At 45.1% G+C, this 44459-nt stretch carries 57 protein-coding genes, 1 tRNA gene and 1 pseudogene; 29 read left to right on the forward strand and 30 right to left on the reverse strand.

Annotated features, from left to right (window positions below; all coding sequences use genetic code 11):
* From H6F44_RS11790 to H6F44_RS11795, 3 genes are all read right to left on the reverse strand, one after another.
* Positions 1–408 (reverse strand): hypothetical protein (locus tag H6F44_RS11790; protein ID WP_206754459.1); only part of this gene is annotated, 408 nt, incomplete at its 3' end.
* Positions 392–514 carry a hypothetical protein gene (locus H6F44_RS23555; RefSeq protein WP_277874119.1) on the reverse strand — a complete coding sequence of 41 codons (123 nt, stop codon included), beginning with the start codon at positions 512–514 and terminating at the stop codon, positions 392–394. The genes H6F44_RS11790 and H6F44_RS23555, both read right to left, overlap by 17 nt.
* A complete protein-coding gene (locus H6F44_RS11795) occupies positions 511–786 on the reverse strand; it encodes a hypothetical protein (RefSeq protein WP_190351161.1) in 276 nt (91 codons plus the stop codon). Before H6F44_RS11795 ends, H6F44_RS23555 begins: the two co-directional genes overlap by 4 nt.
* A 141-nt stretch (positions 787–927) precedes the next feature.
* On the opposite strand from H6F44_RS11795, the gene H6F44_RS11800 reads away from it, so the two are divergent.
* Positions 928–1125 (forward strand): hypothetical protein, encoded by a 198-nt coding sequence (locus tag H6F44_RS11800; protein ID WP_190351162.1) that lies wholly within the window; start codon positions 928–930, stop codon positions 1123–1125.
* Positions 1122–1364 (forward strand): hypothetical protein, encoded by a 243-nt coding sequence (locus tag H6F44_RS11805; protein WP_190351163.1) that lies wholly within the window; start codon positions 1122–1124, stop codon positions 1362–1364. Before H6F44_RS11800 ends, H6F44_RS11805 begins: the two co-directional genes overlap by 4 nt.
* A 174-nt stretch (positions 1365–1538) precedes the next feature.
* Here H6F44_RS11805 and H6F44_RS11810 read toward each other — a convergent pair whose 3' ends face one another.
* The 7 genes from H6F44_RS11810 to H6F44_RS11840 all read right to left on the reverse strand — a co-directional run bounded on the left by H6F44_RS11810 (position 1539) and on the right by H6F44_RS11840 (position 7369).
* Positions 1539–2441, reverse strand: a complete 903-nt coding sequence (locus tag H6F44_RS11810; RefSeq protein ID WP_190351164.1) for a hypothetical protein — start codon at positions 2439–2441, stop codon at positions 1539–1541.
* A 2-nt stretch (positions 2442–2443) separates the two neighbouring features.
* Entirely contained in the window at positions 2444–2725 is a 282-nt protein-coding gene (locus H6F44_RS11815) for a hypothetical protein (RefSeq protein ID WP_190351165.1), read from the reverse strand.
* Positions 2726–3976 (reverse strand): hypothetical protein, encoded by a 1251-nt coding sequence (locus H6F44_RS11820; protein WP_190351166.1) that lies wholly within the window; start codon positions 3974–3976, stop codon positions 2726–2728. It abuts the gene before it with no gap.
* A gap of 225 nt (positions 3977–4201) precedes the next feature.
* Positions 4202–6109 carry a hypothetical protein gene (locus H6F44_RS11825; protein ID WP_190351167.1) on the reverse strand — a complete coding sequence of 636 codons (1908 nt, stop codon included), beginning with the start codon at positions 6107–6109 and terminating at the stop codon, positions 4202–4204.
* Positions 6106–6297, reverse strand: a complete 192-nt coding sequence (locus H6F44_RS11830) for a hypothetical protein (protein ID WP_190351168.1) — start codon at positions 6295–6297, stop codon at positions 6106–6108. The genes H6F44_RS11825 and H6F44_RS11830 overlap by 4 nt, the downstream gene beginning before the upstream one ends.
* A complete protein-coding gene (locus H6F44_RS11835) occupies positions 6297–7106 on the reverse strand; it encodes a hypothetical protein (protein ID WP_190351169.1) in 810 nt (269 codons plus the stop codon). The genes H6F44_RS11830 and H6F44_RS11835 overlap by 1 nt, the downstream gene beginning before the upstream one ends.
* The gene (locus tag H6F44_RS11840) at positions 7103–7369 is read right to left on the reverse strand and encodes a hypothetical protein (protein ID WP_190351170.1); all 267 of its coding nucleotides are present in this window, start codon (positions 7367–7369) and stop codon (positions 7103–7105) included. Before H6F44_RS11840 ends, H6F44_RS11835 begins: the two co-directional genes overlap by 4 nt.
* Before the next feature lie 130 nt (positions 7370–7499).
* Here H6F44_RS11840 and H6F44_RS11845 point away from each other — a divergent pair, with 130 nt between their 5' ends.
* The 7 genes from H6F44_RS11845 to H6F44_RS11875 all read left to right on the forward strand — a co-directional run bounded on the left by H6F44_RS11845 (position 7500) and on the right by H6F44_RS11875 (position 10637).
* Positions 7500–7853: a hypothetical protein gene (locus H6F44_RS11845; protein ID WP_190351171.1), complete on the forward strand. Its 354-nt coding sequence runs from the start codon at positions 7500–7502 to the stop codon at positions 7851–7853.
* A 72-nt stretch (positions 7854–7925) separates the two neighbouring features.
* Complete coding sequence (locus H6F44_RS11850; protein WP_190351172.1) at positions 7926–8534, forward strand: hypothetical protein; 609 nt, start codon at positions 7926–7928, stop codon at positions 8532–8534.
* Positions 8534–8752: a hypothetical protein gene (locus tag H6F44_RS11855; RefSeq protein WP_190351173.1), complete on the forward strand. Its 219-nt coding sequence runs from the start codon at positions 8534–8536 to the stop codon at positions 8750–8752. The genes H6F44_RS11850 and H6F44_RS11855 overlap by 1 nt, the downstream gene beginning before the upstream one ends.
* Complete coding sequence (locus H6F44_RS11860; protein WP_190351174.1) at positions 8745–9113, forward strand: hypothetical protein; 369 nt, start codon at positions 8745–8747, stop codon at positions 9111–9113. The genes H6F44_RS11855 and H6F44_RS11860 overlap by 8 nt, the downstream gene beginning before the upstream one ends.
* Positions 9110–9970 (forward strand): hypothetical protein, encoded by an 861-nt coding sequence (locus H6F44_RS11865; protein ID WP_190351175.1) that lies wholly within the window; start codon positions 9110–9112, stop codon positions 9968–9970. The genes H6F44_RS11860 and H6F44_RS11865 overlap by 4 nt, the downstream gene beginning before the upstream one ends.
* The gene (locus H6F44_RS11870; protein ID WP_190351176.1) at positions 9970–10386 is read left to right on the forward strand and encodes a hypothetical protein; all 417 of its coding nucleotides are present in this window, start codon (positions 9970–9972) and stop codon (positions 10384–10386) included. Before H6F44_RS11865 ends, H6F44_RS11870 begins: the two co-directional genes overlap by 1 nt.
* Positions 10383–10637 (forward strand): hypothetical protein, encoded by a 255-nt coding sequence (locus H6F44_RS11875; RefSeq protein ID WP_190351177.1) that lies wholly within the window; start codon positions 10383–10385, stop codon positions 10635–10637. Before H6F44_RS11870 ends, H6F44_RS11875 begins: the two co-directional genes overlap by 4 nt.
* Here H6F44_RS11875 and H6F44_RS23180 read toward each other — a convergent pair.
* The 7 genes from H6F44_RS23180 to H6F44_RS11910 all read right to left on the reverse strand — a co-directional run bounded on the left by H6F44_RS23180 (position 10618) and on the right by H6F44_RS11910 (position 15991).
* The gene (locus H6F44_RS23180) at positions 10618–11727 is read right to left on the reverse strand and encodes a site-specific integrase (RefSeq protein WP_242016544.1); all 1110 of its coding nucleotides are present in this window, start codon (positions 11725–11727) and stop codon (positions 10618–10620) included. The two genes, H6F44_RS11875 and H6F44_RS23180, sit on opposite strands and share 20 nt — an antisense overlap.
* 132 nt (positions 11728–11859) lie before the next feature.
* Positions 11860–11931: transfer RNA gene (locus H6F44_RS11885), tRNA-Thr, on the reverse strand.
* Between the two features lie 139 nt (positions 11932–12070).
* On the reverse strand, positions 12071–12421 hold the full coding sequence (locus H6F44_RS11890; protein ID WP_190351178.1) for a DUF1257 domain-containing protein: 351 nt from the start codon (positions 12419–12421) through the stop codon (positions 12071–12073).
* A 173-nt stretch (positions 12422–12594) separates the two neighbouring features.
* Positions 12595–14118: a stress-responsive protein Ycf46 gene (ycf46, locus tag H6F44_RS11895; RefSeq protein WP_190351179.1), complete on the reverse strand. Its 1524-nt coding sequence runs from the start codon at positions 14116–14118 to the stop codon at positions 12595–12597.
* Positions 14119–14188: 70 nt separating this feature from the next.
* Complete coding sequence (locus H6F44_RS11900) at positions 14189–14521, reverse strand: hypothetical protein (RefSeq protein WP_190351180.1); 333 nt, start codon at positions 14519–14521, stop codon at positions 14189–14191.
* A 163-nt stretch (positions 14522–14684) separates the two neighbouring features.
* The gene (locus H6F44_RS11905; protein WP_190351181.1) at positions 14685–15428 is read right to left on the reverse strand and encodes an NUDIX hydrolase; all 744 of its coding nucleotides are present in this window, start codon (positions 15426–15428) and stop codon (positions 14685–14687) included.
* Positions 15389–15991: a nicotinate-nucleotide adenylyltransferase gene (locus H6F44_RS11910; protein ID WP_190351182.1), complete on the reverse strand. Its 603-nt coding sequence runs from the start codon at positions 15989–15991 to the stop codon at positions 15389–15391. Before H6F44_RS11910 ends, H6F44_RS11905 begins: the two co-directional genes overlap by 40 nt.
* Before the next feature lie 151 nt (positions 15992–16142).
* Between H6F44_RS11910 and mutS the strand changes: the two genes are divergently transcribed.
* From mutS to H6F44_RS11940, 6 genes are all read left to right on the forward strand, one after another.
* Positions 16143–18794, forward strand: coding sequence for a DNA mismatch repair protein MutS (gene mutS, locus H6F44_RS11915; protein ID WP_190351183.1), 2652 nt, complete (start codon positions 16143–16145; stop codon positions 18792–18794).
* Between the two features lie 212 nt (positions 18795–19006).
* Positions 19007–19501 carry a 2Fe-2S iron-sulfur cluster-binding protein gene (locus H6F44_RS11920; RefSeq protein ID WP_190351184.1) on the forward strand — a complete coding sequence of 165 codons (495 nt, stop codon included), beginning with the start codon at positions 19007–19009 and terminating at the stop codon, positions 19499–19501.
* A 75-nt stretch (positions 19502–19576) separates the two neighbouring features.
* Positions 19577–20257 (forward strand): V4R domain-containing protein, encoded by a 681-nt coding sequence (locus H6F44_RS11925; RefSeq protein ID WP_190351185.1) that lies wholly within the window; start codon positions 19577–19579, stop codon positions 20255–20257.
* Positions 20254–20541: a hypothetical protein gene (locus H6F44_RS11930; RefSeq protein WP_190351186.1), complete on the forward strand. Its 288-nt coding sequence runs from the start codon at positions 20254–20256 to the stop codon at positions 20539–20541. Before H6F44_RS11925 ends, H6F44_RS11930 begins: the two co-directional genes overlap by 4 nt.
* A gap of 145 nt (positions 20542–20686) precedes the next feature.
* Positions 20687–21145 (forward strand): globin family protein, encoded by a 459-nt coding sequence (locus tag H6F44_RS11935; protein WP_190351187.1) that lies wholly within the window; start codon positions 20687–20689, stop codon positions 21143–21145.
* A gap of 52 nt (positions 21146–21197) precedes the next feature.
* Positions 21198–21854 (forward strand): V4R domain-containing protein, encoded by a 657-nt coding sequence (locus H6F44_RS11940; protein WP_190351188.1) that lies wholly within the window; start codon positions 21198–21200, stop codon positions 21852–21854.
* A gap of 153 nt (positions 21855–22007) precedes the next feature.
* Here the strand turns inward: H6F44_RS11940 and H6F44_RS11945 are convergent, their stop codons facing one another.
* The 4 genes from H6F44_RS11945 to H6F44_RS11955 form a co-directional block, all read right to left on the reverse strand.
* Entirely contained in the window at positions 22008–22565 is a 558-nt protein-coding gene (locus H6F44_RS11945) for a PAM68 family protein (RefSeq protein ID WP_190351189.1), read from the reverse strand.
* 193 nt (positions 22566–22758) lie between these two features.
* Complete coding sequence (rpsO, locus tag H6F44_RS11950; protein WP_190351190.1) at positions 22759–23028, reverse strand: 30S ribosomal protein S15; 270 nt, start codon at positions 23026–23028, stop codon at positions 22759–22761.
* Between the two features lie 168 nt (positions 23029–23196).
* On the reverse strand, positions 23197–23322 hold the full coding sequence (locus H6F44_RS23560) for a hypothetical protein (protein ID WP_277874120.1): 126 nt from the start codon (positions 23320–23322) through the stop codon (positions 23197–23199).
* Positions 23323–23431: 109 nt separating this feature from the next.
* The gene (locus H6F44_RS11955) at positions 23432–24142 is read right to left on the reverse strand and encodes a LuxR C-terminal-related transcriptional regulator (RefSeq protein WP_190351191.1); all 711 of its coding nucleotides are present in this window, start codon (positions 24140–24142) and stop codon (positions 23432–23434) included.
* Between the two features lie 293 nt (positions 24143–24435).
* On the opposite strand from H6F44_RS11955, the gene H6F44_RS11960 reads away from it, so the two are divergent.
* The 3 genes from H6F44_RS11960 to H6F44_RS11970 are packed head-to-tail and all read left to right on the forward strand — an operon-like array spanning position 24436 to position 25674.
* The gene (locus H6F44_RS11960) at positions 24436–24816 is read left to right on the forward strand and encodes a hypothetical protein (protein ID WP_190351192.1); all 381 of its coding nucleotides are present in this window, start codon (positions 24436–24438) and stop codon (positions 24814–24816) included.
* A complete protein-coding gene (locus H6F44_RS11965) occupies positions 24797–25156 on the forward strand; it encodes a YtxH domain-containing protein (RefSeq protein ID WP_190351193.1) in 360 nt (119 codons plus the stop codon). The genes H6F44_RS11960 and H6F44_RS11965 overlap by 20 nt, the downstream gene beginning before the upstream one ends.
* A gap of 23 nt (positions 25157–25179) precedes the next feature.
* Positions 25180–25674 (forward strand): DUF948 domain-containing protein, encoded by a 495-nt coding sequence (locus H6F44_RS11970; RefSeq protein WP_242016545.1) that lies wholly within the window; start codon positions 25180–25182, stop codon positions 25672–25674.
* A gap of 328 nt (positions 25675–26002) precedes the next feature.
* On the opposite strand, the gene H6F44_RS11975 is transcribed toward H6F44_RS11970, so the two are convergent.
* A complete protein-coding gene (locus tag H6F44_RS11975) occupies positions 26003–26425 on the reverse strand; it encodes a Fur family transcriptional regulator (RefSeq protein WP_190351194.1) in 423 nt (140 codons plus the stop codon).
* 193 nt (positions 26426–26618) lie between these two features.
* Between H6F44_RS11975 and H6F44_RS11980 the strand changes: the two genes are divergently transcribed.
* From H6F44_RS11980 to pstB, 7 genes are all read left to right on the forward strand, one after another.
* A complete protein-coding gene (locus H6F44_RS11980) occupies positions 26619–27191 on the forward strand; it encodes a peroxiredoxin (RefSeq protein ID WP_190351195.1) in 573 nt (190 codons plus the stop codon).
* A gap of 132 nt (positions 27192–27323) precedes the next feature.
* Positions 27324–28328: an NAD(P)/FAD-dependent oxidoreductase gene (locus H6F44_RS11985; protein ID WP_190351196.1), complete on the forward strand. Its 1005-nt coding sequence runs from the start codon at positions 27324–27326 to the stop codon at positions 28326–28328.
* 139 nt (positions 28329–28467) lie between these two features.
* A complete protein-coding gene (locus H6F44_RS11990) occupies positions 28468–29115 on the forward strand; it encodes a Uma2 family endonuclease (RefSeq protein ID WP_190351197.1) in 648 nt (215 codons plus the stop codon).
* A 448-nt stretch (positions 29116–29563) separates the two neighbouring features.
* Positions 29564–30676 (forward strand): PstS family phosphate ABC transporter substrate-binding protein, encoded by a 1113-nt coding sequence (locus H6F44_RS11995; RefSeq protein WP_190351198.1) that lies wholly within the window; start codon positions 29564–29566, stop codon positions 30674–30676.
* A 126-nt stretch (positions 30677–30802) separates the two neighbouring features.
* Complete coding sequence (gene pstC, locus H6F44_RS12000) at positions 30803–31753, forward strand: phosphate ABC transporter permease subunit PstC (RefSeq protein WP_190351199.1); 951 nt, start codon at positions 30803–30805, stop codon at positions 31751–31753.
* Positions 31746–32720 (forward strand): phosphate ABC transporter permease PstA, encoded by a 975-nt coding sequence (gene pstA, locus H6F44_RS12005; RefSeq protein ID WP_190351200.1) that lies wholly within the window; start codon positions 31746–31748, stop codon positions 32718–32720. Before pstC ends, pstA begins: the two co-directional genes overlap by 8 nt.
* A gap of 72 nt (positions 32721–32792) precedes the next feature.
* Positions 32793–33611, forward strand: coding sequence for a phosphate ABC transporter ATP-binding protein PstB (gene pstB, locus H6F44_RS12010; RefSeq protein WP_190351201.1), 819 nt, complete (start codon positions 32793–32795; stop codon positions 33609–33611).
* A gap of 118 nt (positions 33612–33729) precedes the next feature.
* Here pstB and H6F44_RS12015 read toward each other — a convergent pair whose 3' ends face one another.
* The 5 genes from H6F44_RS12015 to H6F44_RS23565 all read right to left on the reverse strand — a co-directional run bounded on the left by H6F44_RS12015 (position 33730) and on the right by H6F44_RS23565 (position 38586).
* A complete protein-coding gene (locus H6F44_RS12015; protein ID WP_190351202.1) occupies positions 33730–35484 on the reverse strand; it encodes an ABC transporter ATP-binding protein in 1755 nt (584 codons plus the stop codon).
* Positions 35485–35491: 7 nt separating this feature from the next.
* On the reverse strand, positions 35492–35764 hold the full coding sequence (locus H6F44_RS12020) for a hypothetical protein (RefSeq protein ID WP_190351203.1): 273 nt from the start codon (positions 35762–35764) through the stop codon (positions 35492–35494).
* 239 nt (positions 35765–36003) lie between these two features.
* Positions 36004–37302 carry a serine hydroxymethyltransferase gene (glyA, locus tag H6F44_RS12025; RefSeq protein ID WP_190351204.1) on the reverse strand — a complete coding sequence of 433 codons (1299 nt, stop codon included), beginning with the start codon at positions 37300–37302 and terminating at the stop codon, positions 36004–36006.
* Between the two features lie 77 nt (positions 37303–37379).
* Positions 37380–38363 carry a solanesyl diphosphate synthase gene (sds, locus tag H6F44_RS12030; protein ID WP_190351205.1) on the reverse strand — a complete coding sequence of 328 codons (984 nt, stop codon included), beginning with the start codon at positions 38361–38363 and terminating at the stop codon, positions 37380–37382.
* 97 nt (positions 38364–38460) lie between these two features.
* Complete coding sequence (locus H6F44_RS23565) at positions 38461–38586, reverse strand: hypothetical protein (RefSeq protein WP_277874121.1); 126 nt, start codon at positions 38584–38586, stop codon at positions 38461–38463.
* Positions 38587–38716: 130 nt separating this feature from the next.
* On the opposite strand from H6F44_RS23565, the gene H6F44_RS12035 reads away from it, so the two are divergent.
* The 4 genes from H6F44_RS12035 to H6F44_RS12050 all read left to right on the forward strand — a co-directional run bounded on the left by H6F44_RS12035 (position 38717) and on the right by H6F44_RS12050 (position 43567).
* On the forward strand, positions 38717–39454 hold the full coding sequence (locus H6F44_RS12035) for a response regulator transcription factor (RefSeq protein ID WP_190351211.1): 738 nt from the start codon (positions 38717–38719) through the stop codon (positions 39452–39454).
* 113 nt (positions 39455–39567) lie between these two features.
* The gene (gene glgA, locus H6F44_RS12040) at positions 39568–40944 is read left to right on the forward strand and encodes a glycogen synthase GlgA (protein ID WP_190351206.1); all 1377 of its coding nucleotides are present in this window, start codon (positions 39568–39570) and stop codon (positions 40942–40944) included.
* Positions 40945–41061: 117 nt separating this feature from the next.
* Positions 41062–41925 carry a hypothetical protein gene (locus tag H6F44_RS12045; protein ID WP_190351207.1) on the forward strand — a complete coding sequence of 288 codons (864 nt, stop codon included), beginning with the start codon at positions 41062–41064 and terminating at the stop codon, positions 41923–41925.
* Between the two features lie 73 nt (positions 41926–41998).
* Positions 41999–43567: a hypothetical protein gene (locus tag H6F44_RS12050; protein WP_190351208.1), complete on the forward strand. Its 1569-nt coding sequence runs from the start codon at positions 41999–42001 to the stop codon at positions 43565–43567.
* Between the two features lie 51 nt (positions 43568–43618).
* Here the strand turns inward: H6F44_RS12050 and H6F44_RS24035 are convergent, their stop codons facing one another.
* The 3 genes and pseudogenes from H6F44_RS24035 to H6F44_RS12060 form a co-directional block, all read right to left on the reverse strand.
* Entirely contained in the window at positions 43619–43840 is a 222-nt protein-coding gene (locus H6F44_RS24035) for a hypothetical protein (RefSeq protein WP_242016546.1), read from the reverse strand.
* Positions 43841–43846: 6 nt separating this feature from the next.
* Positions 43847–44053 (reverse strand): annotated as a pseudogene (locus H6F44_RS24040) (HNH endonuclease); the annotation flags it as partial.
* A complete protein-coding gene (locus tag H6F44_RS12060; RefSeq protein WP_190351209.1) occupies positions 44014–44295 on the reverse strand; it encodes a hypothetical protein in 282 nt (93 codons plus the stop codon). The pseudogene H6F44_RS24040 and the gene H6F44_RS12060, both read right to left, overlap by 40 nt.
* Between the last annotated feature and the right edge of the window lie 164 nt (positions 44296–44459).

Here is a 44459-nt window from a genome sequence, read left to right on the forward strand (position 1 = left end):
AGTACTAGCATAGATTTGTAAAATCTTATACTGTATACTGTAGCATAGATTAAGTAAAGCCGTGCTGGAAGCACGGGGTTTTAAACCCATTTTTTTGATAACTTGAGTCATAACGGAATCGGGAACCTTACTAATATCGCCATTGTTGCCAACACAGAGGCGATATTTTTCTTCTAGCAACTCACGGGCGGTTTTGACTGGTTTGATAGTACGGATATCGATTTGCTTTTCCTTTCGGGATTCGGGCTTGACTTCAGGGTTTGGTTTTTCGGGTTGGGCGATCGCCTGTTGTGAATTAGCGATCGCATTGCTTTGTAAATCCCACCTAGCCAAGTAGTAACCAATGATTGAACCAAATCCAAGCATTAATCCCATTGCAGCAATCAAAAGCTTACTCATTGGTTTCATCGTCATCCTCCTCATCCTCATCATCGTTATTGCAATCCCACCAATCAGGGTTTGCATTCGTGAGGGCATCCCAAAAAGTCCAAATTTTGTCTTCAGGCTCTGTCATGCTGCTTTGCCCTCATCGTCACTACTTGGAAGTGCTGCCAATTCAGGGAAAGCCGAAATATTGATCGGGCTATCATTGCCGCGAGTGAGCCAAGCAAAGAGCTTAGCGGGGGCTTTGCGAACGATCGCCTGTGTCACCTTTTGCCAGTCGATGCTATCTAAAAGTTGATCGGCTATTTCATCATTTAGGCGATCGCTGATTGCCTCGATGCTTGGGGCTGTTTCTTCTGTGGGTAGTGGCTGTACTACCTCAAGCGGTTTCTTTACTGCCATAATGCTTGATACCTAAGAGATTGGGTAAGCGGTGCGTAAGCTGTCGAAATCTAGCGCACCGCTTTTTAATGTTATACCTTAAATACTGTCAGAATGCACAGTAACTAGATAGTATTTACACAGTGTTTATTATTTGATGTTATGGCTAGAAATTCGCAAAAAGTCCAAGTTATGCTCCCTGACAATATTTATGAGGTTATTAAAGCCATGTCGGAATCTGGCGAAACAGCCTCAGAATATTGTGCAAGGGCGATCATCAATAAAGTTGAGCATGATCTGATGGTTAAGTTGCCCGAAAAATGGCAAGCATTCACCGCAAAGGAGGCAAGAAAAGAATGACGGATCGAGACGTTTTAGAGGTACTAGCCAAAGTATCACCCAGAGCCGCTAAAAGCCGATATATTCGCGAGACATTGAATATACCCAAAAGCTCAAAGAATGCAAAAACTGTTTTGCAGTGCCTTGGGAGGTTACAAGCCAAAGGGCAGGCACAAGCATATAAACCCGATCCTTTGGGGGAGAAAAAATATTGGTTTATTACCGAACAAGGTAAGCAATCATTAAAAAATGAGCAATAAAGAAGAGAGGCGATCGCTAAGTTAGCGATCGCCTTTGCTATAGTTAATATTCGCGGGGTGAGTAGTGGTTAGAGCGCACGCGGCAGTGTGTGAATGGCAGTTCGATTCTGTCCCCTGCGGTTTAGATCACATAACAAGAGAGGCGATCGCTAACTTAGCGATCGCCTCTCTTCTTTATTGCTGTAGGTATGCGCTAATTTCAATCTTGGCTCCTAATCTTCGATCTGGAGAGATATAAAATCCTTTGGAGTGTTGCCCCAGTAAATAGGCTTGAGTCAAAGTAAAACAGGTTTCATCAGGGGATAAATCCGTACTCGATCCTTTTTTCATGAAGAAAATATTTGAAGAAATAGACCACGAAGGGACTTCATTGTTTGGATCGGTCATTTCATAAAACAGGGCATAGCATCCTGCCCCATACAGATCTAATGCTTGGCTGAAGTCCTGCCCTCCATCCTGCCAGCCAAAATTATTGAAATCAAGAAAAACATCCCCCACAGGGTGGTGATTGCAATATGCCCAAAAAAATCTCCCGTAAGCATCAGGATATTGAAAAAGCAAGCCCTGATCTTCAAGATAATTATTAGAAACCGTTATTGGCGGGATGGTGTTTCTCCAAATTAGGTTAGCACCGTCAGCGATCGCTACAAAAATATGCCCGTGCCTAGCGTCAAAATACTGCTCCCCTAATGCAATCGGGGCAGTTTGAGGGGGATTATTGCCTACAGCTATTGCACTGCCTCCCCCAGTGCCTCCGCCATCAGCCCCAACGATCTCTAGCCAATCAGTAGGCAAAATCCCATTAGCGCGGTAGATGCGATTTTGATCCACGCGCACTAAAAGCTGTGTTTGGCTCATTGGCTCAGGGAAAGTCTCGTCAAAGATGACGCGCTGCTCTGGCATTGGCGAAAGCTCTACTAGCTGCCCTTGGTTTGTGCCTGTAGCGCGGTAAACCTTGTTTGTGTCAGTAGCGGTCAGTATTTGATCGAAAAAGTCAGGCGTAATGGTTGCAGGATTGCCCGTAAAGGTTCGCAATCTTGCATAGTGCAGATCGGTGGTTAGTTCACTGTGTCGCATATTTAATCCTCAAAAATTACATTAGAGCCATCGGTCACGACTGCGCCATTAGCAACCACAATCGCGCCCAAAATGGCTTCGATATTGCCGCCATCGGCGCTAACCTGCGCCCAGTCGGTAACGTTGTTAGTCGCCTTGGCAACCCATAGGCGATCGCTAAGCGTATTTAGCCAAAAAGTCCCAATTGCATCTGGGGCAATATCAGGATCTTTGGGGTGCAGTATTGCCGAAGGCGGGGGCGCTTCGGCAACATTGATCGTCAGCATCGGATTTGAAATAGGCATTTAATTAAAAGTCACTCCTTTTGGTTCTTGATCCATCCACAAATCTACCCTTACCAAGTCTTCGGCAAGCTTGGAGCCGTCTAGAAAATCTCGCCCCTCGCCTGTAGTTGTTCTACGGACTAGCAGGGTTGCGTATGCAGGGAAAACCTGCACAGGCTCTTTTTTGAGCGCAATATTCTTCTTTTCGACTTCTTCAGTTACCGAAATACTTAGCGGCTTGGCAGTGCTAAGGGTGAGAAAGCGTTTAAGCACTCGCTCGGCTTCGCTCTTATTGCTGGCATAAATTGCCATTTGCCGCCCGTTATCTAGGTTAGCCGTAGCCCTAAATTTGCCCCAAGTATAGGGCTTGCAAGCATCCTTAATTCGCCGCCAAGATAGCCCCACAACTACATCAGGGATAGTTACGGTGACATCTTTACAGTTTTTACTGCCAATGCGCCATGGTGGTTCTTTTTTGCCTTTTTTGAGAATAATCGTTAGCTGGCGGCGCAATGGCTTTGCGGTTAGGTAGTCTTCGGCAGGTTGCCCGACAATTTGCCCAACGTCACGATTGGCAATTAGGCGGTAATTGTTGAGGGCTGACAGGGTTTCTGTCTCAACATCAATTTGCGCCCCTGTGATGATCATCTCTTCTTTGATCTGTTTGTTTGGGCGTAGTCGTACAGTGCGTTTTTTACCTTTAGTAGCCTCGTTTGCCGCTTTTGCTTGAACGTAAGCATCATCTATCTCCTGAGCGATGATCATTCCATTTTCCCAAAAAGTATCAACAAATTCATCGCTTGCCGATTCTGAAAAAGCACGCCAATTTTGATCTTTTATTCCCTCAAGCTGTCGCTCAAATTGAGCGCTGAAGCTCATGTCTACCCCACCCTCAGTAGCTTTGCCTCCGTTTATAAATTTTCTAATGTTTATGTAACTACTAATTAAGGCTTGATTCCCTACAGAGCCGATAGTCTGAAGTAGCGCTGCCCCAAAACTTTGTACGACTTCCCGCCCCCCTTCTTGAATTACTTTACTGGCGACAGCATTAGCTAAAGCGCCCCCCCCTACTACGGGAACAACTAAAGCAACTCCGTATCCTATCCCCAAAGTCACAATAAATCCAAATAGCCGCCCGAAAAAATTCCCGATGGCGCTAAAAGCTCTTGTTTGCTCTGATTTAATCATTGCCTCTAATTCTTTGTCAGAGGCATTCCAGTTAAAAGCCGCGACTCGTTGAACCGTGCTAAAAAATCCTTGAACAATAGCCACAACAGCCCCTGCGCCAAAATTTAAGCTCTGAAATATTGGACCAGATATAAACCCCAAGAAGCCTTTAAACCCTTGAGTGATTTTTTCTAGGATGTTGCTCCTTTCAGATCGAATAATTGGATTTTTTAAGTCCAAATAGCGAATCTTCCCTTTTATATTCCCTACTTTTTCTCTGATTTTTCTTGAAGTAAGTAGGTTTTTTACTAATTTTAGTTGAGTCATAATTTATTTCTCTTCTTTGATATCTGGGGAAGATTCACCTCTATTAAAAGGGGAATTTGGATTGTTGATGTCCTTTAAAAATTGCTTCCAATCATCCTCCGATTTGAGACGCTCTTTTACTTGCTCATCAGCCTTTTCAAGAACCTCTCTCATTTGTTTTTTGTTGCGAAAAAATACGGATTTAATAATCCCTGCGGCAAACATTAGTTTCATGAAGAAGTCGGCGGCTGTTTCCTTGTCTTCGTTTTGCCAGCCTTTGACGTGACCTTTGACTGTTTGTAAAATCTCGTCTATCCGAACCTCTTGATCTTTTTCTCCTAAAACTAATTTTGAGAAGTCAAATTGATACGTTAATTCTCTGTCGGCAGGATTGCCTTTGTAGCCCAAAAATTTCGCATTGGCTTTTGCATAGTCTTGAGTGATCGCAATCCCATTTTTTGCGGCAATTACTTCGGCTGCAATTCTCAAAAGCATTGCTTGATCTACTTCTTGGTTAACCGCGCCTTTAGCAACCAATCCATAGATTTCAGCGATCGCTTCGGCAAGGTTAGGCAATTGAATTTTTTGCTTTTGATCGCCCTTGGTTAAGGGGTCTATATCCTTTACCTCAATCTCAATAGGGAATTCGCCAATCAGCGAGTCCAGCTGATTGGTAAGCCAAAACATAAAGTCAGTTTGGCTTTGAAGTTTATCTACCTGATCGCCAGTTCCAGTTAGCAAACTCCTAGGAACCTCAATGGGATATTTCTCAATCCCTGCGGTTTTACCCAAAAGGTTTAGTAATCCTGTCAAGGATTGATCCGAAAGTTTAACCGCTTTTTGTACTTCACTAGGCAATTTCCCAGTTCCTAATATTTTTTTGATCTCTTTAAGCTCTTTTAGAAGATCATCAGCTTTCTTATTCGCTTTGTCAGCGTTGTCATTTGCATCGCGGCAGCTATTACAACACATACGTTCCTCTGGATCTTTTTTCCTTTTGCGTTTATCATCCCTACCAAATGGTGGTGGTGGTGGGGGCGGTGGTGGTAGTGGGGCGCAATTCGCAGGGACTCCACAACATCTTCCCACAGTCCAACTGATGAAAGTGAAACTAGTTGTATGTTCAAAAATTGGGCTTTGCGGGGTTGCCTGCCGACTGATGCGGACCAAGACGGATTGATAAATATAGGTGTCTGCGAAAGTGTGATAAACCCAAGGCGCTCGATCCGTATCTGAGAAAGGAAAGGATAGATCCAGATGGCATTCAGGTGCAAGATCGCCATACCCTGGTATGGGTTCTGTCGCGCCTAGCCGTACAATTTTGGCTCCCGCCTCTACCTTGATCTCTTCCTTGAAAACTTCTTCTTGCTGTTCTTGCACGATAAAGCCTCTTATATTTCGCATCGTGCCACGATTCCAGCGATTATGCCATCGATTGATAATCCCTTCCCTAGATGCACATTCTGGGGTTTTGCACTGGTTGGGTTGGGGATTTTCATCATAAGGGGGCGGCATTAAGGCATTTATAATGTCTAGCCCCGATGGGGGCGGCGGGTTATCTTCCTTGCAATTAGGATCGCGGCGGCAAACTATCGTAGGAGTCAGCTTTACCCATCCCACAACGGGATAGGTGTAGAGGCAGGTAGTACAGCCATTTGTGCGGACTTCGATCTCAAAGCCGATGGGTGGTCCCAATCGGATCGTATTTCCCTCGCAGTAGGGAGAGGCAGGATATTTTGAGCAATCACGCGGATCGACAGGCTCAAAAGGATCTGATATAGACCACTCATCATTGATAGGCGTAAGTGTGGGAGGGACTGGTAGCTCTCCAAAAAAAGGATTAGCTGTATTGCCGAAAAGATCAGGCTCTTCGGCTCTTTTTATCGGCCGGGGGCTAAAGTCGCGCCCACCAATTCTTCCTGCTCCCCTCATAGCAATAGTTTCCCCCCTTGCAATGGCTGAATAATGTCATACCGCGATGGCTTTTCATGGCTGACAAAGCGCCAATAAATCATTTCGGCTTCGATTTTGCCGCACTTGTACGGAAGCTCGATCGCTTGCACTTGCTTTGAGCGATCGCCCCGATTGTCTTCCATAAACCAGTTATCTAAGTCAAACATTAGACCGCCTCAATCCCAGTTAGAGCGGCGTTACTAGCACTAATCGCACTAATTGCGCCGCGATAAATATTAGAAAAATTAATTTCGTAGCTACCACCACCACGCATTAGGGTAATGCCCTTGTTTAGCTCTGCCATGCTCCCGTAATTGATAAATATTTCTTGGGTGAGTGACCTGTTAACTAGCGTCACCTGTTGCCGATTTGGGTTAGCTGGCAATATCACCTGTGAAGCGCTGCCAACAGTCCATTGATAGGGCTGTGCAAAGCTTATTTCTTTGCTATCAGTTGGTAATGTGGTTATTTCTTCCCTCACACTGCCAAAAATCAATACTCTATCTGTGCCTGATAGCTTGCCATAGCCCACATCGACAATTTGAGCACCTAATAGAAAATCGTTGCTAGTGTCAAAGCTTACGTTATCGGTCAGGTATGGCAATAAATTCACCTGATAGTAAGGCAATCGATTTAAAAGCGATACATCAAAAACGGGTTGCCAGCCTAGCCTAGAGGTTTTGATAAAAAAGCTTATTTGCTTTCGTGGTGACTTCCACTCCATATCACGTAGCGCTGTCAATCGCTCAGTACGGCTTGTGTCTGCGTCAAGGTTTGGTATGTCTGCCTCAACCATCGAATTTATGTCGACTCGCATTCTCAGTGAGGTAATAAATCCGTAAAATCGCAAGGTCTGCACGCGATCGTATGGCGAGATTGCAGATGGCTGATAAATAATCTGCATACTGTCACTGCCCTGCCCAAACGCTGACAGGATCTGCTGTGTACGGCTGAAGGTCTGCTGCAATTCGCTCATTGTTGCCTCAATAAATATTCCCGTTCGGTCATCAGTTGGTCGTAAGCTTCGCTTTTGGATATGCGGAGAGCCGTAGCAATTCGGGCTATTAGGGGTTGTCTTGGGCTGTATTTCGCCCTTTTGCCAAATCGCCCAATCTTTCGGGCAATGGCTCGTTTACTGCAAGTCGACATCAAAGGATAGGCGCGTAATTGCATATTTACAAAAATTAATAATTGCGAGTAAAAGGTATGAGTATTCTTCCGTCTAATTAACGTCCCCATAGGGTTCAAGCTAAATTTCTGTGCTTAATCGTAGCACGTTTGGGAAGTTCGCACCCCTATATGTGGGGATTGACAAAGCTCAAAAAGCGTTAGATTAATAATGCAAACCCTAGATATGGTTTTTTCTATCATGGCTGATTTAACTTTTGCTAACTTAAATACCGCGCTTGGCGGATCTGCTATTTCTGCTTCTGGGTCTTCGCTAACTATCGATTGCTCTATTTTGATGGGTGAATCTGCGATCGCTTTGACGGATCAGAAAGTTGCTGAATTTATTACTCGTTTACTTGACGCAACCGCAGAGGCTCAAGACACATATAACGACGATCCTGCAAATACCACCAAAATCTCTAGCTACCCTCAACCTGTTTCGGGCGTTCCCTTTGTAGATGCCGCTACGGGGGATTTCTATGTTTCTAGTACTTACAGCTTCCAATCTCGCGCCCCATTGAATAAGGCGGCAACTACTGCGGTAGTAGCTTAGATTTGAGAGCGAGCGAGATTCTATCTCGCTCTTTATCTTCTTTTTGTTCACTTTTGAATAACAGTAACAACAATGACATCTCGTTTAGTTTTTGTGGCTATGGCTGCGCCATACGCCGACATTAAGTATGGATTCCGTACTACGGTTAAAGAATCCACATCAACCATTCTCGGACATCAAGCCCTTGTAGTTGACACTCCTGTAACTGGTTTGATTTTCAAGGCAAATACGCCTAAACCTCGCCGCGCTTCTCGCCGTACTGCAACAGGTCTAGAATCTAGCTTTATCGCTCCCTCTGCTGTGGCTGCTGCTGTTGCGGCTGGCTTTGATATTACCAAGGCTCGTCCTAATGGTCGCAAATCTCGTACTCAGTTCCAAATCCCTGTATATGTAACCGTCAACGGTGTTAAGTATGCTTGGGGAATGCGTGTGGCGCAGAAAGCCAAGTTAGGCGCTAACTTTGCTGCTTTAGGCATCAAAGAAGCGACTGGAGCAGAACAGGATCTAGTTTTCGGCGCTTCTTTCCCAAAACCTCCAAGGGCTGAAAGCATCGTAACTAGCAAAAATGGCTCCGTATCTTCTAGCACTTTTTACGATCCTACGAATGAATCTCAAGTTGCTGGCAAATTCAGAACTGAAGCGGGTCAATATACTGCGGCTGCTTGGGCTGACTTCGTATAATGACCGATCGCCTCATTATGACCCCTGACGATTTGGGCTTTTACGAGATCCTTAACGGCTCCCTGCCAATAGATTTCGATGGCTCTCAGTGTGTTATCCAAAGGGCTGGATCGGGGTTACTCGCATCTGTCTCTTTTAGTGAGGCGATCGAGTACGCCCTTGGTGGTGAATACGATTTAGTTGATGATGAATTTGATGGGGAACTATACGATGAGTGATTGGCAGTACGCAACTACCCAAACGTTTAATAGCGTTAGTGGCGCTGTCGATCTCTCATTTGTTTTCTCACAACCTTTCTTAATTATTGATTTGGGTTCTAATCAGAAAAAAGCTTCTTGGAATAAGGCTGGCGACATCCTGCAACTGGTAGATGTCGAGCTGGCTTTAGGGTTTCATACAAGGGTTGAGGTAGCTGATTCTTTTGCCTATCTGGGCTTTGAGCCAACCCTTTTAAATTTTAATGTTGGGGATTCCTATCGACTGCGATTTAAGCCTGTGCCTTGGCTTACCCAATTTACGCTCACTGTTTATCAAGGCAATATTGCCACCGCTCCAAACTCTTACATTCTAGGTATATGAGCCTGATTTACGCCCCTATTAACGAATTGCCATTTGCTCCAAATTTTGAGGGCAATGATTATTTATTGATTTGGGATATTTCGCAACCCGCAAACCAAGCGCGGCGGCTCACCTTTACGGCTTTAGCTTCGTTTCTTGCCTATACCAGTAGGGAATTTGAGTGGGCGGACATCATCAATAAACCCGACACTTTCCCCCCTGCAAGCCATACTCATATTCCTGCGGATATTCTGGGCTTTGATAGCGCTGTTGACGCAAGATTGGGGAATTTGCCCAATGGCGCGATCATTGGTGGTGCTGCACATTTTACGGATGAGGTTCCCCCAGCTACGCGGCGCGATGGATCATTGATACAGATCGGCGATCGCTTGCTTAAGAATAATGGGCAAAGATATTTTTATGATGGATCTGACTGGGTAACGGAGCAAGCTGGAGGGATTGCGGGGCGATGGACGTTTGTGGGCGCTTCAGAACCTTTTTTGCTGGAAAACGCGACCTTAATTGGCTATCAAGATTTAAGCGCCTTGAAAATTGTTTCGCTGAATATCCGATATTTCTTGCTTACTCAAGGCGGTTTAGAAGATGCCAATAATTATTGGCGGTTTGCCTTCGTTTTTAGAGGCTCTCGAAATCAAAATCAATCGGGGTTTTTCAATTGGGAGATGAGCTTGCGATTAGATGGGATTGCTTTCCCCCTTCCCACACTAACACCACAGCATTTAATTTTATATCCGCCAAACCCCAAAACAGCCTTTTGCGATCTTGCCGCGATATCGGCGGCTGCGTTGAAATTTGGCAGTGTTACTAGTATTTTGCAGGCTAGTTTTGTTCTCGTTACCAGAGGAGTTCACCCATAATGATCAAGATTTCATACGCAGACACAACATATGTACTAAATCCCCCCAATTTTGAAGGATTACCTGCAATTCTCAGAGAAAAATATGATCGGGGCGAGTACACGGAAATCCCAGATCTGCCCCATCCCTCACTGCCTTCTGATTGGGAAGGCTTGCTTAATCGACTGCTCTCAGGTGACCTCTATGAGCTTTTCAAATCGATTACTAATGCAGCTTTTTCTAATCCCACTGTGCTAGTGGCCCGAAATGATATTTATGGCGCGATTAGCAATCCAAAGATTAGCGATCGCTTAGGGGCGCTTCGCGCTGGTTTAGATATGCTTGAAAATTCTGGTTTTGAATTGACTGAGCAGCATAAAACGCTGTGGAATCAGGCTGTTGACGAATTAAATTTTCCTGATGAGGTAAAACTATGAGTTTGCAAGATGCGATCGCTATTTTTGGAGTGCTGACTACGATCATCACCATTGTCTATATGCTTGGGCAACAATCCCAAAAAATCGCCCAGTCCGCCAAAGATTTAGATGCACTTTTTGACAATGTTCGGCTTAACAATGAACGCCTTTCAGATTTAGAAAAGGCATTTATCAGGACTGAGCAGCGCGTCACCTTCTTGGAGGATCGAGTCTATGGCGATGAGACGATCGCTAGAGTTCGGGAGAGATAGGGGGCTTAGGTCTATCGGCTCTTTGCATGAGTAGATCGTATGCTTTTTGATGATGGCGATCGCTAATCCAGTGGTGATACAAATCGCTGTGAACTTTGGCACTATGTCCCATCTGTTGCGCTGCCAGTGAAATATCAAGCCCAAACTCAAGGCTACGGACTGCCCAACAATGGCGTAAATCGTAAGGCTTGAAGGGGATAGAATATCTTTTAAATGCCTTTGATACTTTGGCTCCTAAATCAGCGTTGCTTTTGCCCTTTACCTGCGGCAAGGCAGCGCTTTTTAATTGAAATAAATCTACCCATTCGGGATAGCAAGCCCAAACGCGCCGCGCTCCTGTTTTGCCATCGGTCACGGTCAGGATAGGCAGATCCTCAAGATTTAGATTAAATATTTCGTGCGGTCTAATCCCGTATGTGGCAAGCATCCCATATACCCATTGCCAAGCAGGGTTTGAGATTTTGTAATAGGTTTCTTGGATTTGTTCATCAGTTGGCAGATCGCGGGGGCTAACTTTTAATGGTGAGTGCTTGCCCGCATAGATGGAAAAATCAAAATTTAGATCAGCAAATTTGGATAGGGCATTAGCAACCATGCAATAAATTTGTCGACTGCGAGTGTCAGGGTCAATCCTAAAAATAGTTTCTTTCAGGATTTCGACTGTGAGCGGTGCATCTGGTGGTAAACGCTTCAGTACTTCATAGTAATTTTTTCGCCATGTGGTGAGCGTTTTGGGGTTCTTGTCACGCTTTGAAAAATAATCTTTTTCAAACCTTTCTACCCACTCGCCGCAATTTTGGGCAATTTGGCGATCGCTCAAATAAGGTATCCACGAAAATTCTTTGCAATCCAACAGCGCCCCAACTTTTCGGGCTTCGGCTTCGGCATTTTTTACGCCCAAAGGATTTGCATGAATGCCAAGCGCTAAGCGCTGCTGATATGGCGCTTTTTTATCGCTGTCTGGTTTCGGGGGAAAAGTACCGCGCAAATATAGGCGATCGCCTTGCCTTGTAATTGAGATTCCCACCTTTGCCGCTTTGAGCCGCCCGTTAGCTTGGGCGATCCTTCCGTCTATGTCGATTTCTGCCATGCCTAAAGTTAGCCTATTTTTTCCGTGTCTATTAGGTAGTATTGGGTAGTATTAGGTAGTATTGCAAATTTCGGCATACTAAAAAAGCCTTGCATTGCAAGGCTTTTGAGTGATTTTTAGTCGCTGAAAAAGAGCCGATGAACAGATTTGAACTGTCGACCTGCCGATTACGAATCGGCTGCACTACCCCTGTGCTACATCGGCGCTAGAATTTAGCAATAAATTTAGCAATTAATACTATAGCACTGGAAACTACAAATTTTGTTTTGCCACACAAAAAATGGACTAGCCAAAGATGCGACTAGCCCATTTATTTCACAGTTAACTTGCAAAATTGCACACCTTACTGCACAGTGAGCTTAACATTAGCATTGCTCAATCCTGGGCGCTTGACTTCAGCCAAAGCCTTGTTTACAGCATACTTCTGATTGATTGAGTTGATTAACTCGGTCTGATTGTGCTTTTTGGCAACACCCCAGAGATCAGCAATCAAATCAAAGGAGCCATCGGCATTACGAGACCAACCAAGATCGTAGTCACCTTCGAGAGTTGCTACGATGTCAGCGCGAATGCGTTGGCTGTTGTAACCACGCACATCTGCCTCAGCCTTGACGCTAATACCAAGATCGCGCAACGAAGACTTGAGGACTTCGGCATCAGTAATTTTTGTGCGAAGTGTGCTGAAATGAGACATAATAGTATTGCTCCTGTAAATAAATGTGAACTCAACTGTTGACTCAAACGGGAGACATAAGAGCGCGATTGGTTACTACTCCTATGTTAGCTGCTAGATCCAGAATATTTTGATAAGACATTCTGTAGAATCTAGCCTTAAACCTGCTGCCTACGAAACAGCAGGATAAGCTTTTAAAACTCCATACGCTGATATTCAGCGACTGAAGTGGCGGCGGGTCTTGCCCGCATCCTTGCCCAATCTCGCAAAGCAGCCACCTGCTCTGTCATCGTGCGAGATAGTGGGGTCGTGGACTTCACCGCCGAAATAATATCTAGCTGCGTGAACTCACGATCCTGAGCAAAAGCCTCATACATGGCGGCAATTACCGCCTGTTCGATCTCCGCCCCCGAAAAGCCATCACTTACTTTAGATAGCTGCTCTAGATCAAATCTTTCCAATGTTTCTAAGCTAGGGCGGCGCTTACGCAGATGAATTTGGAAAATATCTCTGCGCTCTTCGGCATTGGGTAAATCCACAAAGAACAATTCATCAAAACGCCCTTTTCTTAAAAATTCCCCAGGCAACTTTTCGATACGATTAGCTGTTGCCATCACAAAGACGGGGGATTTCTTTTCCTGCATCCATGTCAAGAATGTGCCGAAAATCCTTGATGAAGTGCCGCCATCGGAATCGGCTGAGCCTGCACCGCCTGCAAAAGCTTTATCTAGCTCATCGATAAATAGGATCATCGGTGAGATCGATTCGGCAACCCTAAGGGCATTGCGTAAATTAGCTTCCGACTTGCCAACGGTTGAGCCGTCATAGACGCGCCCCATATCAAGGCGAATTAATGGTAGTGACCATAGCCTAGCTGTTGTTTTGGCGATCAAAGATTTACCGCAGCCAGGTACACCTAAAATTAACATCCCTTTTGGCTGAGGTAAGCCGTAGTTTCTGGCTCTTTGGCTAAAGGCATTAGAACGCTGTTGTAACCAATGCTTTAGCTCTTCTAGTCCACCAACGGATTCGAGATCCTCTTCGTCTTCGATATATTCGAGGATGCCATTGCGACGAATTAGCTGTTGCTTTTCGGAAAGTACAATTTCCACTTCCTCTTCAGTCAACTTGCCATTGGTGACTTGGGCTTTGCGGTATACCTTTTCTGCCTCATCTTGAGTTAAGCCTAGGGTTGCTCTGACCAATTTTTCGCGGGTTTCCGATGAGATCTTTTTGGTGCGAATCTGGCCAAGCTGCTGATCTAGTACTTCTTCGATCGCCTGCATATCTGGCAAGGGAAAGTCAAGAACAACTATTTCCTTTTCGAGTTCCACAGGGATAAATTGGATCGGCGACATCAAGATAATTGTTTTTTGAGTGCCTTTAAAGTTGGCGATCGCATCACGCAAACAGCGAACTGTTACTGGATGATCTAAGAAAGGGTGCATATCTTTAAATACGAAGATAGCAGGATCTTTCTGATCGGCGCGAGTAACCCACTTTAAGGCTGCCTCAGCAGATTCTGTATTATGCTGCGATGCACCTGTAGTTTGGCCATATTCAATGATGCCTTGGGTAACAGTCCATACAAACATCCGACGCGCTGGCTTGAGTTGAGAGATTGTTGCGATCGCCCTTTCGGCTCTCTCTTCCTCAGGCGTATTGAGGTAGATCAAGGGATATTGGGCTTGAATTAAGATGCTAAGTTGTTCTTGCATATACATAATACGGAGGCAATAACCTCCATCCTCACCTTGATCTACAGAGTCTATGAAAGTTTAATCAAAATCAGCCAATTGATAGCAGTTCTTCCGAATCATGGCTATCGGTTTTACCGACAGTCACAGGGATAACAGAATTGCGATTTCCCCCGATCGCTAGTAACTCACCTTCACGGATTACAACTGTTTGGGAACAAGATGGACAGTTATAGGTTTGATGAGTATGCCCAATGCCCGATGATTCAACAATGTCAGAGTGAGACAGGTAAAAACTGATTGCTTTTTCTGCTAATTCTGACATGGTGTCACCATCAATAGCAGAGCGGATCTTTAGCTGTTGATGCAGTTGTTCGGGGAGATAAAATGTTACTTTTTGCGTTACCTTTTGCTTGTCTTGCATATTGGTTAAGAACAGTGAATACCCGGGTATGTGATTAAGTTACAGGCATAATTTTATACTGTCAAGGCGCTAGACCATCATGACAGCAATATCGTAACATTTCTTTACAAATACCTTGCGTGGGTAAAAATTTACGATAATTCTATGAAAATCGAATTAAAAATCAAATAAATACCATCGGTTTATTTTTGAGTGGGGCAAAGGCTTCGGCATCAAAACGGTACAGACTGGCAGGACGACCAGCGCCCTTTGAGGTTTTGCTGCCAGTGTCACTTAAAAATCCTAATTTCAATAATCTTGTACGGAAATTGGAATAGTCGGAAAAGTTTTCGCCAAGAACTGTGGTGTAGAGTTGGTAGAGATCGCTGAGGGTAAAGGCTTCGGGCAGAACATCAAAGGCAACGGGGCTATATTCTAATTTGTTGCGGAGGCGGCGATGTCCATATTCGAGAATACGATTGTGATCAAAGGCGAGTTGGGGAACCTGTTGGACAGGATACCAAGCGATGCCGCTTACACCATCGGCGATCAATTCAGCTTGAGAAAAGGGGACTAGGGCAAAATAGCTTACTGAGAGATAGCGCACATTATATTGATCAGGGGCTTCGCGGGGATCGCGACCAATATCGCCAAAGGTATATAGCTGTTCGAGGTAAAGATTTTTAGCGCGGATCTTTTCAGAGAGAATACGATAGGCCGATTCTTCGAGGGATTCGCCTTGGCGGACGAGGGTTCCTGGTAAGCACCAATGATCGCGATAGGGTTCATGTTGACGCATGACAAGTAATACTAGAAGGCGATTTTGGTCGGTATCTACGGAAAAGATCACGTTGTCAACGCCGACCTTAAAATCTGCCTTGAAATCTGCTAGGAGTTTGGAGGCTGTGGGGCGGGACTTGTCTGCCATGCGTAAAGCGACTCTTGTTGGATATATGCTGCGACTGTGGGTATTATGACTGAACTATTACCTTTGTTGCGATAGTCCGATGAAGAAACATTGGGAATTGATGTAGATGCTGGGGCGATCGCTACTTTTGTTCCCATGCTAATCAGGCGATCGATATCGGCTGAGACAATGGTTATTCCTTGACGTGGCACGATCAATAAACTCACCTGACTGAGTAATTCTTGAGCGCGATACCATGTGGGTAGTTGTGGCACGAGGTCGCCGCCAATCACAAGGGTAAAATGGGCATGGGGTAAAATTTGTTGGGCTTGTTCAAGGGTGTGAATTGTGCGGGGATGGCTCAATTCAGGATGAATTGTAATGCTGTGGGGCGGTGGTTGGATCGCAGCGATGGTTAGCTCCATCATTTTTAGGCGATCGCTTAGGCTGGCTTGATGCACTTTAAAGGGGTTATCTGCTACCCAAACCAATACGCGATCATAATGGTGATCTAGCCATTGCAATATTTGTTGGTGTCCAATACTGGGCGGGTCGGCACTAGTTCCAAAAAGAGCGATATTCATTTTTCCTACAAATAAACCATGACCGCGATCGCACCTTACAGCATCGATTATAAACCGATAAAACAAATTAGGATGACCGCAATGAAGATTTACCGCCTATTGAGATAGCGCTGTATAATAGAAGTCCCGTCGTTTTCTATTGGCAATTTGCATGGCTGACTTGGTGGTGTCCTCAACCCAAATTAATCGCGCTGCCCTCACGCCGATGATGCAGCACTATATCGAGATGAAAGAGCAGTACCCCCATGCGGTGATGCTGTATCGGTTGGGAGATTTTTTTGAGGCGTTTTTTGAGGATGCGGAACTAATTGCCCGTGAATTGGAACTGGTACTAACGGGGCGCGATGGCGGCAAAGCGATCGGCAGGATTGCTATGGCTGGTATTCCCCACCATGCCCTCGATCGCTACGCCAATCAATTAGTGGAAAAGGGCTATGCCATCGCTGTCTGTGACCAAATGGAATCGGCTGCGGAGGCGCAAGGACTAGTCCGCCGCGAAGTGACAAGGGTGATTACCCCAGGGACGGTGATTGAAGAGGGAATGTTGGCGGCGAAACAGAATAATTTCTTGGCAGCGATCGCCAATAGTGGCGATAATTGGGGCTTAGCCTGTACGGATATTTCCACAGGCGAGTTTATAGTGACGCAGTTAACCAGTGCCGAACATCTAATCCAAGAGCTATTGCGCTTGCAACCTGCGGAAATTCTTATTCCCATTGATATTCCCAATCCCCAAATGTTTCGGGGTAGCAAGGCAGAGAAGTCTAGCACCCTTTGGGAAGGCATTGCATCTCAAAAAAAATCTAGTCTCCCTGCCCCTTACGATCGCCTCCCCGACAGTTTTTGTTATACGCCGCGATCGCAGTCTGCCTTTGCCCTTGCTGAAGCTAAACAACGCATATTTGACACCTTTCGGGTGAAATCATTAGAAGGGTTTGGTTGTGCGGCGCTCCCTTTAGCGATTAGGGCGGCAGGGGGGATTTTGGAATATTTGGAGTCCACGCAAAAGAGCGTGAAAATGCCATTACAAGGGATCTCTACCTATGCGATCGCCGATTATTTAATTCTCGACAGTCAGACCCGTCGCAATCTAGAAATTACGCAAACCGTGCGCGATGGCACTTTTTATAGTTCGTTGCTATGGGCTTTGGATAAAACCTCCACAGGTATGGGCAGTCGGGCATTGCGACGCTGGCTGTTGCAACCCCTCAAAGATATTACTGCGATCAATGAACGTCTTGACACCATTAGCGAACTAGCTAAGAAACATTCACTGCGAAAGGAGCTTAGGCGGTGTCTCAGTCAGATCTATGACATAGAGAGGCTATGCAGTCGCATCGGTGCGGGTACTGCCAATGGGCGGGATCTGATTGCGGTGGCAATGTCTTTAGAAAGAATGCGCGATGTCTCGGATGTGGTGGTAGAGTCGCGATCAAGCCATTTACAGGCACTGCAATCCGTTCCTTCGGAATTGCTACAACTGGGTTCACAACTGCAAAACACCCTCATCGAAGAACCACCAATTTACATTACCGAAGGGAACTTAATCCGTAATGGGGTCAATGCTCAACTCGATCAAATGCGCCAACAGAGTCGTGATGATGTGGAATGGTTGGCATCCTTTGAGAAGCAGGAGAAGGAACGCACTGGCATTAACACCCTCAAGGTCGGATTTAATAAGGCTTTTGGCTATTACATCAGCATTTCGCGAGGCAAAAGCGAACAGGCTCCTGCGGACTATATTCGCAAACAAACCCTCACCAACGAAGAGCGCTATATTACGCCCGAATTAAAAGAACGGGAAACCAGAATTCTCAATGCCGATCAAGAATTGAAACAATTGGAATATGATCTGTTTGTGGAACTGCGATCGCTGGCGGCGAAACAAATCGAACCAATGCGAATTTTAGCCAATGCCCTTGCTGCTGCCGATGTGCTATGCAGCCTAGCGGAGGTGGCTGTTACTTATAACTATAGCCGTCCTGAGATCAAGGGCGATCGCACCCTTTCCATTACCAACGGTCGCCATCCTGTGGTCGAGCAATCGCTTCCCGCAGGGTTCTTTGTGCCCAACTCTGTCCATCTCGGCTATGAAGACGATCGCCAAAATCCTGATTTAATCGTCTTAACAGGTCCAAATATGAGCGGCAAAAGTATCTACTTGCGGCAGGTGGGTCTAATTCAATTAATGGCGCAGGTGGGGAGCTTTGTCCCTGCGGAGGCGGCAACCTTGGGCATATGCGATCGCATCTTTACCCGTGTGGGCGCAGTTGACGATCTAGCCACAGGGCAGTCAACTTTTATGGTGGAAATGAATGAAACTGCCAATATTCTCAACCATGCTAAAGTTAATTCCCTAGTGCTGCTCGATGAAATCGGACGCGGCACTTCCACCTTTGACGGTATGGCGATCGCTTGGTCAGTTGCCGAATATCTCGCCCAGCAAATTAAAGCCAGAGCCATTTTTGCTACCCATTACCACGAACTAAATGAACTTGCCAGCCTCTTGCCAAATGTGGCAAATTTTCAAGTCACGGTCAAAGAGATGGAAGATGAAATTATTTTTTTGCATCAAGTGCAATCGGGAGGAGCCGATCGCTCTTACGGCATTGAAGTCGGTCGTCTCGCGGGGTTGCCAACCACGGTGATCAATCGCGCTAAGCAAGTTCTTGAGCATATTGCTAGAAATAGCCATATTGCCACAGGGTTGAGATCGGGCAATGACTCGACAACCAAACCTAAGGATCAGCGATCGCCTGATAAATCCAAACCACCAAAAACACAAATGAATATCTTTGAGTAAGCCCAAAACAATCGGCGTTGGTATAAATATTCAGTAATATCAGTAATATTAGATAGGTGCTAACTTGGCATCACTTACGAGCGAGGCAAAACAATAAGCTTGATTTCCCTTCTCAGTAAGCAATTTAGCGGAACCCACTCTACGCACCCCCCTTAAATGCGTTAGACTATTTTAATCTTTAGGGGAAACAACTACATAAGGCAGGCTAAAAAATGGCTAAGCGCGTAAGAATCGAGCCTATTGCTCAAACGGCAGACATTGCTACAAATGGTGCATTGTTGTCTGGGCTAATGGGGGATGAGCTAAATATTTTAAAAGAATGTGGTGGGCGTGGAATGTGTGCCACTTGCCACGTGTACATCCAAGAAGGAATGACATCTCTCAGCCAGATGGGAAAACGTGAGCAACGCACTCTAGAAGTGATCACAACCTGCAAGCCCAACTCTAGGCTGGCTTGCCAAGCCAAAGTTATGGGCGAGGGGATTGTGGTCGAGCTGCCAGTCGGTATGTATGTTCAGTCGATTCAAGATATCGCTGCCTTGATTGGCAGAAGATGCGAGAAGCCTTTACTCAGTCCGATTACAGGACAGACCTTAGTGGAGGTTGGACAGCTAATCACCCGATCAGTTGTGCGTCAACTAGAAAACACCAACTTCAGCGTTGGCGAACAACTGGCAAACACTAAACGGGTTGATGTTTTTGAATAAATTTGCATAAATTTGCATAAATTTGCATGATCTTTCTGCACACACATTTTGAATAAACTTAGGAGTACTGAAATTATGGCCGTTGCTGCCGATCGCCCCAATATTGCCCCCAAGCATAAGAGAAAGAACAATCATTACAGTCTGCAAGATTTTTTTCAGCCCAATCTAGAGAAAGGAATCATCGAAGATTGGAATGGGCTGAGAAATATTTTCGCCAGTGAGGATTTTATCATTGGACTCCAAGAGGGGCTAGAGGATGAAGTCGGTGAAGCTTCGGCGGCGGTAATGTATTCCATCGGCTGCGAGTGGGGCTTACAGGATGCTTTATTTTTCACAACATGGTTTGAGCGCGACTTTGGGCGCAGTATTCGTCAAACCAACTTGCCATTTTTGTTAGAAACTTGGTGGTGGCCCTTTACCTCTCAAGGTTGGGGACGCTGGCAGGTAGACATGAGCGATCGCAAGCAAGGATTTATGTTTATCAGTGTCTATGACTCAGCAGTGGCTCGCAGTCTTGGGGATGTGGGCAAACCTGTTTGTCACCTCTACGCAGGGCTATTTTCAGGATTCTTTACGCATCTCGTCAACAAAGAATTAGATTGCATCGAGATCCAATGTTACTCTATGGGCGAAAATTACTGTAAGTTCCTGCTTGGTGGCAAAAACCGCATTGATGCTGCCGCATTCTGGCTCAATGAGGGAGCGACAACCCGCGACATCGAAGGACGTTTACGCAATGGAGAATTTCTAAAATGAAAAACGACTCAGATTGGCGGGTACAGTCATTACGCAGCTTTTGGCAAGATGTCAATTGGGACAATCGCCCCCTAATTACCACCATTGACAATCGGCAACAGGTAGCTTCCAGCTTGAGCTTCACTATGTCCGTTAGAGAATATTTTCGAGCGATCACCTGGACGGGGGTTCCAGCGATCGCCATGACTAACACTGCGGCAAAGGCAGAAGCGAAGGCAATCCCTGTCGATGAAACAAAAGAAACCCTCGAAGATTTCCTGAACGACATTTCTAGCTTCTTTTGATTATCATTTGTCCAAATATTGAGACGCAACTTTTTTAGCTTTATTACCACCTCTTGCTGTCAGTTTACACAAGTGTCATCACCAGTATGATCACACCTACGTAAAAATAAAACCCCAACCCAGTAAAGATTTTCAAATTAAGAATATGATTCCCAAGATTCAAGAACTAATCAATCAAGCCCAAGATCGCTATCTTGCCACCGATGAGCTTGAACTAATGGAGAGCTATGTCAGTTCTTTGCCCGATCGCCTCAAACTCTATAAATTTATCCGCGATCGCGAAATTGATTTGCTACAAGCGGTAGCCGATCAAGTACCTGCCGAAATTCCCAATATTGTCGAAGCCGACCTAGAGATGGGTATTAAAAACCTAATTTTAGTATTGCGTTACTGCTCAATGGCAATGCTATTGAATGATGAGAATTTTCTCAAAGAAAGATTGTTGAATTGGCTCGAAGGTATCATGTCCATGCGCGATACGCGCCGCCTCAATGAAACCCTCTATAAACTGCTCAATCAAGGACTGCGCCAAAGCCTCAACCCTAATCAGCTTGCTCTTATCCAGCCCCTGATTACTTCAGCCCAAGTTACGCTAATTTACTAGCCCCTTGTCATCTTTAGTCTTAACACTGCCTATTTAAGGGAAAAATATCACCATGATCTCAGTTGCTGAACTCGTCAAAGAACATCGTATCCCTGCCAACTTTTTCGACTATTACGCCTATGTCAAGGGCGATTTAGAAATTGGACTATTGGAAAACCGACGCGGCGATCGCCTCCTCGCCGTCCCCTTTACCCTCATCACCTCCCTATATGCGGGATTAGCCAAAGAAACAGGACAAGCCTCTAGACTCGTATTATTCAACTGTGGCAAATGGTGGGGCAAGAACTTTTATATTCGCTTCACCGAATCCCTCGAAGAATATTATTCACAGACCCTTGCTGAAATGGACATGATCACCTTTGTCCAGAGTCTCAAAGCTTGCTGGCTAACCCACGGCTGGGGCAAATTTGAGTTTGACCCTCAATATCAAGCCCAAGGATTTATCCTGATCAAAACCTATAACTCCCCCTATGTACGTGAGATCCCAGACAATAAGTTGCCCACAGGGTACTTGGAAGCTGGTGTCCTTACCTCATTTTTTACAAAACTGACAGGGCGAGAGCTATTGGCAACCCAAACCACCTGCGAGTCTTTGGGGGCTGACTGCAATACCTACATCGTTGGGCTGCCCGAAAGACTAGAATCCGTGGAATCACTTTTATTTGAAGGACTAACCCACGATACAATTTTGCAAAAGTTAATCAAATGAACAAGCGCTTTGCGCTTAAACAAGCCACAAAAAAAGGAAAGCCCTGCAAAGCAGGGCTTTCCTTTTTTTGTGGATGAATGTCATTGATACAGCGCCTTGCGCTGACTTAAAACCCAGAGAAAACCTAAAGCCTCCATAGGTTGTATAAATCATCTACGGAGAATTTTTACCCTTAGCCATTTGCTGCTGCGATTTCCAAGCTTGGGTCAAATGACCAAAATTTGTCCGAAACTCGGCATAGCCCCACCAACTTCCAACTCGTCCAACATCCCATGACGCAGATATTGCACCATAGCTCAGCCCCAACACACCCATCCCCAGAAATAGCATACTCAGTAAAACAACGGCTGAAGTTGGTAAATCCACAATATGCTTGCTTACCAAAAAATAGCTAATTACAAAGGTGCTTAGCCCTAGGGTTGTAGGAACACCACAAAACAAAGCGGCTCTACGAACAATCCGCCGATTAACTTCATCAGGAATCCCCAATGAATCACGTTTGGAGCTATTAGAGTTAACCTTATTATTTACCTTGGAGGCTGGCTTAACAGAAGTTGTATTTACAGGTTTGCCTTTAAAATTATCAACAGGTTTACTTGCTGATTTACCGTCGGTTGTTTTTGCCACGACAGACTCAGAGAGCTTCTTTGAGTCCTTGGACTTTTTGGCGCGACTATTTGGCTCAAAGGGAAGGCGGTCTGACTTACTCATGGTTAATTACAGACTGTTGAGATTTTGACTACTAAACAAAAATTTAAGCAAAAACTAAATCAAAAAACAAATAAAAAACAATTAAAAAACAATTAAAAAACAATTAAAAATATATTTGATCGCCACACCGCGCCGATCAAATATATTTCTGAGTTGAAACTCAGCACTTAGCACTGTATTCAAGTGGCAGAGTTTAGCCTCTGACACCGAGACTTTGGATTAGTTGCTTGTAATGGGCGCGATCTGCGCTGCGGACATAGGCAAGTAAGCGCTTACGTTGACCAATAATTTTGAGTAAGCTACGGCGAGAAGAAAAATCCTTAGGGTGTAGCTTGAGGTGGGTGGTCAATTGGTTGACGCGCTCTGTCAACAAAGCCACCTGAACATCCGAGGAGCCAGTGTCGGTGGCGTGCTTTTGATATTCAGAAAATATTTCTAGTTTGCGTTCTTGCAGCAGTGCCATGGTGAAAAATTAGTCTTGACTTGATGTGTACTTCAATTATTTTAGGACAATGGCGATCGCCATGCCTTCAAAAAGCGTTTTTAATATATAACAACTTTCAGATCGCCTAGTCTAACACGACTAAGCTAATATAGCAAAATAAAGGCGGCGCAATGCGCCGCCGCTTTTCTAATGGGCTGAGCCATTGCCATGATACTTATCAGTATCGTAAAAGCCGTTGCGAGTACCAAAGAATAGGCAGCTAATCGTAAATAGGACGGTCAGCACAGGCAGAATAACTTTGAGATCTAACATAGAGCTTAGTTTTTTATGTACGGTAATTGTGTGATTAGCAAGATGATAGCCTCAAGTCTTAACAGTTCTGATAATTATTAAGAAATAATTTGAGATTAATTATTTGAGATTAGTTGTTAGCATCAGTGGTGTCGTTAACTTCCGCATTGGGACGATAGCTCTGCTCAAAGGCATAGCGCACGATTTGCGAACGGTTTTCCAAGTTTAGCTTGGTCATGATGCTGCTGAGGTGGGTCTGTACGGTGCGCGGGCTAATCTGCAAGCGTTTACCGATTTCTTTGTTAGTGAAGCCTTGCACGACTTGCCAGAATACTCGTTCTTCGGAAGGGGTAAGATTGGTACGCGAGACGGGAGCCGTTGGTTGCTGGAAAAGACGCATATGGTCAGGGGCAGATCTGTGAGGCTCGCGTTTGTGGGGCGAGAAAAAGTCAATATCGGTTTTGCCAATGGTCATGCGATCGCCGCTTTTGAGCAAGATCGGGAAGGTAATCCTTTGTCCGCGCATAAATGAACCATTGCGACTACCAAAATCCACCAGATAAAAGCTACCTGATTCGTTGTTGTGGTTACGGGTTCGCAAGTCACCACGGGGTGCATCAAAGCCATCATGTTTTGACGCACCAACTATTTGGATGGTGGCGTGATAGCGGGAAACCCACTTATCGGTTAACACTATGGAGTTATCGTAGCCTCTGCCGATCGTCCAAAAATCTGCGCTCGTGAGAGGAACCATTTGCTGCCCTTCATCTGCATGGATGATCAGATATGGGTGTGGGTGTAGAAGAGTCACTGAACTATTAGACAACTTTGTTGTGTGCATCTCAATTAATTGCCAATATAACCTATTTATATATTGTGAGACGAGTTTTAATAATTTTGAGTTCCTATATTGACAATGCAGTAGAACCACATAGATTTAATTGTCAAGGTTCAGCTTTTTTGTACCGCTAGGTACTGGGGCTTTTCTGTGGTTGATTACCCTTGCCACAGAATATAATATAGCCTAGATAAGGCGGTTGAAACCGCCGTTCGCTTATATCTCAGCGCTAAAGCGTAGAGCTTTTCGCTTATCGTGTGTTTCTTTGTAAATCCACTCCCAAAAAAATTAAAGCCATGATTTGGATCGTGATCGCCACACACTTAATAATTAGTATTGGGCTGCTTTGGGCTACTTGGCAGGTGTGGCTCCTTCGCAATGCTTTAAAGGAGACTGTGGTAACTGTGGATAGTTGGACTGAGGCTTGTGAGAGTGGTTTACAATTCTCCACACCAAGTTTGGAAATATCGCGGCAGGGAGTTGGGGCGGTGAAGTCTCAGTATCAAGCTTTGCAAGAACAGCTAGAAAAGATTCGTAAGTTGTTGTCTGTGCTTGGGCGTGGTGTATCCTTTGTAGGAGGTCGTTGGCGTAAGTCTAATAATAAGTCTAATAATATGTCGGGCAAGTCAGTCGGTAGGTCGTCAGGGAGTAGAAGAAATGGCAAGGGGCGTTGGTAAGTTTTTTGGTGGTTTATTGCTTGGTACAGCGATTGGTGCTGCCGTAGGTATTTTGTTTGCCCCACGCTCTGGGCGCGAAACCCGTCAAGCGATCAAAAATTCGGTAAAGGATCTGCCCAAATTTGCGGAAGAGGTGGGTTCAACGGTGCAGTATCAGGCTGATCGCCTCACTGAACAAGCACAACGCACCTTAGATGAAGCTATGATCCGTTTACAGGAGGCGATCGCTGCGGGGCAGGAGGCTAGCCGCAGGTTGCAGGATGAGCTAATCAGCAATGGCAATGTTACGGATAACTCCATAATTGACCTAGACGAGCGTTCGGTCATGGATGATGATTAGGCAGTAAGCAGTTACAGGAAACTATGTCAGAAGCGATTTTTCTGCTGGGTTTATCATTTTTATTAGTGGTGATTTGCCTGACGATTCTGTTATTGACGGCGATCCCCACTTTTCATGAATTGGCAAAAGCAGCTAACAGTGTGACCCGTCTAGCCGATACTTTAACGCGGGAGTTGCCTGCGACCCTTGAGGCAATTCGGATGACGGGACTGGAGTTGAGTGAGCTGAGTGATGAGCTAAATCAAGGGGCAAAAAATGCAGGGGAAGCGGTGAAGCAGGTCAATGAAAGCATCAAGGGCGTGAAGCAGTCGGCATCTAGTGCTAAGATTGCCACTCAAAGCGCTTTTGCAGGAATCAGGGCGGGGCTGAAGTCCCTCGGTCGCCCACGCCGCAACCAGAGAGCTACTGAATCTATTGATGCTTACGATCAGGTTTACACCGATAGTCTCAGTGGCGATCGCACTGGTGATGCCAATCTGCTGAGCGATCAAGAGTTTGATGAACAAGATTTTAACTAATGTGAGTGGGAAGTCTCGCACTCTATCCGTTTACAAGGATGAGTGGCGGGATGAAAACGAACCAGAGAATAAATTGAGCAACAGTGAATCGATGATAAAATGGAACTAAGCGGGGTTATAAAGAGTAAGTCGTGATGAGCTAACTTTCCGTCTTAGAGACGGCTCTAACAAGGCTCTCCCAGCGAAAGAGGAAGCCCTTACTCTATATTTTTATTTACAAAAAAATGAGTGTCGGGTATGTCACTGAGCAGGATGCGATTAGGCGAACTAGCGATCGCCGTGAATGAGTGAAAAAGAGTAGCGCTGCTGCTCTTTTTTTAGTTTGTTGTTAATTTTGTTGGCAGCGATCGCATACACCACTGACGGTCACTTCGTAGTTATCAACCTTCAGACCCGAGCGAATCTGCTCAAAGCCAATGCCCTCAAAGGCATTCCAAGCAATATCCTCAATTTTGCCGCAGCACTTGCAGCGAAAATGGTGATGGGGCTGCACATTGGCATCGTAGCGGCAGACTCCCTGCTCTAATAAAACTTCACGCACTAGACCTGCATCACGTAATGCTTGCAAGGTCAAATAAACAGTGGCTTGCGATGAGGTGGGAGCATCTTGGTTGAGGTCATGCAAAATTGCCTCGGCGGTGGGGTGATCTTGGCGGCTCAGTAAATTTGCATAGACAGCAAAGCGCTGGGGAGTAACTCGTAATCCCTTCGACTTTAGTATTTGCACTACCCGATCCGCTTGCTTTTGCATAATGAGACTTTTAGGCTTTAACTAGATTTATGACTTGCTAGGTTGTCTATAGCACAATCATATCATTACCATTTAGGAACAACAAATATATTAAACTTTTTCTAATAATTAAGTTGCTCTAGCTATTGACTAATTACTAAATAAGAATTATTCTTAGATACATAAACCTTAAATCATTAACCCAAACAAAAAAATGGCAGTTATCGAAACCGTACCCCATGTCGTCTTCAAAACCCGTGTGCGCGATGAATCCATAGAGGGGCCTAACCCTTACCGTTGGGAAGACAAGACCACCGCAGATTTGTTTGCTGGCAAAAAGGTAGTTGTATTCTCATTGCCTGGTGCATTTACCCCCACTTGCTCTTCTAATCACTTACCTCGTTACGAAGAGCTATACTCAGAATTTCAATCCCTCGGTGTTGATGCCGTAATCTGTGTATCCGTTAACGATGCCTTTGTGATGTTTAAGTGGGGCAAAGAAATCGGTGCTAAGAATGTATTCTTGCTACCCGATGGTGCTGGCGAATTCACTCGCAAAATGGGAATGTTGGTAGATAAGTCTAATATTGGCTTTGGTCTTCGCTCTTGGCGCTATTCCATGTTGGTAAATGACTTGAAGATTGAGAAGATCTTCGTTGAGCCAGGTTTCGCGGATAACTGCCCTACCGATCCTTTTGAAGTTTCTGATGCCGATACCATGTTGGCTTACCTCAAGGGTACTGATCCTGCTGGCGTATCTGCCCCTCGTTTGGCTTTCGTTGGTTAGTAATTAAAACGCTTTGCGTTTAGATAAAAAGCAAAAGAGAAACCGTTGCAAAGCAACGGTTTCTCTTTTGAAGTGAGCGATCGCTTAAAGTAGAAAAGTAAATAAGTGAATTAATTTCTGAGTGGGGTTGCCATGAAACTCTCTAGCAAAAATCTTGATCAGCGCCTCGATACCATTTACGATGCGATCGTTGTTGGCGGTGGTATGGGCGGTTTATCGGCAGCAATTTACCTTGCTCGTTATGGTTTGAAATGCTTGATCGTAGAAAAAGGTAAAGGGCGATCGTTGTGGATGCAAGATTTACGTAATTATGTGGGACTCGACCCCACCACCCCAGGACGCGATATTTTGAATCATGGCACTAAGACAGCCTTAGATTGGGGAGCCGATCATCTGCGGGGTTATGTGGAAGATGTCACCGATGAAGGCGAAACCTTTGCGGTCAAGGTCAAGGTTGGTAAAACCAATAGCATTTATCCAATATTTCGCAGTAAATATTTAGTTGCCGCTTCAGGCATCATCGACAATCTGCCTCAACTAGAAGATATGCAGAATGTCTTTGACTATGCAGGTTATACGCTTCATGTCTGCATGATCTGTGATGGCTTTGATATGTGGGATCAAAAGGCAGTGCTAATTGCCAATACAGAAGGACAAATTAATGCCGCCTTTGTATTGAACTGGTTTACACCTTATATTTCGGTATTGACCCATGGTCTTTGTGAGGTCAGTGATACCATGAAACAGAAACTGGCTGAACATGGTTATCCGTTGTATGAAGCGCCGATCGCTAAGTTTCATGGCGAAAATCACCATCTCAGACAGGTGGAACTTACCGATGGCACGATCATCGAAGCAACCACTGGCTTAGTGGGTATGGGTTCGATCTATCACAACCAATATCTCAAGGGGATTGCAGGTTTGGAATGGGATGGCGAAAATCTGATTACCAACGATATGTGTAAAACCAGTCACGATCGCATTTTTGCCCTTGGCGATCTCAAGAAAGGCTTAAATCAAGTATCGATCGCCGTTGCCGATGGCACATTAGCCGCCACCCAAATCTGGCGCAATATTCGCCGCGCTAGTCCAGCCCGCAAATGGGAAGAGAATATCAAGGTTGCCACAACGGTTTAACCCCAAAGCCTCGCGATGCGGGGCTTTTTTTATGGGAATGCCAAGGCGGTTGAAATTAAAGCGATTGTAATTTGCTAGGCTAATATAAATTCATGAAAGCGTGACAACACTAAAGTTACTAATCAGGGCTAGATGCGCTATGAATGTTGCGATCGCACAAACAAAGAATCAATCTCTAAGCCTAGATGAGTTTGTCGCTCGTTATGGCAGTGATAACCGCTATGAACTGATCGATGGAGAGGTGTTTGATTTGGAACCAACGGGGCAACATGAGGAAGTTGCGGCTTTGATCACGGCTAAAATCTGTGTACGGATTGATCAATTAAACTTACCTTGGTTTGTGTTGCAAAGAGGCTTGTTTCGACCTGCTAATGCAAGTATGGTGGCATTTCGTCCTGATGTGATGGTTATAGATCGCCTAGAGGTCGCCCAAGAACCACTCTGGCAAGAACAATCGATCATTACAAAGGGTAGCTCAATTAAGTTTGTGGCGGAAGTTGTGAGTAGTAATTGGCAAAATGATTATGCACGTAAGGTTGAGGACTATGCAGCATTAGATATTCCTGAATATTGGATTGCTGACTATTTAGGCTTGGGCGGGATTCGACATATCGGTAAGCCTAAACAGCCGACTCTCTCAATTTGCACGCTGGTAAATGGAGAGTATCAAATTGATCTATTTAGAGGTAATGAGACGATCGCTTCACCCACATTTCCTAATTTAAATTTAACTGCTGAACAAGTTCTGAATAATCCAGTAGCGAAAAATAGCGTAACTACTTGTTGATTTAATTTTCGACTTAATTTTCGATTTGAAAATTCTTGCTGGACTTAGCTTGTAATTTTCGAGCATACTGTCATGCTTTCATGAATTGTTCGGCTAAGTACATATACTTATTACTCATTATTTTGAATTTAAAGACCGCGATCGCGATATTGCGTCCCTAAATGACCATGTAGCAATGACGATCCTGACTTAATCATTGAGCCTAATCTTAATGATTAATTACAAACTTAACTTTACCTTTAACAGTCCTTAACCTTGTAATGACAGATGCGGTTTAGTATCGATCTTGTCTAGTTTGATTGCTCATCTGCCTTTTCTATGTGGCTGCTCACCTTGATCGCCCAAATTTAGTTGCTTAACGCAGTTTTAACTGTGATGCGATCGCAGTTACTAACTGTAAATTAATCAATCAACCCTAACAGACTCCAATCTAAACAAGAATTATATGATGTCCAAGAAGAATATCAATCGTAATGTCGCAGTGTTTGTAGCTGGCGTTACACTAACAGTCGCTCTCGCTTCCTGTGGCGGCGGTGAGACTCCTACCACACCTACTGCAACAGGCGCAGCAACAGGTGCAGCAACTCCCGCAGCAACAGGCGCAGCAACCCCTGATGCTAAGCCCACTGCTGCCCCTGCTGCTTCTAACTTAACTGGCAACGTTACTATTGATGGCTCTAGCACCGTTGCTCCAGTCAGCAAGGCAGTTGCTGAAGACTTTGCTAAGGCAAACCCTGGTGTAAAGGTTCCTGTGGGTACTAGTGGTACTGGGGGCGGCTTCAAAAAGTTCTGTGCAGGTGACACTGATATCTCCAATGCTTCTCGTCCTATCAAAAAAGCTGAAGCCGAAGATTGCAAAAAAAATGGTGTGGAATTTGTTGAACTGCCCATTGCCATTGATGGTCTGACCGTAGTTGTTAACAAAGAAAATACTTGGGCAAAGTGTCTCACCGTTGCTGAACTCAACACCATGTGGTCTCCAGATTCTGAAGGTAAGATTACCAACTGGAATCAAATTCGTCCAGACTTCCCCAGCGAGCCTCTAGCATTGTTTGGCGCTGGTGCTGACTCTGGTACCTTCGACTACTTCACCGAAGCCATCAACAAGAAGTCCAAGGTTAGCCGCAAAGACTTCCAGCCTAGCGAAGATGACAACCTCACCATCAAGGGTGTACAGGGCAATAAGGGCGGTTTAGGCTTCTTCGGTGTTGCTTATTTTGAAGAAAATGCTAAGACCTTGACTGCTGTTGAAATTGATGGTGGTAAGGGCTGTGTAGCTCCAACTGCTGAAAACATCAACAACGGTACATATGCACCATTGTCTCGTCCTCTATTTATCTATGTGAGCAAGAAATCCCTTGCCCGTCCTGAAGTTAAAGCCTTCGTTGACTTCTACTTCAAAGACATCAAGGTTGTCAAGGAAGTTGGTTATATTCCTCTTCCCGAAGCTGCATTGCCTAAGATCTTGGAACGTGTAAGTGCAGTCAAGACTGGCAGTACATTTATGGATGCTCCTGCGGGCGTACCGATCGCTGAATTGTTAGCTAAGGACTTGAAATAGTCTCTTAAATAAATAAGCCCTTCTGAGTACATTGAATGTTTTAACTAGCCCACTGCTAGCTAAAACATTCAAGAAATTTGCTTGGAGGGGCTTAGATTATTTTGAAACTTGACTAGGAGATTATTTATGAGCAATCCCGAAGGCGATTCATTAGATATTTACCAACGCGCCGATCGCAACATTCGTGAAAGCTTGATCGGCTATGCGTTGCTTTTTTGTGCCTGTGTTTCTGTACTCACAACCATTGCAATTGTCTATGTCCTTGCCTCAGAGACAATTAACTTCTTTGGCAAAGTCAGTGTCGGCGAGTTTTTGTTTGGCAAAACCCTAAACAACGGTCAATATACCTGCACTTGGTCTCCGCAATTTGCCGATAAAAACTTTTGCGTTTGGCCCACGGTTAATGGCACCTTTATTGTGGCAATCCTAGCCATGTTAGTCGCAACCCCTTTAGGACTAGCGACCGCAATTTACTTGACCGAATATGCTTCACCAAGAATCAGCAAAATTTTACGACCAGCGATCGAGCTTTTGGCAGGTGTGCCAACGGTTGTCTATGGCTATTTTGCTCTAACCTTTGTGACCCCAATTTTAGCAAAAATTATTCCAGGTTTGAGTGGTTTCAATGCTCTTAGTGCAGGCTTAGTCATGGGTGTGATGATCATCCCCACGATCGCCTCTGTCAGTACCGATGCCATGACTGCTGTACCCAGAGCCTTGCGTGAGGCAGCCTATGGGCTTGGTTCCACCAAAAAAGAAGTTGCTACCAATGTGGTTTTTCCTGCGGCACTCTCTGGCATTTGTGCAGCAATTATTTTAGGGATCTCCCGCGCTGTCGGTGAGACGATGATTGTGGCGATCGCCGCAGGGCAAAGACCAGTATTAACCCTTGATCCTAGGCAAACCGTCGGCACAATGACTGCCTATATCGCCCAAGTTGCTAAGGGTGATTCACGGGTGGGTAGTGTGGAATATCAAGCCCTCTTTGCGGTTGGTATGACTCTATTTTTGATCACCCTCGCCCTCAACATTATCAGTAAGCAAATTAGCAAACGATTCCAAGAAACCTATGAATAACCAAAATTTAGATGCACTAGGGCTGAGTGAGGGTCAATCTAGTGATTCCAAATTTGACCCAAAATTGGAGTCAAGGCAGATGTGGGGCAAAATATTTGCCTACTTCTGCGTTTTTGCCACCCTATTGGGCTTAATCGTCTTGGCTTTCTTGATTTTTGATGTGGTGGGCGATGGCTCTAGCCGACTCAATACCGCAATGCTAACCCAATACCCATCACGCCGTCCCCTCGAAGCTGGCTACCGTGCCGCTATTTTAGGTACGTTTTGGATGCTTGCCTATGTATTGTTATTAGTAGTCCCCCTTGGGGTTAGTTCTGCGATATATCTTGAAGAGTACGCGCCGAAAAACTGGTTTACTGAATTAATTGAACTAAATATTTATAACCTTGCTGGTATTCCTTCAATTATTTACGGTTTGCTAGGTCTAGGACTGTTTGTACGCGGTCTATACAGTGGACGCTCGGTAATTGTGACAGGGATTTTAACTATTACCTTGCTGATTTTGCCCCCTGTAATCGTGATTTCCCGCGAAGCAATTCGGGCAGTGCCGCAGTCGGTGCGCCAAGCTTCCTATGGTGTCGGTGCAACCAAGTGGCAGACTATTAGACACCATGTACTACCTGCCGCCCTACCAGGCATTTTGACAGCCGTAATTATCTCTAGTTCTAGAGGTATTGGCGAAACTGCTCCCATTGTGGTTTTGGGTGCTGGTACGGTTTTGTTTGACCCTAAAGCGTCGCCAATTAATTTTGGGGCCTTATTTAGTGGTAGATTTGGAGATGTATTCACTGATACATTATGGTCGAACGATAACTTCTTTTCAGTGCTTCCTTACCAAATCTATGAATGGGTGGGCGATGCTAAAGCCGATTTTCAAACCTTAGCTTCAGCAGGAATTGTCGTTCTCTTGGTGCTAGTTTTGGGCATGAATTTGATCGCCATCTTCCTGCGTAACAAGGTGAGTTAGTTCTGATTAGTCGCCTAAATTTAGCACCCTCTAATTTAACGAAGGATAAATAATTACAACTGGTCATTGACAATGAATGCAAGTGATAGTCAATCTGCTGAAAAGCAATCTGTTTTAGTAGCTGAAAATGTTAACGTTTTTTATAGCTCTAATAGCCCTGCGGTTGCAGGTGTATCTTTAGAGATTCTAAAAAATCAGATTACAGCCTTTATTGGTCCATCAGGCTGTGGCAAAAGTACAATTTTAAGATGTTTCAATCGCCTCAATGATTTGATTGAGGGTTGTCGGGTTAAGGGTTCGATTACTTTTAATGGCATCGATCTATATGATCCTAAGGTTGATGCGGTGGCAGTGCGCCGTCATATTGGCATGGTGTTTCAGCGTCCTAATCCTTTCCCTAAGTCCATTTTTGAAAATATTGCCTTTGGTCCTCGCATTAATGGATTTAAGGGTTCCAAAAATGACATGGCTGACTTGGTGGAAAAGTCTTTACGGTCAGCAGCAATTTGGGATGAGGTAAAGGACAAGCTCAATGAGAGTGGCTTAGCTCTCTCTGGTGGTCAGCAACAGCGTTTATGTATTGCAAGGGCGATCGCTGTGGAGCCACAGGTAATCTTGATGGATGAACCCTGCTCAGCCCTTGACCCCATCTCTACCCTCCGCATCGAAGAACTGATGCAAGAACTCAAGCAAAAATATACGCTGGTCATCGTGACTCACAATATGCAACAGGCATCGCGATCGGCAGATATGACTGCTTTCTTTAATACTGAGCTTTCTGATAGCGGTAAGCGCATGGGCAAACTAGTGGAAATTGATCGCACATCGGTGATTTTTAGCAGCCCCAAGCAAACCGCCACCGAAGAATATATTAGCGGTCGTTTCGGCTAAATGCGATTGTAGGTATATTCCAATTACATCAAAGTTAAAAGCCTGTTATTGTGGCGTTTCATCACAATAACAGGCTTTACTCTTAAGCAACATTCAGTGTGTATAAGAATTGCTGTGCCTAGACAAGGGCAGATTCTAGTTTATGTTGATTCCAAAGATTTTGATAGATTGCTGACTCTGCCAATAGCTGAGCGTGGGTTCCTACCTGTACTACTTGACCTGCATCCATCAAAATAATGCGATCGCAAATAGAAGCTGCCGAAAGATTATGGGTAATAAATAGAACGGTTTTGTGTTGGGGGAAATTAGCGAGAATGCCCGTGGCGGTTTGGTTGTCGACACTAGAGAGCGCGTCATCTAGCACCAAAATGGGGGTATCCACCAGTAATGCCCTTGCTAAAGCCGTGCGCTGCCGTTGTCCACCCGAAAGCGTGATTCCCCTTTCACCCACAAGGGTGTCATATTGCTTAGGAAATTTGAGGATCTCAGGTTCAATTTTGGCTTGACTGGCAAAATTTTCTACCTCATGATCGAAGGCTTGGGGTTTGCCATAGCGAATGTTGTCGCGTATAGTGGCGCTGAATAGAAAGCTATCCTGTGGCACGAAGGCAATCAGCGATCGCAGATCCTCAATTCGCATTGCGGTAATATCAATGCCATCAATAAATATTTGTTGCGAGCGCACATTGATAAGACGCATCAAGGCATTTGCTAAGGTTGACTTACCAGAACCGACAGTTCCTAAAATTGCCACTGTTTCCCCTGGCTCCACGCGAAAATTCACCCGATCAAGGGCTGGTACTATGGCGTCGGGGAAAGTAAAGGTAAGATTTTTAATCTCAATGCTGCCTTTGATTTGATCTTTATGAATGGCGATCGCTTGGTCGGGATCGGCGATCGCGGGGGGCATATCAAGAATATTTTGAATCCTTTGCAGACTGACCACGCCGCGCTGATAAGTCACCATCACAAATCCCAAAATTGCTGTCGGGAAAATCAAGCGCTCCACATAGATAATTAGGGTAAGCAGATCGCCAATTTTAAAGGTTGTATTAGCAGGATTAGCTAGTTTCTCACCACCAAACCAAATCAACACCAAAAAGCTAATACTGGCGATGCCCCCTAATAATGGAAATAAAATATTGCGGCTCTTCGCCATTCGCAAATTGGCATCTAGTAGGCGATCGTTGAGGCGAGCGAAAGCATCGCGTTCATTCTGCTCTTGGGCATAGGTTTTGATCAGTGCCATGCCATTGAGATCCTCTTGCAGTAATGAACTAACCTGTGATAGTTCTTCCTGCACTTCCATCTGTTCATCACGCAATTGACCGCTAAAGCTCTGCACAATTACCAACATGATCGGATAAACCGATATTGATAAAACTGTGAGCATCGGATCGATGGAGAGCATTGCTGGCAAGGTCAGACTATAGACAAATACGGAGTTGATAATGCTCAGCAACGCAAATCCCATCAGCCTGCGGATATTTTCGACATCACTGGTGACAATGCTAATGGTTTCCCCTGCGGAATTATTAGAAAAGTAACTGGGTGGCAGCTTCAACAAATGCTCAAAAATCTGCTGCTTGAGGCTAAATTCCACTTTGCGCCCGATGCCAAATATCCAAACACGGGATGTCATTCTAATGATCCACATGATCGAAGATAGCCCCACGATCAGCCAGACATAATTCATAATTTGGCTGGTGTCTATACTTTGAACTTTGCCTAGACCATCTACGGCGACTCTTATCAGTGAAGGTATATAAGTGCCAAGAATATTGGCGGCTAACAGAGCAGTCGTACCGATCGCCAGATCGAACCAGTAAGGACGGAGATAGTTTTGCAGATTTTGAAATTGCGATCGCGCCATATTATTTTTACTTACTCAAGAAGAATTCGGTTAAGGCTTTGACTGCGGGAGACAAAATCACAACGGCGGCGGCAGCGCTGATTAAGCCAAAGGCTAGACTTACGATTTGGGTTGAAGCTTTTTGATAAGCCTCGCTGGTGATTTTCACCTCTTTGATGTTGGATTCAAGACTAATAAATCGCTTGTCCATACCATTTTCTAGACTAATAAACCGCTTGTCTATATCGTTTCCGAGTTGCTCAAGCCTGTCTAAGATGGTTTTTAAATTGTCATCACTCACGGGGGGGGGACTCCATATCTTTGATTGCAAACTAGCGATCGCTGTTAGAAACCATCTAAGAATTAGTTTCTAAGGTCAAAAACTCTAAGAGATCCCCCTCAATCCCCCTTGTAAAGGGGGAAGAAGATAAATATCATATTCTCCCCCCTTGAGTAAGGCAGTCGGGGGGGATCTAGACAATTCTTAAATGGTTTCTCAGAAGTAAAAAGCAAGTGCCAGCACTTGCTTTTTCATTAATACTAAACTGCTAGAGCAGGTTCTTTAGTTGTAATGGTCGGATAGTCGAGTTCAGGATAGAGTGGGAAGCGATCGCATAATGTCTGCACTCTCGCTAGGCAATCCGCTTGCACTTGGTCATTATCTGGACTGAGTAGGCGATCGGCGATGATATTGGCAATCTCGCGGAAATCAGATTCTAAAAGTCCCCGTGAGGTCATCGCAGGTGTGCCAAGGCGCAATCCACTAGTCACAAAAGGCGACTCTGGATCAAAGGGAACCGTGTTTTTGTTGGCGGTAATATTTACGCCGCTTACCAATAAATCGGCAACCTTGCCAGTCATGCCAATGCAACGCAGATCCACCAATACCAAATGATTATCCGTGCCATTGGAAACTAGCTTGAAGCCGCGCTCCTGTAACTGCGCTGCCATTGCCTTAGCATTGGCGATTACCTGCCCCGCATAGGTCTTAAACTCTGGACGCAAAGCCTCACCAAATGCCACCGCCTTCGCAGCGATTACGTGTTCCAGCGGTCCCCCCTGAGAGCCTGGGAATACCGACTTATCAAATTTTTTGCCTAGTGCCGCATCACGGGTCATGATCAATCCGCCACGGGGACCTCTGAGAGTCTTGTGGGTGGTGGTGGTGACAACATCGCAATAGGGAATGGGGTTAGGGTGATGCCCCGAAGCGACTAGCCCCGCAATATGGGCGATATCTGCCATCAAGTATGCCCCCACCTCATCGGCGATCGCTCGGAATTTGGCAAAATCAATGATGCGCGAATATGCTGAATAACCACAAATGATCAATTTGGGCTTATGCTGCAAAGCCAAATCGCGGATCAAATCAAAATCTAACTGCTCGGTTTCCTTATTTAGTCCGTAATGTACTTTGTTAAACCACAGTCCCGAAACATTCACAGGCGAACCGTGGGTCAAATGTCCACCGTGAGAAAGATCCATCCCCAAAAAAGTATCCCCTGGTTTGAGCAGGGTCAGGAATACGGCAAAGTTTGCCTGTGCGCCAGAGTGGGGCTGGACATTAGCATGGGCTGCGCCAAATAGCTCTTTGACACGCTCGATCGCGATCGACTCAATTTCATCGACAAACTCACAGCCGCCGTAATAACGCTTCGATGGCAAACCTTCAGCATATTTATTAGTCAATACAGACCCCTGTGCCGCCATCACCGCAAGGGAAGTAAAGTTTTCACTGGCAATTAATTCAATATTGTGGCGTTGTCTTTCAATTTCCTTGCCAATAAAACCAGCAACAAGGGGATCGGCAGCATTGAGGAGAGAGAACAAATTAGTCATTTTTCTAAAATATGGGACTGGATATACGGACTAAATCTAATATTTATAGGGCATGGCGAAGCAGCACCCTATAAATACTAATATAAACGCTCTAATACATACTCAGTCAGACCGATCAAGGAATGCTTAGGCGCAGAGGCAGGCAGCCATTCGATCGCTGTTAGTGCCGATCGCACATGGGTTTTAGCAAGCTCTCGTGATCGGGCAATACCATCACTGCCGTAAACCAATTCCAAAGCTCGCTCTAGATCCCCCACCTCACTAAATTCTCGCTCGATCAATCCGCGCAGGTGCGGATGTTCTTCTAGGGCAAATAGTACAGGCGCGGTCAAATTGCCTTGCTTGAGGTCAGAACCCGCAGGCTTGCCAAGGGTTTCGGTGGAGCTAGTGAAATCGAGAATATCGTCAACAACTTGAAAGGCAATGCCAAAATGCTTGCCAAAGTTAAATAGCTGCTCCGCCTGCACTTGACTCACCCCACTCAATACCCCTGCTGCCTTAGCGCTGCCTGCCATCAAAGAAGCCGTTTTATAAAAACTCTTTTCCAGATAGTCCTCAAAGGTCAAGTCACTGTCAAAAGCGGTGAGACTCTGGCGGATCTCTCCCTCGGCAAAGTCCGTAATTACCTTCGACAAGAGCTTGACCACTTCGAGATTATCCAAGTTGGCAAGATACCAAGAAGCTTGGGCAAACAAAAAATCCCCCGCAAGTACTGCAATCCGATTGCCAAAGCTGCTATTGACCGTTGGCATTCCGCGCCGCAATTCTGCTAGATCGATCACGTCATCATGGACGAGGCTAGCGGTATGGATCATCTCAGTGATTTCTGCCAAGCGTCGATGACGAGCGGTAATGTCGCGATCGCTCATGGTGGCACGAGACACCAACAACACGAGGGCAGGGCGCATACTCTTACCCTTAGCCTCAAACAGATGCTCAGCAGCAGCATATAGGATCGGATGCCTTGCCCCTACCAACTGCTTCAAATTATCCGTGAGCGTGCGTAAGTCATCTTTGACTGGTGCAAAAAGTTCGGTGACAGATGCGGTAGGAAGGCTCATGCGAATAAACCAGATTTATATCAATTTTTACATATCTTCATATATTGTATGAGTAATGTTGAAAGAGTTAAAGACGTATGTCCATAGGTTTTCTGAATCAGCCACCAGTTGCAAGTCTCACAATGACCGTAAATGGCTGATAATCATCACCAACTACTCCTTTAGCCAGAAATTTCTGCTTACTGCCCTGATTGCTGTGGCGATCGCCACAAAATACCAGCACTAACTGATAATTAGCCGTATGTATTTAAGATCTATACCTTAGGGCTTGATTCTTAAACTTTATTTACGATTGCTATATTATTTAATAAATCGTATTAATCCAATCGTTATAGATGGAAATTTGACTAATGATGCCTAGGCTACTCTTGATCGACGATGATCCAATCATCTCTGAAATGGTGACACTGAATCTTGAACATGCTGGATATCAAGTCAGCCAAGCAAGTGATGGTATTAAAGGACAAGCCCTTGCCATTCAGTTGATGCCAGACATGATCATCCTTGACTTGATGCTGCCCAGAGTTGATGGGTTTACAGTTTGCCAAAGGCTACGCCGTGACGAACGCACTAGGGAAATTCCTGTCATGATGCTGACGGCAATGGGGCAAACTCAGGATAAAGTCGAGGGCTTTAATGCAGGAGCAGATGATTATCTCACCAAGCCCTTTGAGTTAGAAGAAATGCTGGCTAGGGTACGAGCTTTATTGCGACGCACCAATCGCATTATTGATACAGCCAAACATGGCGAAATCTTGATCTTTGGCTCCCTCACCCTTGTGCCTGAGAGGTTTGAGGCAATTTGGTTTAATAAAACTATCAAGCTCACCCATTTAGAGTTTGAGTTGTTGCATTGCCTCCTGCAAAGGCATGGGCAGACCGTATCCCCTAGCGAAATCCTCAAGGAGGTTTGGGGTTATGAACCCGATGACGATATTGAGACGATTCGGGTGCATATTCGGCATTTGCGTACCAAGCTAGAGCCTGACCCACGCCATCCCAAATATATCAAAACGGTTTATGGGGCAGGTTACTGTTTGGAGTTACCCCACGAAGCCGATACTTATCCTACCGAACAGGCGATCGCCTAATATTTATCAAATCAAAAAAGAACTTGCTATGCGAGTTCTTTTTTTGTAGACGATCGCGCTATGCCTGAAAATAGACCCATAACAAATATCAATAGCAAATTACTGAGCATTGCATGAAAATTCTATTTGCGGCGGCTGAAGTTGCGCCCCTAGCCAAGGTTGGTGGTATGGCAGATGTAGTGGGCGCACTTCCCCCAATCTTGCGGAAAATGGGGCATGATGTGCGAATTATCATGCCTTATTACGGCGTAATCCCAGATAAGCTCAAGGAAAATCCTGAATGGAAATGGAAAGGTTATGCCATGTTTCAGGAATTCGATATTTTTGAAACGGTATTGCCTGGTACGGATGTACCTTTGTACTTGATGGGGCATGGCTCATTTATTCCAGCCCGTGTTTATGGCGGCGAAGATGAAGATTGGCGGTTTACGATGTTTGCCAATGCCGTCGCCGAGTTTGCATGGAACTATTGGAAGCCCAATATTATTCATTGCCACGATTGGCATACGGGCATGATCCCTGTGTGGATGCACCAAGTTTCTGACATTGGCACTGTATTCACGATTCATAATCTTGCTTACCAAGGTCCTTGGAAATGGTTTCTAGATCAGATTACATGGACACCTTGGTATATGGATGCTCATAACACGATGGCAGGAGCGATCAAATATGCCGATCGCGTGAATACGGTATCGCCCACCTATGCTCAGCAAATCTGTACCCCTGCCTATGGTGAAGGGCTAGAGGGGCTACTCTCCTTCTTGAAACCTTGGGGGATTTTGAATGGCGTTGATACTGATGTCGAAAATCCTGCAACCGATGCGGCACTAGTCCAAAACTATTCCATCGACACCCTAGACGATCGCCTCGCCAATAAACTTGCGCTGCAAAAGGAATTGGGACTAGGTGTTAACCCCCGCACATTTTTGATCGGCATGGTCAGCCGTCTAGTCGAGCAGAAGGGGGTGGATCTAATTTTGCAGATTTTAGAGCGCTATCTTGCCTATACCGATGCTCAATTTGTGGTGCTAGGTACAGGCGATCGCTACTACGAGTCCCAGCTATGGCAAATTGCCGCCCGTTATCCTGGACGGATGTCTGCCCAAATCCTCTTCAATTCGGCATTATCGCACCATATTTATGCAGGCTCCGATGCCTTTTTAATGCCTAGTCGTTTTGAACCCTGTGGCATTAGTCAATTAATCGCCCTCCGCTATGGCTCTATTCCCATTGTGCGGCGCACGGGGGGCTTAGTGGATACCGTCTCATTCCACGATCCGATCAATCAAGTGGGTACAGGCTTTAGCTTCGATCGCTATGAACCTTTGGATCTCTATACCTGCATGGTACGAGTATGGGAAAGCTATCGCTATGCCGATGCTTGGAAAGCCTTGCAACAACGCGGCATGAGCAGTAACTTCAGTTGGCAAGCCTCCGCCGATAAGTATGTGCAGCTATATCGTTCTATCCCTGGTTTAGAGAACGCCTAAAGTTAGTTTCATCTGCATAGCGGGTGACAATACATAAAACTAGAAGGATGTTAAAAGTATGACTGAGCCTTACTTTTAGCATCCTTTCTAGATTACTTCAAGCCTCAATAGATTACTATGCGCCAGTTCCCAATTATTCTCATTCCGCCACCTGTGCAGCGAATCGCGCAGTCAAAACCTGATGCGCCAGCCTTCACGGGCAATTTACCGATCGCCCCTAGTCAAGCGCCACAACCCATCGAAACCCAAGAAGCAATTCTACTTACCATTGGCTTAATTTTAGTGGTTGGTGTGGTCACGTTAATTGCTAAGGAATTGGGGATTGTGGTGCTGATTCTTGGCACGATCGCGATTATTTTCAAAGTGCGTTATCAGTTCCAAACTTACCGAAATCGCTATCAAAAGTATCAAGATTCTTTGCAAGGTTATTTGCTGCAATTGGAAAGCTATTCCCGTGAGGAGTTGCAATATCAAAAGAAGTTGGCGATCGCCCATGGGTCTGAGCGTGTCCTTACTTTTCGGCAGCAGCAATATAAGAAGCTATTTGCGAAGTTAGCTTTGACCGATCAAGGCACTGCAATTAATGAATTGGATAATTCTATCCATTTAGCAACTAATGCCGTGCGATTTGGGAATGCGTTGCGAAATTATCTTTCAGGCAATCTCTATCAAAATGCCAAGCTGCATATTCCTAGTATTGATTATGAATGGTCGCCAGATTTGGTATATCGCGATCCTGAGCTAAATTGTCACATTGCGATCGAGATTGTGTCGTCGGTAGAAGATAGGGCAGCGATCGCCCAAAATGATTTGGCGGAAAGATTTTTGATCAATGCTAATTGGATCATCATTAAGTTTGCTGAAGCTCAAATCCAGCGAAAGACCCTAGAATGTTGTAAAGAATTTGCTAAATTGCTCGATCGCCTTAGCCTCGATCCTAAGCCAATTGACCAGTTAACTGATGTTGCCGATCTCAACTGAATTTGGGTAATTGCAGGTTTGTCGATCTTTCTGAAAACCTAACTTTATTATTTCGAGCTGTCATAGGTTGTATATGTCATTAAAATACTCGCAAACCATCGCTAAGTCTCTGCCGATCGCCATTATCTATTTATTCCTAGTCAGCCCCGCCGCGATCGCCCAAAATGTATTTGGTGATGTAGGAGAACGCGGACAGTCGGGGCGCGATGGACGTAGTGGCAGGGATGGACAAAGTATCAAAATCGTTGGCGATGGTAAACCTAGTAGCCATGACCTCACGGGAACAGATGGCGAAGATGGCGAAGATGCCACCGCAGGGCGATCGGCGAGTCGTTGTGAGCAACCCTTTCGCCCCGAATATTCCCTAATTGGCGCGGCAGGTGGCAATGGTGGCAATGGTGGCAATGGTGGCAGTGGCGGTAATGGTGGCAATGCTTTAATTTTTTATACAGATCTTGCCAATTTGCAGCAGATCGAAATCCGTAATCGTGGCGGCAGGGGGGGACGCAACGGCAGAGGTGCATCAGGTGGACAGGGCTGCGAATGTAAGGAGTCGGAATGGCGGATCAAATATTGTGACATTGAGACACAGCGCCGCCCTCACAATGATGCCAAGGCAGCTTGGGTATATCACAGTCGTGAAAGTCGCATCTGCGGACGATCGCGGGATGGATGGGGCTTTGATCTCGATTTTGAACGGGAATATAACAGAAATTCGGAATATCGCCGTGGTGATTGGCTCTATCGGCGCACCAATAAAGGGGTTACGCGCACTAACTATTACAGTTGCAGTGCAGGACGGGATGGCAGCAATGGCAATGATGGTCAAAATGGTGCAACGGGTAGTTATGGCAGAGTTACCCTCGTTCCGCGCCTTGATATTCCCACAGAGATCACTAGCGATCGCGCCCTATTAGGCGACGCTTTGAATAAAAAAGTCCCCCTGATTAAAAATATTTGGGTGGAGCGCAGTGGGCTATCGCGGTTATTGCGTTCTAGCTCTGATGTGGGCGATCGCTATACCTATCTCAAGGACACCGCAAGGCTATTTTATCGCTTTGAATGGGCGGCTCAAGCATCACCTAGCGCCCTAGGCGTGGATCGGGTTGCCATTGGCGCGACGATAAATGTTCGCAATGAAAATGCCGAAATCACTTACCAACTGCCAGGTACACTCGAATATCAAGTCATGCCCGCCAATCCTGAAAACTTGCAAGTGGTCAAAATTACAGGCGGATTTAACCCCGATCGCGTCAGCACCTTTGAAATCACCAAAATATCGGGTGCTAGTACCGATAATCAAGTATCCTTGAGCGATCGCGGCAATGTACGCGAGCTATTGCAAGACACGCAAATTCAGGTGCAATGCTTCAGCAAAGAATCGGCAACGGGCATAATTAGCAACGACTATGTGGAACGCCGTGCCATCACCTTCAAGATTCCGCCCAAATTTACTCCTAGCAATGGGGCGATCGTCAATGGCAATAACTACAGCCTGCCCGTTGGTCGCTACTGCTCCCCTTGGCTCAGGCAAAATAACAATGTGCTTTACAAAATTAATATCAGCCAAACCACCAAAAGCGGCGCGGTTTACGAGCAGAACCTAGAATCAGCCTTTTCAGCCTTTAATGTAAATCCATAATTGAGTAGCAACTGCCCAATCATCCCCCAAAAACGCGATCGCCCAATAAATCTATTTTCTCCATTCAATATGTCCATTAATATTAAAGTCTTCAAAAGTGTTCAAAATTTCTATGCAAAAGTCTTGTAGTTCCTGATGATTTTCTTTCTTAGCTAGTTCGTAGAGACGGATAAACATCTTTTTTCCTGTCTCAGTTTGCTTAAGATTTTTCTTGAGGAAGTTATGCTGACTGCACAAAGTTTGGCCATTCTCAATGGTAGCTAAACCACCCATATCTTTAGGTTTAATATGATCGACATGAAGTTCTACTCCATTCTCTCGACCTGCTCCACAAATTACACATTTGTAGCCATCTCGCTTTAAAATCTCTTTTTTCTGAACAATTGTAAAATCTTGTTGTTGCTTATTTTGAGCATATTGAGGATCATATTTATAAATACCTTTTGCTATTTTCTGTAAAAAGTCTCTTTGATATAAGGATCTAATGCCTCCAACGAATTATTTACAGCAAGAAAAATCCCCTGAGTCTTACGTTGACCGCGTTTGAGATCCTTATCCGTATATTCCTTACCTTCAACCTCAGTACGAATCTTTTCTAAAGCTGTCACCGACTGCTCAAAAATTCGCCCCAATACATCAACGGACACCTCCACATCAAAATCAAAATCCGTAATCTCTTTGAGATCGCGGCAAAGCTCATCGGGAACCCGTAAAACCTCGTCCAGCATAGGATCATGTTTAAACAATCCCCCGTTATAGCCATGAATCGCCTGTTTTGGATTGCCAACATTAGACCTGTTGGGAAATAAAAGTAAAGTACAGAAAGGGTTTTACTTTTTCCATCCATTTTTAAGCAGAATCTAAATAGAAGTTCCATAAACCAGCAGCATTC

The sequence above is a fragment of the Pseudanabaena cinerea FACHB-1277 genome, from assembly GCF_014696345.1.
Taxonomy (GTDB): Bacteria; Cyanobacteriota; Cyanobacteriia; order Pseudanabaenales; family Pseudanabaenaceae; genus Pseudanabaena; species Pseudanabaena cinerea.

Coding starts and splice junctions, on each gene's coding strand:
- H6F44_RS23555 (WP_277874119.1), bottom strand. CDS start 514: ATGACAGAGCCTGAAGACAAAATTTGGACTTTTTGGGATGCCCTCACG.
- H6F44_RS11795 (WP_190351161.1), bottom strand. CDS start 786: ATGGCAGTAAAGAAACCGCTTGAGGTAGTACAGCCACTACCCACAGAA.
- H6F44_RS11800 (WP_190351162.1), top strand. CDS start 928: ATGGCTAGAAATTCGCAAAAAGTCCAAGTTATGCTCCCTGACAATATT.
- H6F44_RS11805 (WP_190351163.1), top strand. CDS start 1,122: ATGACGGATCGAGACGTTTTAGAGGTACTAGCCAAAGTATCACCCAGA.
- H6F44_RS11810 (WP_190351164.1), bottom strand. CDS start 2,441: ATGCGACACAGTGAACTAACCACCGATCTGCACTATGCAAGATTGCGA.
- H6F44_RS11815 (WP_190351165.1), bottom strand. CDS start 2,725: ATGCCTATTTCAAATCCGATGCTGACGATCAATGTTGCCGAAGCGCCC.
- H6F44_RS11825 (WP_190351167.1), bottom strand. CDS start 6,109: ATGAGGGGAGCAGGAAGAATTGGTGGGCGCGACTTTAGCCCCCGGCCG.
- H6F44_RS11830 (WP_190351168.1), bottom strand. CDS start 6,297: ATGTTTGACTTAGATAACTGGTTTATGGAAGACAATCGGGGCGATCGC.
- H6F44_RS11835 (WP_190351169.1), bottom strand. CDS start 7,106: ATGAGCGAATTGCAGCAGACCTTCAGCCGTACACAGCAGATCCTGTCA.
- H6F44_RS11840 (WP_190351170.1), bottom strand. CDS start 7,369: ATGGGGACGTTAATTAGACGGAAGAATACTCATACCTTTTACTCGCAA.
- H6F44_RS11845 (WP_190351171.1), top strand. CDS start 7,500: ATGGCTGATTTAACTTTTGCTAACTTAAATACCGCGCTTGGCGGATCT.
- H6F44_RS11850 (WP_190351172.1), top strand. CDS start 7,926: ATGACATCTCGTTTAGTTTTTGTGGCTATGGCTGCGCCATACGCCGAC.
- H6F44_RS11855 (WP_190351173.1), top strand. CDS start 8,534: ATGACCGATCGCCTCATTATGACCCCTGACGATTTGGGCTTTTACGAG.
- H6F44_RS11860 (WP_190351174.1), top strand. CDS start 8,745: ATGAGTGATTGGCAGTACGCAACTACCCAAACGTTTAATAGCGTTAGT.
- H6F44_RS11865 (WP_190351175.1), top strand. CDS start 9,110: ATGAGCCTGATTTACGCCCCTATTAACGAATTGCCATTTGCTCCAAAT.
- H6F44_RS11870 (WP_190351176.1), top strand. CDS start 9,970: ATGATCAAGATTTCATACGCAGACACAACATATGTACTAAATCCCCCC.
- H6F44_RS11875 (WP_190351177.1), top strand. CDS start 10,383: ATGAGTTTGCAAGATGCGATCGCTATTTTTGGAGTGCTGACTACGATC.
- H6F44_RS23180 (WP_242016544.1), bottom strand. CDS start 11,727: ATGGCAGAAATCGACATAGACGGAAGGATCGCCCAAGCTAACGGGCGG.
- H6F44_RS11890 (WP_190351178.1), bottom strand. CDS start 12,421: ATGTCTCATTTCAGCACACTTCGCACAAAAATTACTGATGCCGAAGTC.
- ycf46 (WP_190351179.1), bottom strand. CDS start 14,118: ATGCAAGAACAACTTAGCATCTTAATTCAAGCCCAATATCCCTTGATC.
- H6F44_RS11900 (WP_190351180.1), bottom strand. CDS start 14,521: ATGCAAGACAAGCAAAAGGTAACGCAAAAAGTAACATTTTATCTCCCC.
- H6F44_RS11905 (WP_190351181.1), bottom strand. CDS start 15,428: ATGGCAGACAAGTCCCGCCCCACAGCCTCCAAACTCCTAGCAGATTTC.
- H6F44_RS11910 (WP_190351182.1), bottom strand. CDS start 15,991: ATGAATATCGCTCTTTTTGGAACTAGTGCCGACCCGCCCAGTATTGGA.
- mutS (WP_190351183.1), top strand. CDS start 16,143: ATGGCTGACTTGGTGGTGTCCTCAACCCAAATTAATCGCGCTGCCCTC.
- H6F44_RS11920 (WP_190351184.1), top strand. CDS start 19,007: ATGGCTAAGCGCGTAAGAATCGAGCCTATTGCTCAAACGGCAGACATT.
- H6F44_RS11925 (WP_190351185.1), top strand. CDS start 19,577: ATGGCCGTTGCTGCCGATCGCCCCAATATTGCCCCCAAGCATAAGAGA.
- H6F44_RS11930 (WP_190351186.1), top strand. CDS start 20,254: ATGAAAAACGACTCAGATTGGCGGGTACAGTCATTACGCAGCTTTTGG.
- H6F44_RS11935 (WP_190351187.1), top strand. CDS start 20,687: ATGATTCCCAAGATTCAAGAACTAATCAATCAAGCCCAAGATCGCTAT.
- H6F44_RS11940 (WP_190351188.1), top strand. CDS start 21,198: ATGATCTCAGTTGCTGAACTCGTCAAAGAACATCGTATCCCTGCCAAC.
- H6F44_RS11945 (WP_190351189.1), bottom strand. CDS start 22,565: ATGAGTAAGTCAGACCGCCTTCCCTTTGAGCCAAATAGTCGCGCCAAA.
- rpsO (WP_190351190.1), bottom strand. CDS start 23,028: ATGGCACTGCTGCAAGAACGCAAACTAGAAATATTTTCTGAATATCAA.
- H6F44_RS23560 (WP_277874120.1), bottom strand. CDS start 23,322: ATGTTAGATCTCAAAGTTATTCTGCCTGTGCTGACCGTCCTATTTACG.
- H6F44_RS11955 (WP_190351191.1), bottom strand. CDS start 24,142: ATGCACACAACAAAGTTGTCTAATAGTTCAGTGACTCTTCTACACCCA.
- H6F44_RS11960 (WP_190351192.1), top strand. CDS start 24,436: ATGATTTGGATCGTGATCGCCACACACTTAATAATTAGTATTGGGCTG.
- H6F44_RS11965 (WP_190351193.1), top strand. CDS start 24,797: ATGGCAAGGGGCGTTGGTAAGTTTTTTGGTGGTTTATTGCTTGGTACA.
- H6F44_RS11970 (WP_242016545.1), top strand. CDS start 25,180: ATGTCAGAAGCGATTTTTCTGCTGGGTTTATCATTTTTATTAGTGGTG.
- H6F44_RS11975 (WP_190351194.1), bottom strand. CDS start 26,425: ATGCAAAAGCAAGCGGATCGGGTAGTGCAAATACTAAAGTCGAAGGGA.
- H6F44_RS11980 (WP_190351195.1), top strand. CDS start 26,619: ATGGCAGTTATCGAAACCGTACCCCATGTCGTCTTCAAAACCCGTGTG.
- H6F44_RS11985 (WP_190351196.1), top strand. CDS start 27,324: ATGAAACTCTCTAGCAAAAATCTTGATCAGCGCCTCGATACCATTTAC.
- H6F44_RS11990 (WP_190351197.1), top strand. CDS start 28,468: ATGAATGTTGCGATCGCACAAACAAAGAATCAATCTCTAAGCCTAGAT.
- H6F44_RS11995 (WP_190351198.1), top strand. CDS start 29,564: ATGTCCAAGAAGAATATCAATCGTAATGTCGCAGTGTTTGTAGCTGGC.
- pstC (WP_190351199.1), top strand. CDS start 30,803: ATGAGCAATCCCGAAGGCGATTCATTAGATATTTACCAACGCGCCGAT.
- pstA (WP_190351200.1), top strand. CDS start 31,746: ATGAATAACCAAAATTTAGATGCACTAGGGCTGAGTGAGGGTCAATCT.
- pstB (WP_190351201.1), top strand. CDS start 32,793: ATGAATGCAAGTGATAGTCAATCTGCTGAAAAGCAATCTGTTTTAGTA.
- H6F44_RS12015 (WP_190351202.1), bottom strand. CDS start 35,484: ATGGCGCGATCGCAATTTCAAAATCTGCAAAACTATCTCCGTCCTTAC.
- glyA (WP_190351204.1), bottom strand. CDS start 37,302: ATGACTAATTTGTTCTCTCTCCTCAATGCTGCCGATCCCCTTGTTGCT.
- sds (WP_190351205.1), bottom strand. CDS start 38,363: ATGAGCCTTCCTACCGCATCTGTCACCGAACTTTTTGCACCAGTCAAA.
- H6F44_RS12035 (WP_190351211.1), top strand. CDS start 38,717: ATGCCTAGGCTACTCTTGATCGACGATGATCCAATCATCTCTGAAATG.
- glgA (WP_190351206.1), top strand. CDS start 39,568: ATGAAAATTCTATTTGCGGCGGCTGAAGTTGCGCCCCTAGCCAAGGTT.
- H6F44_RS12045 (WP_190351207.1), top strand. CDS start 41,062: ATGCGCCAGTTCCCAATTATTCTCATTCCGCCACCTGTGCAGCGAATC.
- H6F44_RS12050 (WP_190351208.1), top strand. CDS start 41,999: ATGTCATTAAAATACTCGCAAACCATCGCTAAGTCTCTGCCGATCGCC.
- H6F44_RS24035 (WP_242016546.1), bottom strand. CDS start 43,840: ATGGGTGGTTTAGCTACCATTGAGAATGGCCAAACTTTGTGCAGTCAG.
- H6F44_RS12060 (WP_190351209.1), bottom strand. CDS start 44,295: ATGCTGGACGAGGTTTTACGGGTTCCCGATGAGCTTTGCCGCGATCTC.